This is a genomic window from Xenorhabdus ishibashii (assembly GCF_002632755.1).
Taxonomy (GTDB): domain Bacteria; phylum Pseudomonadota; class Gammaproteobacteria; order Enterobacterales; family Enterobacteriaceae; genus Xenorhabdus; species Xenorhabdus ishibashii.
This window is the reverse complement of the sequence record NZ_NJAK01000001.1, coordinates 2,941,248-2,998,918: the sequence shown is the minus strand read 5'-3', so window position 1 is coordinate 2,998,918 and position 57,671 is coordinate 2,941,248. Positions and strand designations below refer to the sequence as shown.

Sequence of the window (57,671 nt, the reverse complement as noted above, 5' to 3'; positions counted from 1 at the left end):
AAGCGGTAATACCTTCTGTATCTTCTGTTTCAATTTTCTCAATCCATTTGAAAGTGTCAGTGATCTCTTCTTCACTCGCGTCGGGCATAAAATGTCGTAGTGACAATATCGCCGGCGTACCATGAACATAGTTCAACACTTCATCTTTATCGATACCCATCTTATCGGCAAACAAAATCCATGCTCGCTCAACCGCAGGCAATGAATCAATCAGAGTACCATCCAAATCGAATAAAAAACCTCTACATTTCAGAACCAAACCCGACTCCTTCAAACGTCATTATTTGTTAATCATCATGTGGTAATACAATATTTATCCCACACGACATCTGGGGATTAAATATCATCAAGAAAAGAGTTATCCAACTGCTTAAAAGCCCGTTTAAGCAATTCAGCCAGCGAAAAATAGGTCGGGGCACTTTCCACTGGTGCCATTGCGATGCCCGCATGGGTAAATTTTTCCCGAATTTCATAAAACCAATTCAACAATCTTTCCGGTAATGGTGTCGCCGCACGTTTTCCCAACCACCATAACCCCTGTAACGGCAAACTACAGGCAAACAGCGCTGTGGCCACCGATGGTCCCAATTGACCGCCCAACGCGATTTGCCATGTCAAGGTAAAAATTGCCAACGGCGGCATAAACCGAATACCAAAGCGAGTTGCCTTAATCACACGATTTTCAGGAAAAACAGGCGCAAGCTGCTTTTCCAATGGCCAAGTTTTCAAATATTGCTGTCCTAATTGCATGCGCTTGAACCAACCCTGGCTAACAGGTGGTGTCGTGTTCATCATGACCTCAATCAATTAAAGGTATAGTTTTTAAAAAATCTCTACAAAAGATAAAATCTTTTTTGTAGTATTAATACTATTAAGTATATTTTGTCTTTATTGCTAGCAAACGGTATCCTACACAGACTTTTATGTTGTTGCAGTAGCAAAACAGGAATTTTGCCCTTTTTCGCAACAATTAGGTTCGGTTTGTTAATAAATTATTTTATTTTTAACATTGTTCTTATTTTAAGATTAGATCACAACAAGATAATAGGTATTTCCATGTCAAGTAAGCTGGTACTGGTTCTTAATTGCGGTAGCTCCTCCCTGAAATTCGCTATCATCGATCCTGCCAATGGTGAAGAATATCTTTCTGGTTTAGCAGAGTGCTTTGGCCTGCCTGAAGCCCGTATTAAATGGAAAATGGATGGCGCGAAAAACGAAGCTGCTTTAGGTGCCGGCGCAGCACACAGCGAAGCACTGAACTTCATTGTTAATACTATCCTGGCTGAAAAATCAGAACTTTCTGCACAAATTTCTGCCATCGGTCACCGCATTGTTCATGGTGGTGAGAAGTTCACTTCTTCTGTAGTTATCACTGATGAAGTTATCGCAGGCATTGAAGCGGCTATTCCATTCGCACCACTGCACAACCCTGCTCACCTGATCGGTATTGCTGAAGCGAAAAAAGCATTCCCTCATCTACTTGAGAAAAACATTGCAGTATTTGACACCGCATTCCACCAGACTATGCCTGAAGAAGCATACCTATACGCACTGCCTTACAACCTGTATAAAGAGCATGGCATCCGTCGTTACGGTGCACATGGTACCAGTCATTTCTATGTTTCTCGTGAAGCAGCTAAGATGCTGAACAAACCCGTTGAAGAACTGAACGTCATCACCTGCCACTTGGGCAATGGTGGTTCTGTTTCTGCAATTGTTAACGGTCAGTGTGTTGATACTTCTATGGGTTTGACCCCACTGGAAGGTCTGGTCATGGGCACCCGCAGTGGTGACATCGACCCCGCTATCGTATTCCACCTGCACGATGCAATGGGCATGAGCATTGCTCAGATCAACACCCTGCTGACCAAAGAGTCTGGTTTCTTAGGTCTGACCGAAGTCACCAGCGATTGCCGTTACGTAGAAGACAACTACGAAACTAAAGCTGATGCTAAACGTGCTATGGATGTTTACTGCCACCGTCTGGCCAAATACATCGGCGCATACAGTGCTCTGATGGAAGGCCGTCTGGACGCAATTATCTTCACTGGTGGCATCGGTGAAAACTCTGCGCTGGTTCGTGAACTGACCATGAAGAAAGTTGCTCTGCTGGGCTTCGAATATGATCACGAGCGTAACCTTGCCGCTCGCTTCGGCAAATCAGGCGTTATCACTACAGATAACAGCCGTCCTGCTCTGGTTATCCCAACTAATGAAGAATTGGTTATTGCTCAGGATTCAGCACGTCTGACCGCGTAATCAGCATAATTTTAGAGCCGCCAGTATTGCCATTGCTGGCGGTTTTCTCGAATATATCGCACTGAGTCACATTTATTGACTGACGAGCAACCGTTAAAGAGGTTTCCGTGTCCCGTACAATTATGTTAATCCCTACCGACACTAGCGTTGGTTTAACCAGTGTCAGCCTGGGTGTTATTCGCTCTATGGAGCAAAAAGGCGTTCGCCTGAGCGTTTTCAAACCTATAGCACAACCACGTCACTCTGGTTCTCAGGATCAAACCACTTCGATTATCCGTTCACACTCCAGCATCCATGCTGCTGAACCTCTGGATATGGCTTATGTGGAATCACTGCTGACCACTAACAAAAAAGATGTGTTAATGGAAGAGATCGTGGCACGTTACCACGAAAACGCCAAAGATGCAGAAGTGGTTCTACTCGAAGGTTTGGTTCCGACTCGCAAACATCCGTTTGCCCAATCTCTGAACTATGAAATCGCCAAAACACTGAACGCTGAAATCGTGTTCGTGACTGCTCTGGGCACTAACACCCCAGAGCAACTGAAAGAACGGATTGAACTGAGCCGTGCTGAATACGGTGGCAGCAAGAACCAAAACATTATCGGTGTCATCGTCAATAAACTGAATGCACCGGTTGATGACCAAGGCCGTACTCGCCCAGATTTATCCGAAATCTTTGACGAATCAACTAAAGCGACGATTACCAACGTCGATCCCAAAACCATCTTCAAAAACAGCCCACTGCCAATTCTCGGTTGCATCCCGTGGAGTTTTGACCTGATCGCTACCCGTGCGATTGATATGGCTAAGCACCTGAAAGCGGACATCATCAATGAAGGTGCCATCGAAAACCGTCGCATCAAGTCTGTGACTTTCTGTGCTCGCAGCATCCCTAACATGCTGGAATACTTCCGTCCGGGTTCTCTGCTGGTGACTTCTGCTGACCGCCCTGACGTCCTGATCACTGCCTGTCTGGCTGCCATGAACGGTATTGAAATTGGTGCCGTATTGCTGACCGGTGGTTACTCAATTGATGATTCTATCCGTGAACTGTGCGAACGTGCATTCAATACTGGCCTGCCCGTTTTCACTGTGGAAACCAATACATGGCAGACTTCCCTGAACCTGCAAAGTTTCAGTCTGGAAGTTCCAGCCGATGACCACGAGCGTATCGAAAAAGTACAAAACTACGTTGCACAACATATCAGCAGCGAGTGGATCGATTCTCTGGCAGCCGCATCAGAGCGTCCAAACCTCCTGTCTCCACCAGCATTCCGCTATCAGTTGACCGAACTGGCTCGTCAGGCTGGCAAACGTATCGTTCTGCCGGAAGGCGACGAGCCACGTACCGTCAAAGCTGCGGCGATCTGTGCTGAACGTGGCATTGCAGAATGTATCCTGCTGGGCGATCCAGAAGAGATCCGTCGTGTCGCTGCGGCTCAAGGCGTTGAACTGGGTGCAGGTATTGAAATCATCAACCCAGTGTCAGCACGTGAACGTTATGTGCCACGTCTGGTTGAACTGCGCAAAAACAAAGGCATGACCGAAGTTGTTGCCCGCGAACAACTGGAAGACAACGTCGTTCTGGGCACCCTGATGTTGGAACAAGACGAAGTTGACGGTCTGGTTTCCGGTGCGGTGCATACCACAGCAAATACCATTCGCCCGCCATTGCAGTTAATTAAGACAGCACCAAATAGCTCTCTGGTTTCTTCTGTCTTCTTTATGTTGCTACCAGAGCAAGTGCTGGTTTACGGTGACTGTGCGATCAACCCTGATCCAACCGCAGAACAACTGTCTGAAATCGCGATCCAATCTGCGGATTCTGCCAAAGCATTTGGTATTGAGCCTCGTGTTGCGATGATCTCTTACTCCACCGGTAACTCTGGTGCAGGCAGCGATGTTGAAAAAGTGCGTGAAGCAACCCGTTTGGCACAGGAAAAACGCCCAGACCTGATCATCGATGGCCCATTGCAGTACGACGCAGCTATCATGGCAGATGTAGCGAAATCCAAGGCACCAAATTCACCCGTTGCAGGCCAGGCAACCGTGTTCATTTTCCCAGATCTGAACACGGGTAATACCACTTACAAAGCAGTACAACGTTCAGCGGATCTGGTTTCCATCGGGCCAATGCTGCAAGGTATGCGCAAACCCGTTAACGATCTGTCCCGTGGCGCACTGGTTGATGATATCGTTTATACCGTTGCACTGACTGCAATTCAGGCAACTCAGCAAGAAAACGCTTAATTTTCTGGCTGCATAAACATGAAATAGTCCTATGCTGTTAGCATAGGACTATTTTTCCCCTTCCTATGGATCATCCCAATAAAAATTCAGAATCTAGCCAGTTTCCCTTCAAGTGGGCTATTGTTTCAAAAGATTATTTATCTGAATGAAAAGTCAAACATTTTCAATAACCAATAACAATGTATATAACGATTTATTACCATTATTCTTGCGGTAATTAAAATTTTTTCTATAAAAAAAATGACAAAAGAGCTAATCTGATACTATGATAAACATCATAGTAATGATATTTTTTAAATTTATCATTATCCAGCGCCTGCTTCTTAAATTAACAATTTTGATTTTACTATAATATAGATTTATTTCCTACTGGTGTAACTTTAGATATTTTCATCTATTACATAAATATTATTATTTTAAATAGGGAAGGCTAACTCTTACATTCTAATCAAATATTATTTAAATAATACATTCTTTCTCTATTATAACTATAAATTTTCCTAAAATTGAATTTTTCTTAATAAACAAGATGCGAGGATGATAACGACTGCTCTGATAAAAATAATGAAATATTCCATTCATTTTTTAATCTTCAGTTTTTTGTGGTTGCACATTTAAATTCATTAAATATATTTATGCACCACAACTTAATCTTAGACGAGGTCATTATGAAATTTAAAATTACTCTAATTATTTTCATTGCTATGATAATAAATAATTATGCTTATTCTTATGCTGGAAACTGTAACAATAATCTGAATAAAAAAGGTTATGTGACTGCCGTTTATTTAGGGGTAGATGATGATCAAGATGCCAGAATCACATTTAATTTCAGACCAGTAGATTCAAAAACCACAACAACGATATCCCTTTATAACTATATAACTGGTACTAAAGACAAAACTACCTTTAATTCGACTGCGAGTAAAAATGCCAGGGCGGCATATGCTCTTTTATTGACAGCTTATACAACAGGGACATCAGTAAAAATTATGAGATGTTATGATAATGGGGTTGTAGGCTTTGGAATAATAAGATCTTAGCTCTGGCTATTGAAAAACAAAGCTCTTATCTTATTAAAAACGTAAATATTCATATTTTTTGGTAACCATTATATGTGTATCTTTTTCTTTTCTACTAAGATTAAAGAAAATTTAAACTTACAGTATCCATCATATTGGGAAAGTAAGAGAGCCTTAAATGAAATATATTTTATTGTTTTTAATATTTTTATCATCTAGTGTTTTTGCAGTGAATGATTATGATCCAGATGCTTATGGAAACCCAAACAGGCACGTTTTTTCTCAAATTATTGATCATCAAATTTATAGTCCGGCTCATTTTTTTAATAATAATTTAAGATATAGAATAGATCCACATATAAATGATATTACGATTGTTATTGGTGGGACAATACGTATTACTGTTCATACTGCACCATTAGTGATCCGTGCGGCAAATATGTGGAATCAACACCTTATAGCACATCATAGCCCCATTCGCCTTACCGAAATCGGATCAAGGGGGGAAGCTAATTTTTGGATTTCCACAGCAAATAATGAACAAGAAGATGCTCTGGGTGAGGATTTTGCTCAAACAACTTTAATTTTACCAGATGACATTCTTAATAATTATTTCGATCCACCTTTTAATATCCCAGGAGTGGTTCTGGCAAATGAATTCCACTATTCAAAAAATTTGTTCACTATAATCCGAAGCATATTTACTAATACTATGACAGAGCAAGAAGTTGCAAACATGATTGTCTATCAAACTATATCTCATGAGTTTGGTCATGCTTTAGGTCTACTTCATCCAACTATAAATGAAAATGAAGAAAGAGAAAGAACCTCTCTTTATCATCAAAATTTTTCTATAGATACACAGGGCAGACATATTATTGGCATGGCAATGACAGCACAGCGTCCCAGAGGACAACCCGATGCCAATGTACCAATAATGACATCGGACGATAGTTATTTTTACCTGTTATATGAGCAACTACATAGGCGATTAGAAGAGGGTGATATTGGGCCATCAGAATTAGAATTAAGCGCGATAGAGATGGAAAATGCATGTAGCAGGCAATAGTTCACCTTCATCCAGATATAAAAGAAATGCTATATTCTTGGAGATTTATGCAAAAAAACTAATATACTTTATCCTGTGGTGCAATCGCAGATACCCCTTGTTGGAATACTGTTATATTAATATGGTTTTAATGGGTATACCAAATCACAGGGCAAGAGCATGAAATTTTGTTAACAAAACTTTCGCGCTCTTGCCCTGCATATGTTTACCATTATCTAATTCACCATTTCATCCTGCATGCCTTGCTGTTCACGATTTTTCCGCATACGCCACAAAATTTCCAATATCACAAACCACACTGGCGTACCATATAGCGCGATACGGGTGTCATGATCAAACACCATGATCACCACCGTAAAGGCAAAAAATATCAAGGTACACCATGTCATGGGGATACCCATTGGCATTTTATAGATAGATTCTTTATGCAAGTCAGGACGTTTCTTGCGATAAGCCAGGTAAGCAATCAGTATCATACACCAGCTATAAATAACCATGATGGCTGCCACGGTCGTAACAATAGTAAATAATTTCATAACATTGGGGATAATAAATAGCAAAAATACGCCACTTGCCATACAAAGCACTGAAAATATCAAGCTAAAAATGGGAACAGCACTATTCATTGAAAGTTGTCCAAATTTGCTGTGCGCCAGCTTTTCCGTGGATAAACCATAAAGCATACGGGTACAGGCATATAATCCACTGTTGGCCGAGGACATCGCCGAAGTCAGAGCAACAAAATTGATCACCGCAGCCGCTGCCGGCAATCCTGCCAATGCAAACAGCGTCACAAAGGGACTAATTTCTGGTGAAATCTGCGGCCATGACGTAACAGCGATGATGCACATCATGGAAAGCACGTAAAAGATAATGACCCTGATAGGAATATTGTTGATAGCTTTTGGTAAAACTTTCTCTGGCTCTTTGGTTTCAGCAGTCACTGTGCCAACCAGTTCAATACCCGTAAAAGAGAAAATGGCAATCTGAAAACCGGCCAGAAATCCAAATACGCCATTGGGCAGGAATACTTCGGGTTCGGTCAAATGACTTACAGAAGCTGTTACGCCATTGGGAGAAGTCCAGCCAACAAAAACCATGCCAATGCCAACGATAATTAAAGCCACTATCGTCACCACCTTAATCATGGCAAACCAGAATTCCGTTTCACCAAACAGCCGTACTGAGAAAAAATTACACAGGCACATCAGTCCTAAAATAGACAACGCCGTTAACCAAAGCCAACTGTCTGGGAACCAATACTGGATATAGCCACCACATACCACAACATCGGCGATGCAACTGACAATCCAGCTCATCCAATAAGTCCATCCCAGAAAATAGCTGGCCTTATCCCCAAGATAATCTGCGACAAAATCAGCAAACGTTCTATAATCCAATTTAGTGAGCAATAGTTCGCCCATTGCTCTCATTACCATAAAAGCAAAAAAACCAATCAAAAGATAAGTCAGGATAATTGAGGTTCCTGATACTGCGATAGTTTTCCCTGCTCCCATAAATAATCCTGTACCAATAGCTCCCCCAATTGCGATCAACTGGACATGGCGCTTACCTAATCCACGGTGGAGTTTCTGCGCACCTGCGGATTGTTCCACAGGTGTTTTTAATGATCTCGTCATTAATAACCTCACAGTTTGCTGTTTTATGAATTGATTAGGTTAGTTTCTCTAACAACAATCCTGCCCGTAGACCAATAGCAACATGGGCATTAGGAAACAGAATAAAATTTGCAGGAGATTCTATCTTCCAGGATTGATTTTGCTGGCGGGCGATTTCAAAACCTTCCGGTAATTCAGTAAAGTTTTTCGTATCTTCTGGAATATTGAGCTGAAAATTATCATGTTGTTTGATAATGGCATCCACCACACGATAGCGGTTAAATGTCAGTTTAGCCCGTCTGCCTGAAGACAAACCGGCGATCAAATCCTGCAACGCTATGGTAATATTGTTGAATCTAGCCAGATCGTTTTGTCCAAAAGGCAGTGCCTTACCGATTTCCAGTGTACAACTATCCATATTGAAATGTTCGCTGGTAAAATTACTGAATGTTCCCCCTACTGTGTTATGAAATACTAAAGCATCGAGATCGCTATCTTCCAACCATTGTAAAAAATCCGCTGCATATTCACGTGCCTGGTATGGTAATAGCGCGAACTGTTCATGGCAGGAACCTCTGATTGCGGTGTGAAGATCGAAGTGCCGATGTTTCGTTGATGCCATCACCGCAGGTTCATGAAAAAACCGGCGGATAACAGACTCCAACTCCATAGCACGGTTCGATTCACTCCCCGATGGGAAATTTTGATAGCGTCCTCCGAACATACGATTGAGATCACTATCAATATATCGCTGCCCTGCCTGCATGGCGGGTAAATTGCCGAATATCAGCAAAAGGTTATGTTGCAATGGCAACTTTCCCTGTGCCAGTTGTGACAATAACCGGATAAGTATTTCCACAGGCGCCGTTTCATTGCCATGAATTCCGGCAGAAATAATTAACGTATCAGCGGGTTTTGATGATCTTTGCGGTAATAACTGTAATACACCTTCTGCCAACCATGATGACTGAATGGCTGGCGGAAAACACAAGTTATTTTCGATTTTGTTTTCAAGTAATAAAGTCAGTAAATCCATTTCATCTCCTGATTAATTTTGAAACTCATAAATCGAGCCCAACTTGAGGATCTGCGTCAGTTCGTCAAGGGCAGAATAGATTTCTCTTAATAGTTGCGGATCAGCAAGATCAGCCGCATACAAGGAATCCCGATAATGCCGCTCAACCCATGTCGTCAGACGTTGATACAGTTCTGGTGTCATCAAGGTCGCTGGATTTACCGCTGCTAACTCTTGTTCGTTCAAAACAACCCTGAGCCGCAAACAAGCTGGTCCGCCGCCATTGCGCATACTTTCCCGCAAGTCAAAAAAGTGGAGCTTATTGATGGGAGAATTTCCTTTCGCAATCAATTCGTGCAAATAAGCTGAGACATTGTGATTTTGCCGACACTCTTCCGGTAAAATCAGCATCATGTTGCCATCCGGCTGGCTCAGCAACTGGCTGTTAAACAAGTAAGACTCGACCGCATCCTGAATAGTGACTTGCTCCATAGGCACTTCAATTGCCACCAAAGTGTGTCCAAGCCGAGCCATTTTATCTCTCAACTCAGTCAATACTGGCTGCTGATTTAAAAAAGCCTGTTGATGATAGAAAAGGACATTACGGTTGCTAACTGCGATGACATCGTTATGAAATACACCACTATCAATGGCAACGGGATTTTGTTGGGCAAATACAGTTCTGGATCTTTCAAGCTGATGCAGACGAGCAATTGCCTGACTTGCTTCCAACGTCTGCCGAGCGGGATAGCACTTAGGTGAAACTCCTTCCTGCAATGCCTTGCGGCCATAAACAAATAACTGTACGCCTGCTTCACCATATTCGCCGCAAAAACGATTATGGTTTGCCGCACCTTCATCTCCCCAATCCGCATGTTGTGGCAGAGGATCATGATGAACAAAATGGTTTTGATCAGGAAAAGTCGCTTTCAGGGCTAGCGAAGTCGCAGGACTTTCCAGCGAACGATGCAACTTGTTATTTAAATTTGCCACCGTGAAATGGACACATTGATCCGCACTATCTGCTGAAGGGGAAACCGTTGCCGCATTTGCTGTCCACATAGAAGAGGCAGAACTGAGGTTAGACAGCAGCAACGGAGAATATTGTGCAGCTTTATTTAATACTTGTTCGTCACTGCCGGTAAACCCTAGTTGGCGCAATACAGGAAGGTTAGGACGCTGTTGCGGGGGTAAAACCCCCTGTACTAACCCCATATCAGACAACGCCTTCATTTTCATCAATCCCTGAAGTGCAGCTTTGCGAGGATTAGATCCTTTACCCTGATGATTCATGGAAGCTTCATTACCCGTTGATAGACCGGCGTAATGATGAGTCATTCCCACCAACCCATCAAAATTTGCTTCAATTCCTGACATAATCACCTCTGCCATCCTATTGATTGATGAAAAAATTAAGCCCTGGTGCAGGCGTTTCAGGCAAAACCAGACTTTCAGTAGTCAGGGAAGCCATCGGCCAGGCACAATAATCCGCTGCATAATAAGCGCTGGGACGATGATTACCGGATGCCCCAATACCACCAAACGGTGCCTTACTGGATGCGCCTGTCAGTGGTTTATTCCAATTCACGATCCCTGCTCTTGCCTCTTTCAGTAGCCTCTCAAACAGGCTGGCATCAGGAGAAATCAGCCCAGTTGCCAGCCCAAATCGGGTATCATTTGCCATCGAGGTGGCTTCTTCAAAAGTGGTATAACGCTTCACCATTAGCAGAGGCCCAAAATATTCTTCATCAGGAATATCTTTGGCATTGGTGAGATCAATGATGCCGGGTGTCATAAACGTCGAGTTCGGATCAGTCTGGGTTAAGGTGAGCAAAGATCTCCCCCCTAAAGCTAATAACTTAGTTTGGGCTTCCAGCAAACTTTCCGCTGCCGCTAAAGAGATTACCCCGCCGATAAAAGGCTGAGGATCAGCATTCCAATGGCCTGGCACAATCTGGCCTGCGGCATCAACTAGCCGCTTGATCAACGCATCTCCCTTCTCTCCCTGCTTCACCAGCAATCTGCGGGCACAAGTACAACGCTGTCCTGCGGAAATAAATGCCGATTGGATAATGGTGTAGACCGCAGCGTTAATATCATCATAATCGTCCACAATCAGGGCATTGTTGCCCCCCATCTCCAAAGCCAGCATTTTTTCTGGCTGACCTGCCAATATACGATGGAAGTGGAACCCTGTTGCCGCACTGCCGGTAAACAGCACGCCATCAATTTCATGATTATTCAGTAAAGTGCCGCCAGTTTCTTTCCCGCCTTGAACTAAATTCAGCACACCTACAGGCAATCCCGCCTTAATCCACAGCTCTACCGTTTTCTCCGCCGTCATTGGTGTCAGCTCACTAGGCTTGAACACCAATGTGTTACCGGCAATTAGCGCAGGGACAATATGCCCATTCGGTAAATGCCCCGGAAAATTATAAGGACCAAAAACAGCCATCACACCATGAGGACGATGCTGTAATATCGCTTTCCCGTCTGGCATCGATGTTTCGGAATACCCCGTCCGCTGTTCCCATGCTTCAATCGAAATAGCGATCTTACCTATCATAGATTGGACTTCTGTCCGTGTTTCCCACAAAGGCTTACTGGTTTCCTCACTGATCACTTGTGCAATTGTTTCTTTTTCTTGCGCCAGTAAATCAGCAAATATCTGAATAATCGCGATCCGTTTTTCAACTGCCAATCCAGACCATGCCGGAAATGCTTTACGGGCAGATCGGCAAGCCTCATCCACCTGATGGGTAGAAGCGCCTTTTGCTTGCCATAAAACCCTCTGATCTATAGGAGAGTATTTAACGACAGGCAGATCTTGCCCTGCTATCCACTCACCGCCAATGTAATTTGCTTGATGATTCATTGCGAAGCTCCTCAATTGCAATAGCTCTTAATGACAAAGCCTTTAATTGTGAAAACAGTTAATTGTGAACAGCTAAGAGAAAAGAGAAACGAAGCGTACCGGATCGCCATCATCCACATGCAATGCCTCCATTTCTGCGGAAGTAAGCAGCAATTCATCACTATCCAGCGGCTCAGAAACAGCCAGAAGGAGTGCTTTAAACGCCTGAAAACTCAGGTTAGAAACGATACATTGTACGCCACCCAGTGATCGGGAAATTTGGTCGTTTCTCTTAACATGCACTAGCCGACTGGCTTTGATGGTACGTACATTATCAATCTCAGCATCCAGGATGGCACCCGCATCAAAAATATCGACCGCATCGTGATAGACAAATCCCTCTTTTTCCAAAATAGCGCGGGCAGGCAGCGTATTTTCATGCACTTGCCCAATAGTCTGGCGTGCTTCTTCCGGCAACAAAGGCACATAAATCGGATGAAATGGCATTAATTCTGCAATAAACGTTTTAGAGCCAATACCGGTCAAGTAATCAGCTTCCGCAAAGGGAACATTGAAGAAATGTTTCCCAAGGGCATCCCAAAATGGCGATTCCCCCTGTTGATTCACAACACCACGCATTTCCGCAAAAATGCGTTTCGGGAAGAGATGCCGGAAGGCGGAAATAAACAGAAAACGGCTTCTGGAAAGAAAAACGCCATTGCCTCCCCCCTGATAATCTGGCTCAAGGAATAACGTACACAATTCACTGCATCCGGTGTAATCCTGCCCAACAATCAGCGTTTCAAATGTGTTATAGACGCCCAATTCGCGGGAAGCCCGCACTGAACGATGTACGCGAAAATTGTAGAAAGGCTCCTCCAGCCCAACAGCAACTTCCAGTGCACTGACCCCCACAACACGATGCTTTTCCGTGTCTTCCAAGGTGAATAAAAATCCTTGTTGTGCTCGTCCCTTTGCATCGTTGAAAGAATCAATACTGCGTGAAATCCGTGCCGTCAGATATTCCTGATTATTGGGTAATGTCGTCAGGCCAATTCCTGCACGGGACGAAAGATTGAGAATATCCTCTAAATCTTCATATTGAACGGATCTAAATAGCATCATGATATCACCTCAAATCGGGCTTTATTCCTGAACAAATCGCTTGAGAGCGCTTTCAAGGCGGCTGAAACCGTCATTGATATCCTGCTGTTCGATATTTAACGCAGGAGCAAAACGCAACACATTGGGACCAGCTATCAAGGCAATCAATCCTTCTTCCACCGCGATATTAGTCAGAGTTTTCGCCTTGCCCTGATATTTTTCAGCCAGCTCTGCACCTAGCAATAATCCTTTGCCACGCAACTCACTGAATACCTGATAACGTTGATTAAGCTCGGACATCCGTTGCATAAATTCATGATGACGCTCTTGCACCCCTGTAAGAAATGCCGGTTGGTTCACCAACTCGACAACTTTGTTAGCAACGGCTGCCGCCAGCGGATTGCCGCCAAATGTTGTGCCGTGTGACCCTGGCTGGAAAGCTTCTGCGATATGTTGCCTGACCAACATGGCGCCAATCGGGAACCCACCACCAAGACCTTTGGCACTGGTCAAGATATCCGGCACTACACCAATTTCCTCGTAGGCATACAAATATCCCGTCCGACCGATACCTGTTTGAATTTCGTCAAAAATCAGCAACGCCTGATGTTGATCACATAACGCCCGCAATGCTTTCAAAAATGCAGGTTCAGCAGGGATCACTCCCCCTTCACCAATGATCGGCTCAATAATGACGGCACAGGTTTTTTCTGATATATGGGCTTTAATAGCATCAATATCGTTAAATGGCAGGTGAGTAATTTGTTGCGGCAGTGGAGCAAAATCTTGAGAATATTTGGGTTGTCCACCGACAGTTACCGTAAATAATGTTCTACCGTGGAAGGAGTTTTCAAACGAAATAATTTCGTTCTTATGATTTCCATATTTATCCAGCGCATATTTTCTGGCAATTTTTAATGCCGCTTCATTCGCTTCTGCTCCTGAGTTACAGAAAAAAACTTTATCTGCAAATGTATTTTCAACCAGCAATTTCGCCAGTTTTAAAACGGGTTCATTTGTATAGCCATTACCAATATGCCATAGCTTTTCCATTTGAAGATTTAATGCATGTTTTAATTCATCATTAGCATGTCCAAGTGAATTCACCGCAATTCCACCCGTAAAGTCAATGTACTCTTTATTATTTTGATCCCAGACCCGCGAGCCTTTAGCCGCAACAGGGATAAAATTTGCCGGTGAAAAACAGGGAACCATATACTGGTCAAACCAAGTTCTTTGAATCGTGTTCAACATTTGTTTTTCCTCAATTGATTAAGGCATAAAAATAAGGGTTATTTTATATATTATTAAATTTAATATTTAATAATTGGTCTTATTTAAGTTACCAATTCATTGTTTCGATAAATTCCCAATGAACTATTGAGAGGTTATTTTTGATCTTTTTTGATCATGAATTGACTTCATAATCCCTTTGAGATTTAACAAAGTCAACACAACAAAATCACATTTGATTTACTTTATGATGTTTTTCACAATTTATAAAAATGCATTTATTTTCAGTTTATGCATCATTTATGCATAAAAAAATAAATAAAAAGAGGTATGGAATTGAGAATAGTGGAAAGGGAGCATTGTTGTTCAATAATTATTCAAAAATAATGATTATAAGTTATGCCAACAAGTTAAAAACTGTATTTGCAATTAGTAATTTTTACCCCAATAAAAATAATTTTGTTTAAAATCAAATTGTTAATATTAATCCATCCATTTTTAGTGCCTGAGGGTGAACCCAACCTAATCCCCTTTGTACTATACTTATGCAATCCCCCTCCCCCTTAAAAGGGAGGTGATTTCTGAAGAAACAGTGTTCCTCAAAATCGTTCAAATCATTCACTCATTTAGTTACGCATAGTTATCATTTATATTACCAGTAATTTTTATCACAATTATATTTATTTAATTTCTCCGAAAAAATAGCAGTTATCGACAACCATCAACAAATTGAATGCATGGCTCTTTTTTGTGAATAATTTCACAAAATAGAAATGATCATGGTTTTTCTAAAAATCATAGCTACTTTTTCATTTATAACTCATTACGTTATAAAAACACCCTCGATTTTGTCATAAAATAATTCAGCATAATGCACTCATAGTGAATTTCCCAAAAATTTATTTTACAACGCCAATGTTTTTAACTTTTTACTCTTTGATTGTACAACTCTCTTTTTCTTCCACTTGATTTTATTTGGTTTTTAATTACCCATTCCTTATTATTTTCGGTAGATTTTTTATCACGATTACCGGATGGGGTGAGCAAAATCACGATCACGGGCACTACACATAGCAGTGATAGCGGGGATGCCCAGTACGTCCTTTTCCGTGCCCTTTAACCTCGTCTGTTTTATGACAATAACGACAAACCACATCAACTTTAGCCATATCTCACCCAGAATAAAAAGCAGGAAGTTTATCCCAATATCTAATCATTGGGAGCATGACCGCCTCACAGGCTCGTTCAGGTGAAATATTTGGAGCTAATCCTCAAAAGACATAGATATTAATCTAATAATATCATTAGGATATATTATATCCTGAGTCTTAAGAAGCTCATCAAGCCCCCACCAATAGTGGCGACTGATAACGGACTTTTCGTTATCAGTCCATCCATGAGTGTGGATTTCTTCTTCATTGGAAAAGACTACAAAAAAACGCTCTTTTGCCAGAACAGTTTCGCCACTGGGAAGCATCATTTCAAAAGTTCTTTGTGCAACATATTTCCCAACATTATCCCTAATAATACCTGTTTCTTCTTTCAGTTCTCTGATGGCCGCTTGTTCAAAAGATTCACCGTGCTCAACACCACCGCCGGGCGTAGCCCAGTGTGACTTACCTGCCAAAGCATCACTTGTATGAACAAAACGAAACAATAAGACTTGCCTGAAGGAATTGATGATAAGTAACCGAGCTGAACACCGAACACGCATACCTTACGACCATAGTCAGTTAACGAGATATATACAGCTTAAACAAACACTTATGAATGTAAAGAAAAAATAATCATGATAAAGGAATAAACAATTTCTGAAATAATGACAGCCATTTCAACTTTGCTGACAGGCGGACATCTTAACTTAGCCCAGAGCGGTGGGGGGAACAAATCCGTACGGGTATGTGCATAATCCGTCGAAGTGGGTAGATCCATATATTCTGGCAGGCGGGGTAGGCAATAAAGGGGATCTTGGAGTAAATGCGTTGAGTGAACGTCTTTCCCGTCAGATGACACTCTTCTGGAAGAGGGTCATAAACCTCATAATCATCCGTACAATAAAATCGAATATTAAAGGGTGATAAAAGGGCAAAACGATAAGAACAGAATAAAAATAAATATTACAAATTTGAAGGGTATTATTTATTAATAGAAAAGAATATAAGATCAAATGAATAATTTTTAAATACCAGGTTCAATATAAGAGTTCCCTTCACCTTGACATATAAACCCACCCCTTTATTCTAGTTATTCACCTCAGTTATCAAACATAAGGAAAAAGCTATTATGTCTAAAAATAAATTAATTCATGGTGCTATATTTTATACTGAAAAAAATTATAGCGGGGATACTTATGCATATTCAGAAAATGGTCAGGAAGTTAATTTAATTGGTACATCATTAAATGATAAGTTTCGTTCCGTTGAAATTGGAACAAATTCGATCGTGTTCGCCTGGCGACATGGTAATGATAGTCAAGCAGGACAAATTTACCGTGAGTGGGATACAAGCCAACCAGACATCAGCGATATTCAAGGATTATCAAAGTTTATTGTATCACCCGCAAACCGTGATTTACTTGCAGTAAAATTGATTAACGAATCAGGTGTTGATCAAATATTCAGAGCTCATATCCAAACCTATAAAATTCCCAACCCCGTAGATTGCTATTCAAATGGAGACTATGAAATAGTCGGCTTAATTCCTAAAGATGGTCTACAGTATGTGACATTTGTTGTCGTTTTTGATCAGAAGAATATTCCAGTTACTCAAGGAGCCGTCTATTTTCAACATGATGAGCACGGCCTTGATATTGTTACTTATGATACAACCAAACCACCCCATATACGGTTTGAAAAAGTAGATGGTTATCATTTTAAATTCTTCCTGCAAGAATTTAATTAATAAAAGTGAAATGCCAAATTAGATATTTATTAATTTTCATAAAATAACAAAGCATGCAATAGAACAGGGGGTATGTTTTGTAAATAAACATCCCCCTGATAAACTATTCCACTTGATTGTTACGCGCCAACCATAAGGCGAGTGCTTTGAGGGAATCCTGCGTGAACTCATCACAACGGGCTGTAATTTCTTCTGGCGTTAACCAGTAAACTGCGGCAACTTCTTCTTCCTGCAATGCAAATGGCCCATGACTAACACAACTGAACAATCCCCCCCATATGCGACAAGTCTTCTCTTCATAATAAAACATGCCATGCTCGGCAAAAGGAACCCCTGCAATCCCCAATTCCTCTTCTGCTTCCCTACGCGCAGCCTCAAGCAAAGTTTCTCCCATCGTAACAACTCCACCTGCCGTTGCATCCAATTTTCCCGGATAAAAGTCTTTCGTTTCTGTACGATGCTGAACCAAAATTTTGCCCATACCGTCATGCACGACAATATAAGTCGCACGATGCCTCAAGTTCTGCGCTCTCATCTGCTGACGAGTCGATTGCGCAATCACTTCATTGTCTTCATTGACGATGTCAATCCATTCAATATTTGCTGATTTTTCTTGCACCATCATAAAAAACCTTTTATCGATGAGTTGGATGTCATTTTTCGCCGTAAATTTATAACATGTTACAGATAATCGATGGTAAGGTAACATCGACACATTTTTCAGAAAGTTATGATTACTGGAGGTTATATGATAGATCTATACTATGCTCCAACCCCAAATGGCTATAAAATCACTCTTTTTCTCGAAGAAGTCGGTATTCCTTACACCCTCCATCCTATTAATATCAGCACTGGCGAACAGTTTAAACCTGAATTTCTTGCTATTGCCCCCAATAACAAGATTCCGGCTATTGTTGATCATCAACCCAGCGGTGAAGGGGAACCCATTTCCATCTTCGAATCCGGCGCCATTTTACTTTATCTGGCAAACAAAACAGGCCAGCTATTAAGTAAAGAGTTGCGTGAACGTACCGAACAATTGCAGTGGCTGTTTTGGCAGGTGGCTGGCTTTGGCCCAATGCTCGGTCAAAATCACCATTTCAATCACTATGCGCCAGAAGTTGTACCCTATGCCATTAATCGCTATGTGGAAGAATCAAAACGTTTATATAAGGTGCTAAATACTCAACTGGAAAAAACGGCTTATCTCGGTGGAAGCGAATACAGTATCGCGGATATTGCCACTTATCCGTGGGCAAAATGTTATGAACACCAAAAAATCGATTTGCAGGATTATCCGGCGGTTGCAAAATGGCTGGATAAGATCAGTCAACGTCCTGCAACACAAGCTGCCTATAAAGAGGCTTAACTCAAATACCTGTAATGAATTCAGTTAATAGTGAAATTTTTCACCACAAAACTTGATATTGTTAACAGACAGCAGCATATTTCGCTATCGCTTAGCTATCCCTTGTTATAGTCTTGTTATAATCAATACACGATTATCTTTTGTTACAGGGGGTGGCTATGCGTATCTTCATTACGGGGGGAACCGGGTTGATTGGTCATCATTTAATCTTCCAGCTACTTTCGCTCTCCCACTCCATCACCGTTTTGAGTCGTTCACCACAAAAGGTGTATTCGCTGTTTTCTGATCGCGTTGAATGTTGGATAACACTCAATGACCAGTACAATCTCAACGGCTTTGATGCTGTTATTAACCTTGCCGGCGAACCGATTGTTAATAAGCGATGGACACCGAAACAAAAAGAGAGACTTTGCCAAAGCCGCTGGCAACTCACTGAACAATTAAGCAAGCTAATCAAGGCCAGTGAATCCCCGCCATCAGTATTTATTTCCGGTTCAGCCGTTGGCTATTATGGCGATCAGGGACAATCAATCGTTACCGAAAACGATCTTCCCCATAATGAATTTGCTCATCAGCTTTGTGAACGTTGGGAGCAGCTTGCCCTACAGGCTCAAAGTGATAAAACCCGTGTATGCTTGTTACGTACCGGCATTGTATTAGCGCCCAAAGGAGGGGCGTTGCAAAAAATGCTGCCACTATTCCGGTTGGGTTTAGGGGGAGCAATCGGCAATGGCAAGCAGTATATGCCGTGGATACACATTGATGACATGGTCAATGGTATCTATTACCTGCTGGTATCACCTGAGCTACAGGGTCCCTTCAATATGACATCTCCTTATCCGGTTCATAATGAACTGTTTAGTGCCACACTCGCAACGATATTACATCGCCCTGCTTTTATACGCATACCTGCATTTTTGTTAAAAGCAATGATGGGAGAAGCCGCAGAGTTAGTCTTAGGTGGTCAACAAGCCATTCCTAAAAGGCTGGAAGAAGCTGGATTTGGTTTCCGTTATTTTCAACTGGAAGAAGCCTTGCAAGATGTAATTAAGGAGAAAGATAATGCTTTTTAATCTGGTATATCCTGAATAATAAGGTCATAAACAATATGCTGTTGTAGTTCATTCACAACAGCATATTGATTCAACTTAAATGCCATTCTCAATGGGCTTAGCGCCCTGCCAACGGCTAAACAGATCTTCTGGCAAGTCAATATCGAATTGATCAAGCACACGGTTAACCGTCTGGTCAATAATATCCTGAATATGTTCAGGGCGATGATAAAATGCGGGAACAGGCGGCATGATCACCGCCCCAATTTCTGCTGCCTGTACCATTAACCTCAAGTGCCCCAAGTGCAAAGGGGTTTCTCTTACTCCCAGCACTAACTTACGATCCTCTTTCAAAACCACATCTGCGGCACGGGTAATTAAGCCGTCAGTGTAACTATGCACAATGCCTGATAAGGTTTTTATGGAGCAAGGCAAAATTACCATACCCAATGTCTTAAAAGAGCCAGAGGAAATGGATGCGGCAATATCACGGTTGTCATGTACAACATCAGCCAAAGCCTGTACATCTCTCAACGTATAGTCCGTCTCCAATGCCAAAGTCTGCCGAGCTGATTGGCTGATCACTAAATGCGTTTCAATGTCTTCTAATGGCTGCAAAACTTGCAGCAACCTGACACCATAAATTGCACCACTCGCTCCGGTCAGCCCGACAATCAATTTCTTCATGTTTTCCTCTGGAATTCTGGCTATAACTGCATGATAATAACAATATTATCCTTCATTATATATTTCCAGATCCTCTATTTCGCCCTGTCCACGCACTTTCATCGCATCGTCTCTACGCAAGTTTTCCAAATAGTCGAGGTAACACTGGTCAATATCTTTCGTGACATAGATACCATCGAATACGGAGCATTCAAATTTTTCAATGTCAGGGTTTTCTTCCCTGACAGCCTGGACAAGATCATGAAGGTTTTGGTATATCAGCGCATCAGCACCAATGATCTGACGAATTTCATCCACTTCCCGACCGTGGGCAATCAGTTCATTGGCATTCGGCATATCAATACCATAAACATTCGGGAAGCGGACTTCTGGTGCCGCCGAAGCAAAGTAGACTTTTTTGGCTCCCGCTTCACGCGCCAGTTCAACAATCTGTTCAGACGTGGTTCCACGCACAATGGAATCATCCACCAACAAGACATTTTTACCCCTGAATTCAGCACGATTAGCATTCAGTTTACGACGAACTGATTTACGTCGCTCCTGCTGACCAGGCATGATAAAGGTACGTCCTACATAACGGTTTTTGACAAATCCCTGACGATAGGGCTTATCCAGAATATGAGCAATTTCCAGGGCGATATCACAAGAGGTTTCCGGTACGGGAATAACGACATCAATATGTAAGTCTTCCCACTCACGGGCAATTTTTTCCCCCAATTTCCGTCCCATCCGTAATCGGGCGTTATATACTGAAATCTTGTCAATAAAGGAATCAGGGCGAGCGAAATAGACAAATTCGAACAAACAAGGGGTTAATGACGGGTTTTCTGCGCACTGGCGCGTAAACAGTTGCCCATTCTCAGTGATATAAATCGCTTCCCCAGAAGCCACATCACGCAAGAATTCAAAACCCAATGTATCCAGCGCTACACTTTCCGATGCCACCATGTATTCATTGCGACCATCTTTCAGTGTTTTCTTTCCCAACACCAGAGGGCGAATGCCATGTGGATCACGAAAAGCCACTATTCCATGCCCAATAATCATGGCAACACAAGCGTAAGCTCCACGAATTTTTTTGTGCATTTTTGAGACTGCTGAGAAAACATCATCAGGCTCTAATGGGAAATGGGGAAATTGGGCTAATTCATTGGCAAAAATATTCAATAGAATTTCGGAATCTGAGGTGGTGTTGACATGACGGCGGGCATTTTCAAACAGCATTTTTTTCAATTCATGTGCGTTTGTCAGATTGCCGTTATGTGCCAACGTGATACCAAAAGGAGAATTCACATAAAAGGGCTGCGCTTCAGATGCACTGGAACTACCCGCTGTAGGATAACGGACATGCCCAATTCCGATGGTTCCCTGTAAACGTAACATGTGCCGTGTCTCAAACACATCCTTGACCAAACCATTAGCCTTACGTAAACGAAACCCATTGTTACCATCAATCGTTGCAATACCTGCTGCATCTTGTCCACGGTGCTGAAGCACCGTCAATGCATCATAAATCGACTGGTTAACCGGTGTAAAACCGACGATACCGACAATACCGCACATGTAGCCTTTCCTCATCAGCCAAGCGGAGAGCGTTATCTCTCCGGCAGGAAACTCGACGCACTTTGTAGGTAGTCAAAAAACCACCTGATAATTTGACTAAACTGAGGGATCAGTTGTGATTGTTGCCAATCCTGACTTTTGGGCAGTGGCGTGAAAGAGTCCGCAAGAAACAAAATAGCAGAGACTACCAAGACACCACGCAAAGCGCCAAAACAGATCCCCAAAACCCGATCAGTACCTGACAGGCCCGTTCGCTGAACAAGTGAACCAATGACATAGTTTACTACCGCGCCAACAATCAATGTTGCAATAAACAGGATAGCAATCGCTACCCCATTACGCACCAGTTCATCCTCAAGACGGGTAAAATAGGCCGCCAGATAAGTATAGAAGTGGCTTGCAACAAAGAAAGCACAGCCCCATGTTATCAGGGAGAGCGCTTCGCGAACAAAACCACGAATCAAGCTAACCAGTGCCGAGAAACCAATGATGGCAATAATCGTATAATCAATCCAGACCATATTTTAATCCAAAAACAGGCTCCCGACATTCAGGTCGGGCGCATTCTAACAGAAAACGAAAACGTTTGCGTAGCAGATTTATCACTCTACTGAAAATTAACCCTTACAGATCTCCACTTCCCATAAAAGTCAATCGAATTATTTATGGCTTATAGTTTTTGATCTGCCCTTGTAATCCCGTAAGTTCCTTCAATTCAGGCAAAACAGATTCCAGTGTCTGCCTTGATGCATTCGGCCCTACATAAATTCGGGTTAATTGTCCCTGTACAGGAAAAGAAGGAACTGTATATACCTGATGCCCAGAAAGACGCAGTCTGGCCACTATCTCACCAACTTTATCCGAATTTTTTAATGCACCAAGCTGAACAACATATGCCGTAGCCTGAGGGGGCTGTTCTGTTGGCTTTGGTTTAGTTTCTGGCTCGCTTTCAAAGCGAGGTTCAGCTTTAACCTGTGGCTTAGTTTCCGCTTTCTGTTGAGGAGATGACTCAGATTTCACCGCTGCCTTAGGATTTTGAGTGACAGGAGGTGCTGTCATTGGCTCTGAAAGCGATGGCCGGGACAGCATGTCTATATCTGGCTCTTGCTCCTGTGATTGCATTGCTTGTGCAGCACCTTCGGGCGGTGTAGATGGCATGTTTTGTGTCAATGGTGGAATTGAATCAATATCTTCTTCATCACCAGGTTTTGGCACCAAAGGGATTGCAGCAAATTGATCTTCGTTATATTTCTTATCGCCATCAAAAATCATAGGCAGGACAATCACACCCAATGCGACAAGAACGATGGTTCCAACCAAACGATTTTGAAATTTACTAGCCACTTTCCTTGTCCTCCTCCAGTACTTCCATCACATGCGCGACGGTGTGGAAAGAACCACAAACCACGATGATATCTTGTACTGATGCGTCTTCCACGGCCTGTTGCCATGCTATTTTCACTTCGGGGAATGTTCGGGCTTGCACAAGATGCCCTGACAATATTTCAGCTTCCGCGCCCCTCAATTCATGCAATGATGCACAGTACCACTCATCAATCTGTTGAGAAAGGCAAGCGAGCGTACCTGCAATGTCTTTATCTCCCAACATGCCAACCACACCACGAATTTTACTGTCTGGTGAACGAGGCAGCTCTGCCAGTTTTTGCACTAGATAGCCCGCAGCATGTGGATTATGAGCCACATCCAAAATGACCAACGGATTTTCCCTGATAATTTGGAAACGCCCAGGTAATTGCGCATTCCTCAGCCCTGAACAGATTACTTGTTCATCAATGGCTCGGCTGACTTTGTCATCCTGCTGCAACAAACAATGAATCACCCCCATTGCAGTCGCAGCATTTGCCAACGGCAAATTAGGTAAAGGTAATTCATTAAATTGCTGATTACCGCTTAGCCAGTTCCAGCTATTTTCATTCTGTGAGAAATGCCAATCAACGCCACGACGAAAAAGCTTCGCGCCCAACTCATCCGCAACTTCAGCAATTGAGTGGGGCATATCATGTTCACCCACCACCGCAAAGTGCCCACGGCGGAAAATACCCGCTTTTTCACGACCAATGTGTTCGCGATCGGCACCCAACCAATCCGTATGATCCAGAGCAATACTGGTGATGGCGGCAATATCAGCATCAACAATATTGGTAGCATCCAAACGTCCACCCAGCCCAACTTCCAAAATCACAACGTCAAGATCCGCTTCTTTAAAAAGCTGTAATGCGGCCAACGTCCCATACTCAAAATAAGTTAATGAGATATCACCACGTTGAGCTTCAATCGCTGCAAAGACACGACAGAAATCTTGTTCCGTAGGCTCCTTTCCCTGAATACGTACCCTTTCGGTGTAGCGTACTAAATGTGGGGAACTGTACACGCCGACTTTAAGTTTGGCGGCCAGAAAAATAGATTCCAGGGTATGGCAAGTGGTTCCCTTGCCATTGGTGCCTGACACCGTGATAACTTTTGGTGCCGGATCCAATAAGCCTAACTGACGACCTAGCTTACCCACACGCTCAAGACCCATATCAATGGCTTTGGTATGCAGGTTTCCCAGATAGGAAAGCCACGTCATCAGTGGCGACGTGGCTTGAGGAATTTGTGAAATATCAGACATCTTCTTTATCAGGATTGATGTTTATATCAACTTCGACATCAGCAGAATCAACAATGATTGCGTCTGCTGGCTCTGCTTTTGTGCCCGGATGGGGTTTGTGGGTCAACATGGCAAGCAGGCTGGCAACTTTATCGCGCATGTCTGGACGACGTACAATCATATCAATCGCACCTTTCTCCAGCAGGAATTCACTGCGCTGGAAACCTTCCGGTAATTTTTCACGTACAGTTTGCTCTATGACACGAGGACCAGCAAAACCAATTAATGCCTTAGGTTCAGCAATATTGATATCGCCAAGCATACCCATACTTGCGGTTACCCCACCCATTGTTGGGTTGGTCAACACACAGATATAAGGCAAACCGCGATGTTGCATTTTTGCCAGTGCAGCACTGGTTTTTGCCATCTGCATCAGTGACATCAACGCTTCCTGCATACGTGCCCCGCCACTGGAAGTAAAACAGACAAATGGGCAGTTGTCTTCCAGAGCCTGTTCTACGGCACGCACAAAACGGGCACCAACAACAGAACCCATTGAGCCACCCATAAAATTGAACTCAAAGGCACCAGCCACAACTGGCATATCATGCAACTTACCTTTCATGGCAATGAGTGCATCTTTTTCTTGCGTCTGCTTCTGGGCTGCTGCTAAGCGATCTTTATATTTTTTGGTATCGCGGAATTTCAGGATATCTTTAGGTTCCAGCTCACTGCCTAATTCTGTGCCAGTACCCTCATCCAAAAATGCATGCAATCTCTTACGGGCTGAAATGCGCATATGGTGGTCACATTTCGGACACACTTCAAGGTTACGCTCTAATTCAGCACGATAAAGTACTTGACTGCAACTGTCGCATTTTGTCCAAACTCCTTCAGGTATGCTTGCCTTACGAGTTTGTATGATTTTGCTTTTGTTTAGAATCTTTTCAATCCAGCTCATTAATGAACCTTTCCGTCTGAATCTGGCTGCTGCCAGCTTTTGTTTTACGTGTCATTAAACCACAATGCTATTGCAGTGTGGATAAAAAACTGCTCAAACCTGTTTACGGTTATCGATTTATCTATCTTCTATTTATCTACTGCACTGCCTGTTGCTTTTTTCGATGCCACGCGACGATGACGCCAAATTTCTATGATGCCTGGCAAAATAGAAATAAAAATAATTGCAACAATCAATAATTTCAGATTTTTCTGTATAACTGGCATATCACCAAATAAATAACCCGCATAAGTGAACAATAGCACCCAGATAAATGCACCGATTACATTATAAGCAGCAAAGTGACGGTAAGACATTTTCCCCATTCCTGCAACAAACGGTGCAAACGTTCTAATAATTGGCACAAACCGAGCCAGGATTATTGCTTTTCCACCATGTTTTTCGTAAAACTCATGAGTTTTATCTAAATAACTGCGGCGAAAAATTTTGGAATTTGGATTAGAAAATAATTTCTCACCAAAAATTCTGCCAATAGTATAATTTATAGCATCACCAATAATCGCGGCTGTGATCATCAAAGCCACCATAATATGGACATTAAGATCATTAGAATCTAACGCAGAGAGTGCACCAGCCACAAATAACAAAGAATCTCCCGGTAAGAATGGCGTAACGACCAGACCTGTTTCACAAAATATAATCAGAAACAGAATGCCGTAAACCCAATTACCATAGTTAGCGACTAACTCAGCTAAATGAACATCAATGTGTAAAATAAAATCGACAATGAATTTCGCAAAATCAACAAAATGAGTCAAAAACTCCATAGTATTCCTCGTTATGGTCAAACATCCTTGTCATTATTCGAAAATGCCAGATTAAATTATTTGCCAGAAATTAATCATTTCCCAAAAACAGGGGACCCATAATGGTTTCAGGTAAATCAAAACGCTCTGGATAATCCACAGCAACTAAATATAAACCTTCAGCTTTCGCTGTTGCTGCCGCTTTTGTCCGGTCTTTTAGTGCCAATAATTCCGCCATCCAGCCAATATCCTGATTACCACAACCAATCTCCAGCAAGCTGCCAACGATATTGCGCACCATATGATGAACGAAAGCATTTGCCTTAATGTCCACAACAATATAATGCCCGTACCGACTAACGTTAATATGCATCATATTGCGCCACGGTGAATTGGACTGGCACTGCACTGCCCTGAAAGAAGTAAAATCATTTTCCCCTAACAGGCTCTGTGCAGCTTCATGCATTTTTTTCTCATCCAATGGATAATGAAAATGCGTGACGCCATGCGCCAATACCGCCGGACGATAGCGATGGTTAAAAATCACATAGCGATAACGGCGAGCGGTTGCACTAAAGCGGGCATGGAATTCATCATCCACCGTTTTAACCCAACGTACTGCAATATCCGGTGGCAAGTGGGTATTTACCCCCATTGTCCATGCAGCATCTTTACGTTGGGCTAAGGTTTCAAAATGCACGACCTGCCCAGTCGCGTGTACTCCTGCATCCGTTCTGCCCGCACAAAAAACTGAAATCGGCTCATTCGCTACTTTTGACAGCGCTTTTTCCAGACATTCCTGCACGCTTTTCACTTCTTGCTGACGCTGCCAACCATAATATCGACTGCCGTCATATTCAATCCCCAGTGCAATTTTCATTTTTTTTGCTTCTGGCACAGACTGACTCAGCTCTGTATCAGACATCAGTAAAATTGCTCCTGTACCAGTTTCTCTGCAATTTCAACCGCCATCAAAGCACCACCAAAACGGATGTTATCGGCAACTGACCAGAATTGCAGCATCTCTGGCATACCATAGTCATTACGCAGACAGCCTATGCTCAAGCTATCACTACCCGAAGCATCAGTGACCTGAGTCGGATAATCCCCCTCTTCTGAAACCTGAATATCTTCAAGGCGTTCAAATTCACTACAGGCTTCTTCTATCCCAACCGGACGCAATGTCTCCAAATTCACCATTTGGGCAATGCCATAGAAAACAGAAGATTGGACACAGTTTACGGAAACTGGCAATCCGTCATCCTGCAATACTCGGCGAATTTGATCGACAATACGACGCTCTTCGCGCACCACACCTTCTGCGTCAGGCAATAAAGGCAATAAATTGAAAGCCAATTGTTTGCTAAAGTAGCCTTCATCCGGTGGAATGCCATTCAATAAACACGCACTCTGCCCTGCCAAATCATCGATGGCTGCTTTGCCATGAACAGAAACTGGCAATATATTGGTCAAATGTAAACGGGCAATGCCAGCCGTATCGATCAATGGCTTAATGGCAGTCAAAACCTGGCTCGTTGAACTATCTGCCACCGCAATGATGTTACGGTTACGGTATTCAGCCAATGCGTATGGATTAACGCCAGGAACAACCAAAGGCACATCTGGCTCGGCTGCAAACAAGCCGCTGCTATCAATCACCAGACAACCAGATTCTGTTGCCTTTTCAATATGTTGAGCAGTTATTTCCATCGTCGCGGCAAAAAAAGCAAGTTGTACCTGTGACCAGTCAAATTCTGCCGCATCACGAACCGTGATGTTTTTTCCGTTAAAACGCTGGATCTTTCCAATACTTTGTTCACTGGCAAGAAGATGCAGTTCACCAACCGGAAATTGACGTTCCTGTAATAACGCCAATATCGCTTCACCTACTGCGCCCGTTGCACCCAAAAGCGCAATATTCCAACCTTCTGACATGTTGGTTTTCTCCACTTCTTTTATTTTGCTGACAGGCAAGAAGCCCTGCCTGTATTAAATCACTTTTGCATTAAACCCAATTCTGGACAGTAATTGAGCACTCTCTTCTGAGTCACAATGCACGGTCAGGGAAGACCATTCCCGACGTTCCGGATAGTATTTGCGTAATCGATCAAAAGCACCTTCCTGATCCGCAACCTGACGTAAGGGAGCATCATCACGGCGTACATCATACACTAAATGCATTAAACGCTTGAGGAGACTTTGTGTCACTTCCCCCCGCACTGTGACCTGACTGAAATCTGGCGTTGGCAACAGATCAGCCAACTCCGTCTTACAAGGTTGCCCCAAGAATTTACAATAGGCCTCAAAAACCTGAGTTGTACCCCGTGCTTTGCCTTCCAAGGTATAGCCAGCAATATGTGGAGTCGCAATATCAACCAAAGCTAACAGGGGCAGCGAAAGGTTAGGCTCTGGTTCCCAAACATCAAGCACTACACGTAACTTTTTCCCATTTTGCAGCGCGAAAAGTAATGCTTGATTATCAACCACCTCACCACGGCTGGCATTAATCAAAATACGGTTGTCCGGTAATGAAGAAAGTAATTCTGCATCAGCCAAATGATAAGTCTGGTAGGGACCAGAGTGATTAAGAGGTGTATGAAAAGTCAGAATATCCGCTTCTTGCACCAATTTTTCTAAAGGCCAGAATGCTCCCTCATCACCACGATCTGCACGGGGGGATCACATAATAACGTCTTCACGCCCAAAGCTGCCAGTCGATCAGCTAATCGCCCTCCGACATTGCCAACACCGACAATGCCGACAGTTTTATCTTTAAGCTGAAATTGATCTTGTTCAGCCAATAGCATCAATGCCGAAAATACATACTCAACCACGGCAATGGCGTTGCATCCAGGCGCGGCGGAAAAACCAATCCCTGCCTGAGATAACCATTGCTGATCAACATGATCCATGCCCGCAGTGGCAGTCCCGATAAATTTCACCGAACTGCCTTGCAATAAAGACTCATTGACTTTAGTGACAGATCGAACCATAAAGGCATCAGCATGTTCCAAAATTCCCTCAGGCACTGGGCGCCCAGGAATTGCCTGCACCTCACCTAATTGCTGAAAGAGTTGCTCAGCATAAGGCATATTTTCATCAACTAAGATTTTCACTTTTCTCATCCAATGGCTTAAATGGGCGTGATCCACTATTCTGCCATTTTATCCACGTAAAACCTATATGCCCTTAGCCTTTTCTGAAACGTTCTGGCGTTGTGCCCGCAATCTGTTGAAACATAGCAATAAAAGCCGATGATGAGCTATACCCCACATCAAATGCGATTTCGTGAATACTTTTCCCCTGTTCTAATAAGGATATGGAATGCAAAAAACGCAGCCGCTGCCGCCATTCGCTAAATGACATCCCCAATTCCTGCTGACAACGCCGCGATAAAGTTCTCTCTGAGGTATAACGCTTTTTGGCCCACTCGGCTAAAGAGGTATTATCCGCTGGGTTACGTTCCAGCATCTGTAATATTGGTGCGAGCAATTTGTCTTTTGAACAAGGTAAATAAGTACATTGCCTTGGTGATAATTCCAATTGATCAATTAACACTCGTGCCAAGCGCCGATCCCTTTCTGTTTCCGGCTGCCGGATCTGCCGCTCAAAAAAATCCGCCATAATAGTATTGAAGATGCCACTCAATCGGATAATACAAGGCTGCTGCGGTAAGGTATTTGTCCATTGTGGAGAAATGTCGATTATCCAAAATCGCAATGCCTTCCGGTTATAACTCGAATGGGCGGTATTTTCCGGTATCCAGATACAAAATTCCGGTGGAGCCAAAAAACGTTGTTTGCCTACCTGCGTTTCCATTACCCCACAAACGACATAAATTAATTGCCCAAAATGATGTGTATGTAACCGACATTCAGTATCAGCATGCAATGCTTCATCACGAAAAGAGAGTATATCTGGCATCATTGGCTGAAACGCTGCCTGATTTGCCCCTATCAGCTCTATCATTTTTGCTCCCGCCATCTTTTACCCATAAAATAACAATGGGAATGTATCTTGTCTTAATTGCCATATCTGTTGTCTGATTATCAGTATATATAATAAACCCGTCATTGCTAAACTAGCTAAACGATACACTTATATAAATAATCTCGCTTAATGAAGAACTTATTGTTTCCCCTCATCGCTGTGCTGATCTGGTCAATTAATGCCGTTGTTAGTAAAGCGGCTGCCACTCTTATTGAACCTGCTGCTATTGCTTTCTACCGATGGTTTATTGCTTTTCTGGCATTAACACCTTTTATCTTATTGCCAATCCTTAAACAGCGGAAAATCGTTGCGCAATATTGGTGGAAGTTATTGATTCTTGGTTCTCTGGGTATGGTGCTTAACCAAAGTCTGGCATACTACGCAGCCCATACCGTCAGTGCGACACTCATTGGTATTTTCACTTCATTGATACCATTATTAACCGTCATTATCAGTATTTTTGCCTTACGGGTTACCCCTACTGTTGGTATCACCCTCGGCACTGTGCTGTCTCTATTTGGCCTTGTGTGGCTGGTCAGCAAAGGGGAGCCATTTTCCCTATTGCAACAAGGTCTGGGTATTGGTGAAGTGATGATGTTTATTGCAGCCGCTTCTTATGCCTTATATGGGGTTTTAACCAAACGCTGGGCAATTCCATTACCTAACTGGCAATCACTTTATGTACAAATTGGATTTGGTGCTTTATTGCTTTTACCCAATTTCATGATGACAGATGATATTCAGTTAACGGCCGATAATATTTCTCTTGTTCTGTTTGCCGGCATTCCCGCATCCATTCTTGCACCCTATTTGTGGATACAGGGTGTCATTCGTATTGGCGCAAATATGACTTCTATTTTTATGAATCTGGCGCCCGTATTTACCGCCATCATTGCTATCGTGGCTCTCCATGAAGAAATGCACAGTTATCATTTAATTGGGGGAGGTATTGTTCTGGCTGGTGTGATACTTGCACAACAACTACGCATCCCGCTCACCCGCAGGAAGCCTGAATACAATTCGCACCAGTAATCCCCCCAACGCTTCACTGGGTAAAAGCTGGAGAGTGGTATTGTGATAACAGCAGATTTCTTTAACGATAGTCAGCCCCAATCCTGCCCCCTCCAGCCCTGCCGCGTTGTCCAGGCGGTTAAACGCCATCATTGATTGACGAATATCCTCTTGGGCAATGCCCGATCCTGAATCATCAACCTCAAGACAACCGTATTCTTTATCTGGCATTATACGCACCCTTCCCGTGACCATACCCGACTGGGGGGTATATTTAATGGCATTGTCCAGTAAGTTGGCGCACATTTCAGCTAACAACAGGGGATCTCCTTTGATCCACAAAGTCTCTTCTCCTTCATAACCCAAGTCAATATGTTTACTTTCTGCTTGCTGTAAGCGGGAAAAACAGGCCTGCTGCAACAACGCCACGATATTAACTGGCTGATAATTTTGTATTGCTTCTTTTTCATGTAACTTAAGCTGTGAAAGTTGCAATAAGCGATCCGTCAGCAAGATCATGTTATCCAAACTCTTATCAATCGCTGCCAGTGTATTATCCCGCTGCTTTGGATCTTGATCACTACGCGCTACCACAACTTGTGTTTTCAATACCGCTAACGGTGTCCTCAGTTGATGAGAAGCATCTGCGCTGAATCGCGCCTGGCGTCCAACCATTAATTTCAATCTTTCGATATATCGGTTAATTGATTGAAGCAGAGGTGAGAGTTCAGACCACGGTAAAATATTTGGTAAGGATGTCAGGTCGTTAGCCGGACGGCGGCTCATAATGCCTGAAAGTTTTCGCAACGGTTTAAGCAAACGTTTGAGCAGGATATACGCAAGGAGCAATGTCAAGAATACAACCGCGCCTTGGTTAACCAACGAAGAAAATAACAATTGATTCGCCATATCTTGTCGAGAAATAACGGTTTCTGCCACCAATATCAATGCCATCCCCATGATATTGTCTTCATTGACAGGCTGGTATAGCCCCACAACACGTATGGGTTGTCCCTGATATTCCGCATCATAAAAATAGGCCAGTGCCGTATACAGGGAAGAGCGTTGGGTATATTGTGGTATCCGAGGCAGATCATCATAACCGGAAATCGTGTTTCCTTCCGGCGATATAACCTGATAGTACAGGCGATCATTCGTATTGCGCTCAAAACTATCCAAGACAACATAAGGTACATTGACGATCAAGTTCTGATCCCGAACAGCCAGCCGTTCAGCAACCGTTCTTGCTGATGCAAGCAGTGTTCTGTCATAAGCTAACATGGCTGCATTTTTCACACTGACATACTGGCTATAGACAGAAGCACAGCCCAATAACAGTAGCGGTACACCAAAGAATAGCAGCAGTTGGTGGAATAACGATTGCGGTATTTTCAGATAATTCATTATGTCAGCCGCTCCAACCGATACCCCAACCCACGTAATGTTTTAATCTCGACATCACTATTGAGTAATTTTTTCCGCAGCCGATGAACATACAGCTCTATACTTTGTGGATTCGCTTCGTCCGATAGAGAAAATACCTGCTCAAACAGTTGCTGTTTAGAGACCGGACGTCCCCGACGATAAAATAGTGTGGTTAAAACAGATAATTCTCTGGGAGTCAGTGCCAGAGGGACATGATTCAATACGAAATACCCTTCACCTTCATAAGATAATGAGCCGAATTCCTGTACCTCTTGTGGTAGCGTTGAACTACGACGCAACAATGCGCGAATACGGGCTTCCAATTCCTGAAAATCAAAAGGCTTGGTCAAGTAATCATCAGCACCAGAATTCAATCCTTTCACACGATCTGTCACCTCTGTTTTAGCAGTCAATAACAGTACGGGTAAGTTTTGACCACGCTTGCGCAGACGTGATAATAAGGTGATCCCATCCATTCTGGGTAAAGTCACATCCAAAATTAACAGGGCATAATTTTCAGTTTGCAGCAGTTGATCTGCCACCATGCCATCTTCCGCCAGATCAACTACAAATCCAGAATTATTCAATGCTTTCTGCAACCAATGTGATAATTCAGGATGATCTTCAACCAATAAGAGACGCATCGATAATACCTATTGTCAAAAATTAACCAGAGAAATAAAACGGAGATATCGCCTAATTGCAATATTAAGATTTAGCAATTGCTTATGAGTTAACAAAGAACATGATTGAAAACAGTTTATTAACAAAAGTATGTGAAATACTGCGCAAATTAGGAGATTAAGGTCACACACGGATAATTTTTATTGTTAATGAAAGGTAATTGAAAGGTTTCATTCCTATAAGTAATCATGCGCCGGAAATCTGTTATTCATACCCTTTGCTGGTGCTATGTGAGGAACTAAAATGAAAACTTTCAAAACATTATTAACCGCAGTAAGCCTGCTTATTTGTACCTGCGCTTTTGCAACTTCAGCCCCTAATCGCACCGAATGCATTGCACCCGCTAAGCCTGGCGGAGGCTTTGATTTAACCTGCAAACTCGTCCAAATTTCGTTATTGGAAACCAAAGCCATCGATTCTCCCATGCGGGTAACCTTTATGCCCGGTGGCGTCGGTGCGGTTGCTTATAATGCCATCATTGCTCAACGGCCTACAGACGCAGGTGCGATTGTCGCCTTTTCCGGCGGTTCTCTGTTGAATCTTGCACAAGGCAAATTTGGTCGCTACAACGTCAATGATGTACGCTGGCTGGCCAGTGTCGGCACAGACTACGGCATGATTGCTGTGCGCAATGATTCTCCTTACAAAACGCTGACAGATTTGATGGCGGCTTTTAAAAAAGCTCCTGATAGTATTGTGTTTGGCGCAGGTGCTTCTATCGGTAGTCAAGACTGGATGAAAACCGCCTTGCTGGCAAAAGAAGCGGGTATTGATCCGCGCAAAATGCGCTATGTCGCGTTTGAAGGTGGCGGTGAGCCTATTACGGCGCTGTTAGGTAATCATATCCAAGTCGTATCCGGTGATCTGAGTGAAACTTTACCTTATCTCAATGGCGATAAAATTCGCATACTCGCGGTTTATGCAGATAAACGTCTGGACGGTGATCTGGCAAAAATCCCAACAGCCAAAGAACAGGGTTATGACCTTGTTTGGCCTGTTATTCGTGGCTTTTATGTAGGGCCAAAAGTGTCTGATGAACAATATCAATGGTGGGTAGATACTTTTAAAAAACTCCAGCAAACTACTGAATTCAAAAAACAACGGGAATTGCGCGGATTATTTGAATTCAATATGACTGGCAAAGAGTTGGATGACTATGTGAAAAAACAAGTTATTCAGTACCATGAAATGGCCAAATCCTTTGGTTTAGCGAAATAACAGAGGTAGCACCATGAGCGATCGTATCTTTGCTACTGTATGGCTGGTGTTATGTGGAATAGGGTTGGTCGTTGGATGGGGGATCCATAGTGAATATAGCTATGAACCTCTGGGTCCTCGCCCGTTTCCAATCGCTATTATTTCATTAATGGCATTCTGTGCTTTACTGTTGCTCTTTAAAAAACCTGATCTTGTCGACTGGCCGGCACTACAAGTATTACGTCGCTTAGTGTTATTGATTGCCACACTCACCATTTATGCATGGTCATTTGAGTGGCTAGGGTTTCCACTAGCCACCACATTATTGACTATCTGTGTGGCATTACTTTTTAACGCCACGCTCCTTGCTGCCATTATTTCTGGTGTAATTCTTGGTAGTTCGCTCTTTTTTGCTTTTGATCGTCTGCTCGATGTCACTCTGCCCGTCGGCAGTTGGCTCAGCTAAGGAGACAACGATGGATACTTGGATTTATCTGAGCCATGGCTTTGAAGTCGCATTAGTACCCAAAAATCTGGTCATTGCATTGATAGGCTGTTTTATCGGTACTGTTGTTGGATTACTGCCTGGGCTTGGTCCCATCAATGGGGTGGCAATCCTGCTGCCATTGGCTTTTGCATTAAAATTACCCGCTGAATCTGCCCTAATTTTATTGGCAACTGTCTACATCGGTTGTGAGTATGGGGGGCGTATCTCTTCAATCTTACTGAATGTACCAGGAGATGCCGCTGCCATTATGACAACCCTTGATGGCTACCCAATGGCAAAACAGGGACGAGCAGGCGTTGCACTCTCTATCTCTGCCGTCAGTTCGTTTTGCGGTTCACTTTTAGCTATCACGGGTATCATCTTGTTTGCCCCTCTTTTGGCGCAATGGTCTCTGGCATTTGGGCCTGCTGAGTACTTTGCACTCATGGTATTTGCCATCGCTTGTCTCGGCAGTATGATGAGCCAAAACCCCATAAAATCACTACTCGCGGCCTTAATCGGTTTGGCTTTAGCAACTGTGGGGGTGGACGCCAATACAGGTGTTTATCGTTTCACCTTTGATAATGTGCACCTTTCCGATGGTATTCAATTTATTGTCGTCGTAATCGGATTGTTTTCTGTCAGTGAAATTTTGTTGATGCTGGAGAGCACTTCTACGGGGCAAAAAGTCATTAGACAAACAGGGCGCTTGCTATTCAATAGAAAAGAAGCGGCAACGTGTGTAGGGCCAACCTTACGCTCTTCAGTGATCGGCTTTTTTGTCGGTATATTACCCGGTGCAGGAGCGACAATCGCCAGTGCAATTACATACATGACCGAAAAACGGCTCAGCGGTAACAGTGATTCATTTGGTAAAGGTGATATCCGCGGTGTAGCTGCACCAGAGGCTGCGAATAATGCATCAGCATGTGGCTCATTCATCCCCATGTTGACGCTCGGTGTACCCGGCTCAGGAACAACAGCAGTCATGTTAGGTGCTTTAACGCTTTATAATATTACTCCTGGCCCTACTATGTTTACAGAGCAGCCCGATATCGTTTGGGGTCTCATTGCTGCTTTATTGATTGCCAACGTGCTATTGCTTATCATGAATATTCCGATGATTGGGGTATTTACTCGTATGCTAAGTATTCCGATGTGGTTCTTGGTTCCTTCAATCGCCATTGTTTCCGCAGTCGGTGTGTATGCTGTCCACAGTACTACTTTTGATCTGATGTTGATGGTTGGGTTAGGCGTTTTCGGTTATATACTTCGAAAAATGAATTTTCCAATGTCACCACTGATCTTGGGCTTCGTTTTAGGTGAAATGCTGGAGCAAAACCTACGACGAGCGCTATCAATCAGCAATGGAAATTTTGAGATCTTGTGGAGTAGCACTATTACACAAGTTTTGCTGGTTCTGGCAGGATTGGTGATTGTCATCCCACCCGTTTTACGCATCATTAATAAACGCCGTAATAAAATCACGGCTTCTTAATAAAAATAGCCAATCCACATAATTGATGGATTGGCTGTTAATTTTTTATGGCTTAAAAAATTAGTTTGAATACTTGCGCATCACCAGGGATGCATTTGTACCACCGAACCCGAAGCTATTGGACATAACTGTTCTTAGCTCGCGTTCGGTAGGTTCTGTAACAATATTCATACCCAGTGCTTTTTCATCCAGGTTTTCAATATTGATGCTTGGTGCAATAATTCCATGCTCTAACATCAATAAGCTGTAAATCGCTTCATGAGCACCTGCTGCACCCAATGAATGCCCTGTCATCGCCTTGGTGGCAGAAATGGCTGGTGTATTGTCACCAAAAACTTCTCTAATGGCTTCCAGTTCTTTCAAATCACCAATTGGTGTCGAAGTTCCGTGGGTATTAACGTAATCGACTCCACCTTCAACACCATCTAATGCCATCTTCATACAACGTACAGCGCCTTCTCCAGAAGGAGCGACCATATCCGCGCCATCTGAATTTGCCCCATAACCGATGATTTCAGCATAAATATGTGCACCACGGGCTAATGCATGCTCTAATTCTTCAACAACAACAATACCGCCCCCCCCGCGATCACGAAACCATCGCGATCCTGATCATAAGTACGGGAGGCTAGTTCGGGTGTTTCATTATACTTAGTGGAAAGTGCTCCCATTGCATCAAATTCACAAGCCATTTCCCAGCTTAATTCCTCACCACCGCCAGCAAAAATAATATCTTGCTTACCGAGTTGGATTAATTCAACGGCATGACCGATACAATGTGCAGAAGTTGAGCAGGCAGAACTGATGGAGTAGTTGACTCCTTTGATCTTAAACGGTGTTGCTAAGCACGCTGATACGCCAGAGGCCATTGCCCGAGTGACCATATAAGGCCCAACACCCCGCAACCCACGGGCACGCATACCATCTGAGCCAGCGACTTGGTTATAGGGAGAGCCTCCTCCTGAACCAACAACCAATCCAGTACGAAGATTAGAAACCTGTTCATCGGACAGGCCGGAATCTTTAATTGCCTCATCCATTGCCAGATAAGCATAAATAGATGCGTCACTCATGAAACGTAAAGTTTTGCGGTCAATCAAACCAGAAGTATCCAGTTTTACATTACCCCAAACATGGCTGCGCATGCCCATTTCTTTAAATTTTTCAGAGAAAGTTATTCCGGAACGGCCCTCTTTCAGAGATTCCAGCACCTCTTTCTGGTTATTACCAATACTGGAAACAATACCCAGACCGGTGATCACTGCACGTTTCATTACTTACCTCATCAATATGTTTACCTGCGGGATTTATTCACCTGCACTTTAGCGTACACTTGTACGCCGAACAAGTCCGATCAGGTTAAAAATTCAAGGAAAAATTGATCTGGACTCAACTCTGAAGCTTTACCATGAGTGGTGCTACCAAATGAAGACAGTTAAAATCCACATATTATTATCAACAGTACAGGCATTATTGTGAAAAGCAGTACTATCAACAACGCAACCCTAAGCTGGAATGAGCAGGGCACTCCCATTTCAGAGCATTTTGATGACGTTTATTTTTCAAATCAAGATGGCTTGGAAGAGACATTGTATGTATTTTTGCAAGGTAATCATTTTCCTCAACGTTTTAATACTCATTCCCGCCCAGAGTGCGTTATTGCCGAAACAGGATTTGGTACTGGATTGAATTTTCTGACACTTTGGCGATCTTTCTCTCATTTTAGACAACAATATCCTGAAGCTGCATTAAAACGACTGCATTATATCAGTTTTGAAAAATACCCCTTAAAAGCAACTGACCTGAAAACAGCACACCAACGTTGGCCAGAACTCGCGGAGTTTTCTGTACAACTATGCCAACAATGGCCCTTACCGTTAGCGGGTTGCCATAGATTTATTCTGGATAATGGCACCATTACCTTGGATCTTTGGTTTGGCGATGTAAATGATTTATTACCGAAAATAAATTCAAACCTGACGGGGAAAGTGGATGCCTGGTTTTTAGATGGTTTTGCGCCAGCAAAAAATCCACAAATGTGGAGTGAACAGTTGTTCGCTGCAATGGCAAAATTTTGCCGTCCTGAAGGTACGTTTGCCACTTTTACATCTGCCGGAATAGTCCGCCGAGGATTACAAGAAGCGGGTTTCAGTGTCACTAAAGTTAAAGGATTTGGGCGTAAAAGAGAAATGCTGACTGGGATTTTATCTCCATTAAGCGCCCCACGTTCCTTACCTCATATCCCTTGGTTTTCTCGCAAAGCCGCGACTCATACCGATGATATTGCAATCATCGGTGGCGGTATTGCCAGCGCACTGACCGCACTTGCACTATTGCGCCGTGGTGCCAAAGTGACACTGTATTGCCAGGATGCCCAACCTGCCCAAAATGCGTCCGGCAATCAACAAGGAGCTCTTTACCCTTTACTGAATGGTAATGACGATCCATTAGAACGCTTCTTTACATCAGCATTTACTTTTGCCCGCCGTCAGTACGATCAGTTAATTGACGAAAATGTATCGTTCGATCACCAATGGTGTGGTGTCAGCCAATTAGCTTATGATGAAAAAAGCGCGAATAAAATCAGCAAAATGCTACGGGCAATATGGCCAGAAGAAATTGCACTCGGCATGAGCCGCAACCAATTAAGCTATGTAAGTGGTTTAGATGTAAATTATGATGGCATTCACTATCCACAAGGAGGATGGTTATATCCCGCACAACTGACTCAAGCGGTGATTAAACTGGCTGAACAACGTGGAATGCAGGTCTATTTTAATCATAAAGTCACTCAGCTCATTCAAAGTGAAAACGGCTGGCAATTGCAGATTGAACATAAGGAAAACCTGCAATGCAAGGATCACAAAGTTGTCATTATTACTAATGGTCACTGTCTGCCACAATTTGAACAGACTAAAAAACTCCCTGTTACCGCTGTTCGTGGTCAAGTTAGCCATATTCCAACTACAGATAGCCTAAACCAATTGAAAAGTGTACTGTGTTACGATGGCTACATGACTCCCGTTAATCCTAATAATCAATATCACTGTCTTGGTGCCAGTTATCAACGTAATCAGTTAGATACACTGTACTCTTCTATCGAACAACAAGAAAATCGAGATCGTTTATTAAAATGTTTCCCTAATGTTGATTGGCCACAGGAAGCTGACATTTCAGAAGAGAAGTCTCGCCAGGGTATCCGCTGTGTCATTCGGGATCATATGCCAATGGTTGGAAATGTTCCTGTTTTCAGTGAGCTTATGGATAAATATGCAAATTTATCTTTGCAAATAAATACGAATAAAATCATTGAAGAATCTCCTTGTTACCCAGACTTATTTGTTCTTGGTGCATTGGGTTCACGTGGATTATGTTCTGCTCCTTTAAGTGCAGAATTATTGGCTAGCCAAATTTTTGCGGAACCTCTACCGCTTGATGATGAGACACTAGCGGCTTTACATCCAAATCGCTTTTGGGTTAGGAAGCTATTACGTGGCAAAGCAGTCAGAACAGAAAAACCTTAAAGTGGTCTACTCTATTGCATCAGGTATGGAAATAATCATGCCTGGTGCCCCCACGGTCTTTATTTCCAAAACTGATATTTTTCCAAATTCAATATGTTATTTAGCTATGGTGGTCATAGTAAGCAAACGTTTCATTGCACAACGTTGTTCCTCAGCAAATCCATAATCAATTTCACTTTGTAGTATTTGCTGCAATGGCTCAGAAAGTTGCTGCGAATCTAAGATTTCAAATCCCAATTTATGATAAAAAGGTGCGTTCCAATTAACATAACGAAAAGTTGTTAATGTCACAGCGCTAAGATGGCGTTGTTCAGCAACCTGAATTACTTTTTCAATCAATGCCTTTCCGATACCTTTTCTCTGCCAACTTTCATGCACAGAAAGCTCCATAATATGTAACCCATCATCTAATGGCTTAGCTAAAATAAAACCAATAGGCCAAGACTCTTCATTAAGGGCAACCCAGCTATTGCCTTGCGTAATATAGCCCAAATGTTGCTGCTCCGTTTGCACATGGCCATCAACTATCCAAGCCAGTTCAGGTATAAATCTAAATAATTTCGCAGCAGAATGTTCTACTGCGGGTAAATGAGTTACATCTGATTTTTGTGTTAAGCGAATAGAAGGCATTGTGTTCAAATCATAAACCTCATTGCTGCAATAATGACACCAGAAAAACCAAACATCATTGTGACCATCCATTTGGTTTGAGCAACTATTTTATTGGATAGATCCTCACTTACAGTTGATATTTTCTGATGTATAGATGATATATCCTTGCGTATAGATGAAATATCACTACGTACCGCTACCATATCCTTCTGCAAAGTCGATATATCACTACGTACCGCTACCATATCCTTCTGTAAAGTCGATATATCACTACGTACCGCTACCATATCACTCTGCAAGGTCGATATAGTACTGCTTACAGATCCCATATTACTCTGCAAGGGTAATATATTTCCTCGCATAGAAGATATTTCTTTATGAGTCAATGAATTAATAGATTCAATATCCGCTTTTGTTGCATAATTTGACTTTATAACAGCAACATCCATTTTTATTTGAGCAACGTCAGACCCCAGATTTTCAACTCTTTTTTCCAGTGTTGTATTCATCACTTCTTTCTCAACCAGTTTCAATGAGTCAGTATTTATCGATTCAGGTAATAAAAGTATTTTGTCACTTTCAGTATGATCATTGTAACCATTTTGAACAAAATTATTTTCCATTTTCATGTCACTATTTCCTGAAGAATCCTTTTCTGATTTTGACTTTCCAAAGGGAATTTATTTTTTATTAAAATGAAACTTGGATTCACATAACAATACCCCACCTATTAAACCAGTTAATTATCTATAATTTTCAATTGGTTAATCAGGCAAATCACTTCCCATCAACATATCATAGTCAAAACTTTAGCATCATCACTTATTTTAATCATCAGTCGTTCTATTAATAACAGAGTTATTTAAAATAAATAATAAAATAATCCCATTAACCCTCATTAAAATAAAATATATTTATAAATCATTTTAATGATAAGTAAAAACATTCTTAAATAAGAGTAAAAAATAGAATTTAATTATTTTACTCACCATTTACCTTTAACCACGCTCAATATATTAACACCCTAATTATTTTAATTTTAATCAAAAATACATTCGGAATAGATTTAAAAACCAGATTACTATACTTTATATTTACTATAAAAAGATCAATAAAGATTTAATTATCACTATTTATTTCCAATATTGAGAAGCACTACGAATTTTTTTGTCATTAAAGGTGGGGATTTCCTCGGTTCAAGCAAAAAATAAAGGGCTATATGAATAGCCCTAAATAAATTTATTTTTATATCAAAAAATTAAGCTCTTGCACTATCCAGCAGTTTTTGCCAGGTTGACAAAACCAAAATCTGATCTGGTGGAGCCAGCTCTCCCGCTTTAATTGCTTTATGGATGCTTTCTTCAACACGTTGATGGAGCTGTTCAACTGTATTTGCACCTTCTTGCTCTAATTCAGCAACAGCTAATGTCAGATGCCCGCGGAGGTAGCCACCAGCAAATAATTCATCATCACTGGCATGTTCAACCATATCATCAATTTGCGCCAGAATACGCGTTTCAAACTCTGCGAGCATTATTTTTTCCTCAAAATCAATTTCAGTTAGCAAAGAGATCTTCCGGATAAGGAAAATGCTCTGCTTTTAATGGAGGCGTATTGTAGAACGATTGCAGACCTTGAATAAAGCGTGCAGCGCGTGTGGGTATCCCATTTTCGAGGTATTGCATGACTTGCGCATGCACTTTCCGCTGAAAAGCAAGGCGATCCGGCTCAAAATCACCTTCAAGGTTGTCACAACTGACATTAAAGGGAAATCCCGCTGCTACACAGAATAACCATTCCAGCGATTGCGGTTTAATTTCCACTTTTTCAAACGCTCCTTGAGTCTGGGCATCACGCCCATCAGGGCAATACCAGTACCCAAAATCAATCAGTTTGCGACGCTCTTCGCCCGCAATGCACCAATGAGAAATTTCATGTAATCCACTAGAATAAAATCCGTGGGCAAACACTATCCGGTTATAGTTCACTTCATTATCTGCCGGTAGATAAATCGGCTCATCATCACCTTTTATCAAACGAGTGTTATAGTCATTGCTAAAACAATTATCAAAAATTTCAACCAGTTGCTGATAATGATGTGCAGTCATGTATTAATGCCAGATCCTAAATCAAAAATAAAATGCCAGCCAAGAACGGACTGCATCTCCGTGGTGATCATAAAGCAGTTTGATGCTCATCAAAAAGGAAATTGTCACCAACAGCGGACGAATGAGTTTCTTCCCTTTGCTCAGTACTAAACTCGCTCCAAATCGCGCACCGATTATTTGTCCTATTAGCATCACAATTCCTGCCAGCCATAAGATCTGTCCACCAAGAACAAAGAATCCCAAGGCTCCGATGTTAGATGCAAAGTTTAGTACTTTGGCATGAGCCGTTGCTTTTGCTAAATTGTAACCACAAAGCATGACATAAGAGAGTGCGAAAAAAGATCCCGTTCCTGGCCCAAACACGCCATCGTAAAAACCAATACCACATCCGGCAAGACAACCAAATGCTATTGGGCCAAGACGATGTTGCCGATCTTCTGCTCCAATATTCGGCACCAATAGGAAATAAAGACCAATAATGATTACCAGCACCGGCAATAAATAACGCAGAAAATCCGGTGAGATAAATTGAACCAACAAAGCGCCCAACATGGCGCCAATTATCATCATGAAGATAGCAAAACGCTGAGAACGCAAATCCACTACGCCACGGCGGATAAAATAGAGACTGGCAGAAAAAGAGCTACCTATAGCCTGTAATTTACTTGTTGCCAGCGCCTGAACAGGAGAAACCCCTACCGATAGCAACGCCGGAATGGTCAATAATCCACCACCTCCAGCAATGGAATCGATAAATCCCGCCACCATCGCAACCAAAAAGAGAAGAGCGTAAATTTCCGTTCCCAATAATGACCATTCCATTATGCATTTCACCAGAAAACTGCGTGTCCATTATTATGATGCCTTTTAGCACCAGCCGAGTGTGTAGCTTCCCTGACTACCAACATGGAAGCGGTGGAGTCACATCGGCACATTGTGCCCGCTGGCGCAGTAAGTGATCCATCAGTACAATTGCCATCATTGCTTCTGCGATGGGTACTGCACGAATACCGACGCAAGGATCATGTCGGCCGCGAGTCACCATTTCTACTTCTTCTCCCTGACGATTGATAGTCTTGCCTGGCACCATAATACTGGATGTCGGTTTCAAGGCGATATGCGCAACAATCGGCTGACTACTGCTAATTCCGCCTAAAATGCCACCGGCATGATTACTGGTAAATCCTTGTGTCGTCATTTCATCACGGTTTTCACTGCCACGTAAGTTGATAACACCGAAACCCTCACCAATTTCAACACCTTTTACCGCGTTAATGCTCATCAAAGCATGCGCAAGGTCGGCATCCAAACGGTCAAAAATCGGTTCACCCAATCCAGCCGGTACGTTTTCGGCAACCACACTTACTTTCGCACCGATGGAATCTCCCTCTTTTTTCAATGTCCGAAGTAATTCATCAAGCTGAGTCAACTTACTCTCATCCGGGCAGAAAAAAGGATTTTGTTCTACAAGATCCCAATCTTTCAGTTCACAGTGGATATCGCCCATTTGGGTCAGACAAGCACGAATAAGGATACCGTGTTTTTCGAATAGATATTTTTTAGCAATTGCCCCTGCTGCAACGCGCATGGCGGTTTCACGGGCAGATGAACGTCCACCACCACGATAATCACGCAGTCCATATTTCTGTTCGTAGGTATAGTCAGCATGGCCTGGGCGGAAAACATCTTTAATCGCACTGTAATCTTGTGAACGCTGATCGGTGTTTTCAATCATCAGGCCAATGCTAGTACCTGTTGTCACCCCGTTAAAAACACCAGAAAGAATGCGAACTTGATCGGGTTCACGACGCTGTGTCGTATAACGGGAGGTTCCCGGACGGCGCCTGTCCAAGTCAATTTGTAAGTCAGCTTCTGTAATAGCAATGCCTGGTGGAACACCATCGACAACGCATCCCAGTGCGATCCCGTGAGATTCACCAAATGTGGTGACACGAAAAAACTGCCCAATACTATTTCCTGCCATGCCTACCCTGCCATCATTTCTGTACATTTAAAAAGAGCGAATAACAATAACTCACCCAATGATTAAAACCTATCTTATTTCAGTAATTTTATTTGCCTTTTATCCTTAATTTTTCGAGCAACAATATTGCTAGCTACGACCCGAAAATCCACTGGATATAGGTTCAATTTATATGAAACATCCGTTTTAACCATTGGATGAATGAAAAAATATCAGTCTTTGAATTGCTGGAAATAGTCTTTATATTCAACAAGCTGCTGGCGAGTTATCACGAAAACACCATCACCATAATCATGTTCGAATGTCAGCCATTTGAATGGTACTTCAGGGTATTGCTCAATCAGGTGTACCATACTGTTACCTACTTCACATACCAGTATTCCATCTTCTGAAAGGAAATCCGGAGCTGTGGCCAGAATACGACGAACCAAATCTAACCCGTCAATACCGGCAGCCATGGCTAATTCAGGTTCATGATCGTATTCCTGAGGAAAATCACTCATATCTTCTTCATCGACATACGGAGGATTAGTGACAATGATGTCGTATTTCACTGATGGTATATCATGAAATAGATCTGAACGAATCGGGATTACACGGTGAGAAAGTTTATGATTCTCTATATTTATTTCCGCAACTTCCAAAGCATCTGGAGAAATATCAACAGCATCAACTTCGGCTTCAGGGAAGGCATGAGCACAGGCGATTGCAATACAACCGCTCCCTGTACAAAGATCCAAAATTGTCGATGGCTGACGTGAGATAAGTCCTTCAAAATGGTTGTCAATCACATCTCTAATCAGTGAACGTGGAATCAGAACTCGCTCATCGACATAAAATTCATGACCACAGAACCAGGCTCGATTTATCAAATAAGCAACTGGAACACGTTCATTAATACGACGTAAGACAAGTTCCACGATGCGTTGACGCTCTGTAGATGTCAGGCGTGCAGCCATCATCGAATCAGGGACATCCATAGGCAAACGCAATGAAGGGAGAATTAATTGCAAAGCCTCGTCCCAAGGATTACATGCAGTATGTCCACAATAGATATCCGATTCGCTAAAACGGCTAGTAGACCAACGCAACATATCTAAAATGGTACGCAGCTCTGCAACAGCCTCATCGACTAAAATTTTGTCCAAAAAACACCTCCAAACAACAAAAAAGATATATCAACTCGTTAGTTTGCCATGATCCAGAACACAAATCAGCTTTCTTAACACCGAGTTATCTTAGGGTGATATGGGAGGGTTAGCCATGACTTGGTTTTTTCACCCATAAATAATAGCTAACAGTCAATAATATTATCCATACTATCCCTACGTATAATGCAATCCGAGTATTTGGGAAATACCCTAATACTGCAATAACAAATGCCATAAAAGCAATGGCCAGAGTCGGCGCAACCGGCCAGAAAGGAACAGGGAATTTAAGCTGTTTAGCCTCTTCTGCCGGCATTTTTCGACGCATAACATATTGTGACAGCAAAATCATCAGCCATACCCAAACGGTTGCAAATGTTGCGATGGAAGCAATGATGACAAAAACTTGTTCCGGCAACAAATAATTCAAAAGGACACCCACCAACAAGATCCCTGACATCGCCAGCACAGTAACCCACGGTACTCCGTTTTTAGTCAGTTGGGTAAAAGAGGCTGGGGCCTGTTTTTCCTGTGCCATGCCATACATCATCCGTCCGGCACCAAAGATATCACTGTTAATTGCGGAAATTGCAGCAGTAATGACGACAATATTTAAAATATTGGCTGCGGAGTCAATTCCCAGGCTGGAGAATATCTGGACAAATGGGCTGCCATTTTGTCCCACTTGATTCCACGGATAAATGCACATCAAAACAAACAGTGTAAGAACATAGAACAGTAAGATACGGAACGGAACCGCATTGATCGCGCGTGGAATGGATTTTTCTGGATTTTTAGCTTCACTGGCCGTGATGCCGATGACTTCAATGCCACCAAAGGCAAACATAACGACTGTAAACGAAGCAATCACCCCCGCTATGCCGTTTGGCATAAATCCACCATGTTCCCATAAATTCGACAGTCCCGTGATATGCTCGGCTTCCTGACCAAATCCATACATCATGATGGCAAAACCGCCGATAATCATGGCGATAATCGCAGCAACCTTGATGATAGATAGCCAAAATTCCATTTCACCAAATACCTTGACGTTACATAGGTTAATTGCTCCGATGAAAAAGACAATACCAAGTACCCAAATCCACTGGTCAACATGGGGAAACCAGAGCTTCATATAAATACCAAATGCGGTGACGTCAGCAAGACAAACAACCAGCATTTCAAATACGTAAGTCCATCCGGTCAGAAAACCCGCCAATGGCCCTAAGTATTGGGTGGCATAATAAGAGAAAGAGCCTGGCGCAGAGCGATGTACCGCCATTTCCCCCAATGCCCTCATGACCATAAAAACGGCTGCACCGCCAATGGCATAAGCCAGCAATACCGCAGGGCCCGCGGCTTTAATCGCTCCCGCTGAACCATAGAAAAGACCTGTGCCAATTGCCGAACCCAATGCCATAAACCGAATGTGGCGAACGCTTAACCCGCGCTTGAGTTGTGAAATGTTTTGCATGATTTATCCTTGTGTCTTTTATTATTAGATTGGAAGAGATAAATACTACGATAAGGCCGGATTTTATCCGGCCAGAAACGATGTGTTTGTACTTATTTTTCTAAGATATTTCCAGTCGGCAACAAAGCAGAAAGTTGCTGCTCAGCCAACAACTGGATTGCTGCATCAATATCCGGTGCGAAAAAGCGGTCTTTATCATAATGTGCAACTTTATCACGAAGAATATGGCGAGCTTTTTCTAAGATCGAGCTACTCTTCAAGCCATGACGAAAATCCATGCCCTGGCAAGCTGTCAACCATTCAATCGCCAAGATCCCACGCACGTTATCTGCCATCTCCCACAGGCGACGGCCTGCGGCGGGTGCCATTGAAACGTGATCTTCCTGATTGGCAGATGTCGGCAGGCTATCGACGCTGGAAGGATGCGCCAGCGCCTTGTTCTCACTTGCCAGCGCAGCCGCAGTTACCTGTGCAATCATGAAACCGGAGTTAACACCGCTGTTTTCGACTAAAAATGGGGGCAACTGGGACATATTGCTATCCATCAGCAAGGCAATGCGGCGTTCTGATAATGAACCGATTTCTGCCAGCGCAATAGCCAGATTATCCGATGCCATAGCGACGGGTTCCGCGTGGAAATTACCACCAGAAATCACTTCATCTTCTTCAGTAAATACCAGGGGGTTATCAGAGACTGCATTGGCTTCAACCATGATGACATCAGCAGCATGGCGGATTTGGGTTAAACAAGCGCCCATGACCTGTGGCTGGCAGCGTAATGAATAAGGATCCTGGACTTTAGGGCAGTCTTTATGGGATTCACAAATCTCACTTTGTTCTTCTAAGGCCAAACGGTAAAGGGCTGCCACATCAATCTGGCCTTTCTGACCCCGTGCTTCATGGATACGTGCATCAAACGGTTTACGGGAACCAAGAGCAGCTTCAACAGACAGGGCGCCACAAACAATCGCTGATGCGAGTAAATCTTCTGCGGCAAATAGCCCTTTTAAGGCAAAGGCTGTAGAAACCTGCGTACCGTTAAGCAGTGCTAGCCCTTCTTTTGCAACCAAACACATCGGCGCAAGGCCTGCTTTTTCCAGTGCCACGTTTGCCGGCAGCCATTCACCACGATAGCGGGCTTTACCTTCTCCCAACAATAACAGGCTCATATGTGCCAATGGCGCTAAGTCACCGGAAGCCCCTACCGAACCTTTGCTCGGAATACAGGGATAAACTTCAGCGTTAACCAAGGCAACCAATCCCTGAATGACTTCCAGACGAATGCCAGAATAACCACGGGCAAGGCTATTAATTTTCAATACCATAATCAAGCGGACAATTTCATCCGGCAACGGCTCACCCACTCCCGCAGCATGTGATAATACAATAGAACGCTGCAACTCTTCCAAATCCTGTTCTGCAATACGGGTATTCGCCAGCAAGCCAAAACCGGTATTGATGCCATAAGCCGTTCTGTTTTCACTGATGATGCGATTCACACAAGCGACACTGCTTTCAATCGCAGGAAAGCAGTGTTCATCTAAACGAATGTGAACAGGGTGCTGATAAACATGGCGTAATTCGTCAAGCGTCATTTTTCCTGGATGAATAGTAATATTTTTCATTTTAACAACGCTCCTTATTTCGCATCATTCGCTGGCAGGTTTAACATTGGCAGGTTTAGCCCCTGCTCTTTCGCACACTGGATAGCCAATTCATAGCCCGCATCGGCATGGCGCATAACGCCCGTTGCTGGATCATTGTGTAATACACGAGCAATCCGCTCAGCCGCTTCATCTGTTCCATCACAAACAATGACCATGCCGGAATGTTGAGAAAATCCCATACCAACACCACCACCATGATGCAGGGAAACCCATGTCGCACCACCAGCCGTATTCAGTAAGGCATTCAGTAATGGCCAGTCAGAAACTGCGTCAGAACCATCTTGCATGGATTCAGTTTCACGATTAGGGCTGGCGACAGAGCCGGAATCCAGATGGTCACGGCCAATCACGATGGGTGCGGAAAGTTCCCCACGGCGAACCATCTCATTGAATGCTAAACCTAATTTGGCACGATCCCCCAACCCCACCCAACAAATACGTGCAGGCAAGCCCTGGAAACTGATGCGCTCTCTCGCCATATCTAACCAACGGTGTAAATGGGCATCATCCGGCAGCAGCTCTTTTACCTTAGCATCGGTTTTATAAATATCTTCAGGTTCACCGGAAAGTGCCGCCCACCGGAAAGGACCGATGCCACGACAGAACAGAGGGCGAATGTAAGCGGGAACAAATCCGGGAAAATCAAAGGCATGATCAACACCCATCTCTTTCGCCATTTGGCGGATATTATTACCATAATCGAAGGTAGGTATACCCTGTTTCTGGAAGGCCAGCATGGCTTCAACGTGTACAGCCATTGACGCTTTTGCCGCTTGGATCACCTCTTCTGGCTCACTTTCGGCACGGCGGCAATACGCTTCCCATGACCAACCTACTGGCAAGTAACCATGTAATGGATCATGGGCGCTGGTTTGGTCTGTCACCATATCAGGGCGCACACCACGACGTACTAATTCAGGCAAAATTTCTGCAGCATTGCCACACAATGCTACGGATATTGCTTTACCTTCTTGGGCATAACGTTCCATACGCACCAAAGCATCATCCAGATCAACGGCCTGCTCATCCACATATTTGGTACGCAGACGAAAATCAATGCGGCTTTGTTGACATTCGATAGTTAATGAAGAGGCACCTGCCAATGTCGCAGCCAGTGGCTGGGCACCCCCCATACCGCCCAGACCTGCCGTCAATATCCAACGTCCGGTTAAATTGCCGTTGTAGTGTTGGCGGCCTGCCTCGACAAACGTTTCGTAAGTTCCCTGAACAATGCCCTGACTGCCAATATAAATCCAACTACCGGCGGTCATCTGGCCATACATAGCCAGCCCTTTGGCATCCAGCTCGTTAAAATGTTCCCATGTCGCCCAGTGTGGAACCAAATTCGAGTTAGCAATTAATACACGCGGAGCATTCTCATGGGTTTTGAACACCCCCACAGGTTTACCGGATTGCACCAGCAGGGTTTCATCACTTTCCAGATCCTTTAAGGTTTCAACGATTTTTTCATAACATTCCCAGTTTCTGGCTGCACGACCAATGCCACCATAAACCACTAATTCATGAGGGTTTTCTGCTACATCGGGATCAAGGTTATTCATGAGCATACGAAGTGGGGCTTCGGTTAGCCAACTTTTTGCTGTGAGTTGCGTTCCTCTGGGAGCGCGAATGGTTACGTTGCTGAATTTATTATTTTGCATCGTCACGGTTTTTTCCTATCTCATCGTTGTGAATTTTGTTAACTGTATAGTTGTATATACATGTACATTCAATAGGCAAAAATGTGACAGAGATAAAGTTAATGATGCGGGTAAAATATTTTTTTGATAAAAATCAAAAAGATGATATTGATCTGTTTCATGATAAACAGGTAAATATTTTTACTTGTTTTGTGTTTAACATCACATTGATTTTACATTATCGTTACAATAATTAACCCGAATTCTGGATAAGAAATTGACGAGAAGCCTGTTCCAGGAGCAAAGTTTTGGTGCACACCGAAAACAACTCCGAGGGGGAACAGGCTATGGACAAGTTAGTTGAAATTTTCTGTGATGTCGATGATTTTTGCCGTTTTTTCATTCCTCAATGGGAACAATTTTGCCTTGAGAGTGGGCATCGTTTACGCCGCCGACAAGGTCATATGTATCCCAGTGAAATCATGACCATTTTGATCCTTTTTCATATGTCGCATTACCGTGATTTTAAAAATTTTTATTTGAAACATATTTGGCAATACCACCACCGCGACTTCGCCACTTTACTCAGTTATACCCGTTTTATCAGCGTTGCCCCTTCCGTTTTGGTGCCATTATGCAGCTATCTGACTCAATTAAAAGGGAAACCCACAGGCATTGCTTTTATTGATTCCACCAGTTTGAGTGTCTGCCATAACATTCGCATCCCTCGACATAAGGTCTTTGCGGGGATCGCACAGCGTGGAAAAAATTCAATGGGATGGTTTTATGGTTTCAAATTACACTTGGTTGTCAATCATCAGGGGGAAATTCTCGCGCTTAAAGTCACGGCCGGTAATGTGGATGATCGGGAACCGGTTCGCGAATTAACCACAGAATTAATGGGTTCTCTTTACGGCGATAAAGGTTATCTGAGTCAGGAATTGGCGGACGATTTAGCCAACAGCGGTGTCACTTTCATCACGAAAAAACGGCGTAACATGAAAGCCCGTATGCAAGCTGAGTGGGATAAGATAATGTTAAAAAAGCGTTTTATCATTGAAACGATTAATGGCCAATTAAAATTAATTTCTCAGATAGAGCACTCTCGCCACCGAAGTATAAGAGGATTTATGTTGACCGTTTTAGGTGGACTGATCGCTTACTGCCTTAAATTGAAAAAACCATCACTGAAAGTTTTCTACTCAGAAGACGCTGTTCCAATGATGGCTTAAGCAGAATTCGGGTTAATTAGTAAAAAAACCTCTTCCACCTAAATAAGGGAAAAGAGGTTTTTGCAGCTTAGTTTTTTCAGTATAAGGAAACTTATGAACTGAAACGTCCTTTCAATTTATATCGATGTCCGGGAAACAATAACCTGGCACTGGAAACAATAAATTCTTTCGACCAGGTTCGCCGGCTGATTAACAAACAAGGTGTATTTGCCTCAATTTGTAATAATCGGCAAGAGAGGGCATCTCCCGCGACAGCTTCAACAATATGTTCTCCTTCCGTCAATGGCGCTACTCGGGATAAGTAATCATGGGCTGTTTGCTGACGGAAATCTTGCTGCAAATATTCCGGTGCTGCCCGAACATTGACGAAGCGATCTTCAATTTGCACAGGTACATCATTTTCATAATGTACAATAATAGAATGGTAGAGAGGCGCTCCCACTGCAATGTTGAATTCGGCAGCCTGAGTCATGCTGGCGTTCACTTCAGCGAGTTTTAGTACCTTGCAATTATGACGGTTAGAGCGGGAAGCTATTTCATCGGCAATACTGTGAATTTCAAATAACGCAGATTGACCTTTCGGCTCAGAAACAAACGAACCCACGCCTTGCAAACGAAACAGAAAACCTTCTGCCGTTAGCTCCCTCAATGCCCGATTAGCTGTCATACGGCTACAATTAAATTGCCTGACTAGCTCCGCTTCCGAAGGAACCCGATCATGCGGTTTCCATTCCCCTGTATAGATCTTCTCAATAATTGCTTGTTTGACTTTTGCATATAAAGGTACTGGCTTGGTATATATATCTGGTAAATCGTCTGTCACTATCCCTTCCTTCTCACTTGCTACTCTTCCCACTGGCCTATTTATTCCACCAGTGTACCAACTGCCATGCAAGGCGAGCCGCCGCTTTTCCTCCCATTCCCTGAATATCATATAAAGGGTTAAGCTCAACTAAATCTACAGCTTGCAATTTTTTACTCTGACAGATGAATTGCACTAATGGCAATAAACGCTCCAGCGGAACTCCCAACGCCGCAGGTGCGGAAACGGCTGGCATTTGCCAAATTGGCAGCACATCCAAATCGATAGTCATATAAATGATATCAACCTGATTAATTATATCTTGTAATTGCTGCTGTACCTTATCCAACATAGATTCAACACAATGAGTATCCCAGATAATGGTGACATCAAGATGATTAGCCTCATCCAGTAATGCCTGAGTATTTGATGCCAAACTGGCACCAACACAACTGTAATTAAATGGACGCTGGTGTTGCTGGCAGTAATGCGCAAGTTGCCGAAATGGAGTTCCTGATGTAGGTTGCGGTGAATTTCGCAGATCCAAATGGGCATCAAAATTGATGATACCGACACGCTGCTCCGAAAACGCACGGTAAATTCCCAGCCCATGGGCAAATGCCGTTTCATGCCCGCCACCAAAAATCAGCGTTTTCATCTTATGCTGCTGGCATTCATAGACAGCATCACTGAGCGCCTGCTGTGCCTCACTCAACTCACCAGAATTGGCGCGAATATTGCCCAAATCCACCAACTGATCATGGCCGTCATAACTCGCCAGATTTGCCAACGACTGGCGCAAATATTCTGGCCCCAATTTCGCTCCTGGACGTCCCTGATTAAGTTTAACGCCTTCATCACATTCAAATCCCAATAGCGCAATGTGATGAGGAAATTTTTCTGGTGAGAAACTGACTGGTTGTTTTATTGTCTGGAACAGACGTAAGGCATTATTGGCTTCTACGAGATCATTGCGCCCTTGCCAAATGTTTTCTGATGTTGGATGCCATAAATTCATATTTTTCCCTCACCACCATTAATTAAAGCTATTTAAGTCATCACGATGCGTAATTTCGCCATGATAAATACGATAAACCAACGGGTTATGTCCTAGTTCATAGAAGATATCAACGGGTTTCTGAGCATCCCAAACGACAAAGTCCGCCATAAAACCTGCCGCTAATTGGCCGTGACTTTCTTCCCGCCCCAATGCCTGAGCGGCATGAATAGTGACTCCCTGCCACACTTCTTCTGGTGTCAAACCAAATTGTACGCAAGCCATATTCATGATCAGGCGCAAAGAAGCAAAAGGACTGGTTCCGGGATTAAAATCTGTCGAAATAGCCATTGGGACACCATATTGGCGCAATAATGCAATAGGAGGGCGTTGAGTTTCTCTCAGGAAATAAAATGCCCCTGGCAACAATACGGCGACGGTTCCACTACGGCTGATGGCTTCAATTCCCTTTTCATCCAAGTGCTCAACATGATCAACCGATAAACCTTGATATTCAGCAACCAGTTCACTTCCTCCCAAATTGGAAAGTTGCTCAACATGACCTTTTACGGGAATATTTAAGCGTTTTGCTGTTGCAAACAGGCGTTTGGTCTGGCTCAGATTGAAACCCACTGTTTCACAGAATACATCTACAGCTTCGAATAACTGTTTTTGCCAGAGAGTAGGCAGGATGGAATCACAAACTAAGTCAATATAAGCATCAGGATTATGTTTATATTCAGGGGGGACAGCATGGGCAGAAAGTAATGTTGGGCTAATTTCGATGGGATTTTTCTGTGCCAATGCCCGCACAACCTTCAACTGTTTTTCTTCAGTTGCCAGATCTAATCCATAACCTGATTTCATCTCAATTGTTGTCACCCCTTCAGCCATCAATGCATTGAGACGCTTCTGGGATACGTTTTCCAACTGTTGAGCCGAACTATTGCGGGTGGCATTCACTGTGGAATTAATACCTCCCCCTTTAGCACTGATTTCTTCATAAGAAATCCCATTCAGGCGTTGTTCCCACTCAGAGGCTCTGTTGCCACCAAAAACTAAATGAGTGTGGCAATCGATTAAGCCAGGTGTGATCAAGCGCTGCTCTGCGTCAATGATTTTACATTGGTTGGCTGGTACGCTATCTGTCGGCAAAATCGCTAAGATTTTTTCATCTCGCACAATAAGATCATGCTGTTCTAACATGCCGTAATGACTTTCACCATCGACGCTTTTAATTGCAGGGTTCATTGTGGCAAGTTTGGCATTACGCCATATGACATCAGTGTCTCTTAATTCAATCGACATTGTACTATCCTGTTATTTTTCTTGTTTGTATCAGAACTCATGTTGTATATACATTTATTTTATAACCAAACCTAATTGTCAAATCATTTTGTGAACAATTTGTTACTTAAAATGATAACGGCCAAGAAAAATCACAAAAAATCATGTACACTTGCCAAAAGCTGTGAGTAAATGAATGTGTAATGAAGAAGAAATATCAACTAAACTCAGAAGACATCAGTCTATTCAGAACGTCTGTTACAGGAACCCGTTGTATCGCGCAAGATACGGTTTCCCATCCCCCGAAAAGAAAAAAAATTAACCATGTTGCCCCTGAGCGCCTGATGCAAGAGCAAGCGGATGCCAGTTACTATTTTTCCGATGAGTTCCAGCCAAATTTGGATATGGAAGGCCCGACTCGTTATATTCGGGAAGGTGACAGTCATTACGAATTAAAGAAATTGCGCCGCGGAGATTATTCCCCTGAACTTTTTCTGGATTTACATGGGTTAACTCAGTTACAAGCCAAACAAGAAATTGGGGCATTAATCGCTGCCTGTCGTCGTGAACACGTCTATTGTGCCTGCGTTATGCATGGTCATGGTAAACATATTCTCAAACAACAAGCCCCGTTATGGCTTGCCCAACATCCTGATATTATTGCTTTCCATCAGGCTCCCAAAGAGTGGGGAGGGAACGCTGCGTTACTCATTTTGGTGGAAATGGATGAGTTTACGCGGCGCTAATTTGGTTGTTATATTTAATTCAATTGTCTAATAATTAAGGTGTCTGGTTAGGATTTCGCCGCTAATTGTGCTGGGGATGTTTGCCATAACAGACACCCTTTTTCTGTCTGATGATCCAACTCAACACAAGCAATGCTGGATGTAGCAAACATCGGCGGCGTTTGTTCAGGGCAAAGCTCAGAAACCAAATAGCCGACCAACGGTAAATGAGAAACCACCAATACAGATTGATGCCCCTGTGTTGACAACACATGTAAATAGCTGGCAACCAGAGCAACATCACCTGATGGCGTTAACTCAGCCAGTATTTCTTCATTGTCAGGAAGCACCAAATTTTCCCGTACTACTTTTAATGTTTGTTCTGCACGGACATAAGGGCTGACCAAAACACAATCAATATCAGGCGATTGCTGCGAAAGCCAATAAGCCATTTTCTGTGATTCTTGGCACCCCTGGGATGTCAGTTCCCGCGCTACATCACTGATTGCATTCAAAGCAGCATCACCGTGACGCATAATAAAAACGTACATAATTCACCGTCGAGTTTAATTGCAAACTTGTCTTAAAATAACATACATTTGCCATTATTGAGATAAGTCATTGGTTATACTGAATTAATAGATAAGTTCAAGTGCTATTATCAAGCGAATATTTGACATATACCCTATAGATTTACAAAGAGTATAAAAACGTTTCAATGAGAGCTAATTGGCATTCTGCCTTAAAACCAAGGTAAATAAAATGACTAAAAAAATTTATCTCTCTCTATTGTTATGCCGTATGATTATTTTTATATACTCAATAAAACCCATGAACAAACAATTAATTAACATAAAAAATCGGCTCTAAATTAACAGAGCCGATCCGACTGATTATTAAAAATAAAATTCAAGTTATGCGTAAAATTTCTTTTTCTGTTCAGCCATCTGGACTAAACGCTCACAAGGAGTAAATCTTTCTCCGTATTGCGGCACCAGACGACGTAAAGTTTCTACAACTTTATCACTGCCAAGCTTATCGATATAACGGAATGGTCCTCCCAGGAATGGCGGGAATCCGATGCCAAATACAGCGCCAATATCACCATCACGGGGGTTTCTGATAATGCCCTCATCCAAACAGCGTACTGCTTCATTCAGCATCAGAATGACACAACGCTGGGCAATGTCAGCAGGTAACATTTTTATATCTGGCTTAATTTTTAATAAGGAATAAATCGATGTGTCCACTTCTTTATTGGATTTTTTGCCAAAAGGCCAGAATGAGCTTTTTTTATTCGCATACAAATAAAAACCGCGCCCATTCTTTTTACCCTTTCGGTCATCCTTCAAAATTGCAGCCAAAATCTCTGGCGCTTCAAATCGGCTTCCCAATTCTTCTACCAAAACAGGGATAATTTTGGTGCCTACATCTATGCCAACTTCATCCAGCAGATTGATAGGGCCAATAGGAAAACCGAAATTCATTAAAGCATTATCAATATGTTCAATCGGCTCACCTTCCAATACACAATAACCAGCCTCATTAATGTAAGGTGTCAGAATTCGGTTCACATAAAAGCCTGCTTTATCCCCGACAACAATCGCTGTTTTTCCCTGTTTTTTGGCTAACGCTACAGCAGTTGCGATCGTTTTTTCACTCGTTCCCGCATGTGGAATAACTTCCACCAACGGCATTTTGTCTACAGGGCTGAAATAGTGAAGACCAATCACCTGTTCTGGCCGAGTCGCAGCTTCAGCGATCTTATGGATTGGCAATGAAGAAGTGTTAGATGCAAAAAT

51 protein-coding genes and 4 pseudogenes (2 of these 55 cut by a window edge) are annotated in these 57,671 nt (G+C 42.9%); 14 read left to right on the top strand and 41 right to left on the bottom strand.

Going from position 1 to position 57,671, the window contains the following annotated elements; genetic code table 11:
• Together Xish_RS14225 and yfbV are read right to left on the bottom strand one after the other, a co-directional pair.
• Positions 1-259, bottom strand: the beginning of a protein-coding gene (locus Xish_RS14225; RefSeq protein WP_099118392.1) for a sugar phosphatase. Its footprint begins 401 nt before the window's first position; the window shows 259 of its 660 coding nt (coding positions 1-259); the start codon lies at positions 257-259; its stop codon lies off the left edge, out of view.
• A 77-nt stretch (positions 260-336) separates the two neighbouring features.
• Complete coding sequence (gene yfbV, locus Xish_RS14220; protein ID WP_099118391.1) at positions 337-792, bottom strand: terminus macrodomain insulation protein YfbV; 456 nt, start codon at positions 790-792, stop codon at positions 337-339.
• A gap of 264 nt (positions 793-1,056) precedes the next feature.
• Here yfbV and ackA point away from each other — a divergent pair, with 264 nt between their 5' ends.
• The 4 genes from ackA to Xish_RS14200 all read left to right on the top strand — a co-directional run bounded on the left by ackA (position 1,057) and on the right by Xish_RS14200 (position 6,602).
• The gene (ackA, locus tag Xish_RS14215; protein ID WP_099118390.1) at positions 1,057-2,259 is read left to right on the top strand and encodes an acetate kinase; all 1,203 of its coding nucleotides are present in this window, start codon (positions 1,057-1,059) and stop codon (positions 2,257-2,259) included.
• A 107-nt stretch (positions 2,260-2,366) separates the two neighbouring features.
• Positions 2,367-4,511 carry a phosphate acetyltransferase gene (gene pta, locus Xish_RS14210; RefSeq protein WP_099118389.1) on the top strand — a complete coding sequence of 715 codons (2,145 nt, stop codon included), beginning with the start codon at positions 2,367-2,369 and terminating at the stop codon, positions 4,509-4,511.
• Between the two features lie 668 nt (positions 4,512-5,179).
• Positions 5,180-5,554 carry a hypothetical protein gene (locus Xish_RS14205; protein ID WP_099118388.1) on the top strand — a complete coding sequence of 125 codons (375 nt, stop codon included), beginning with the start codon at positions 5,180-5,182 and terminating at the stop codon, positions 5,552-5,554.
• 157 nt (positions 5,555-5,711) lie between these two features.
• On the top strand, positions 5,712-6,602 hold the full coding sequence (locus Xish_RS14200) for a hypothetical protein (RefSeq protein ID WP_099118387.1): 891 nt from the start codon (positions 5,712-5,714) through the stop codon (positions 6,600-6,602).
• Positions 6,603-6,817: 215 nt separating this feature from the next.
• Here the strand turns inward: Xish_RS14200 and Xish_RS14195 are convergent, their stop codons facing one another.
• The 9 genes and pseudogenes from Xish_RS14195 to Xish_RS19040 form a co-directional block, all read right to left on the bottom strand.
• Positions 6,818-8,242, bottom strand: a complete 1,425-nt coding sequence (locus Xish_RS14195; protein WP_099118386.1) for an amino acid permease — start codon at positions 8,240-8,242, stop codon at positions 6,818-6,820.
• A gap of 34 nt (positions 8,243-8,276) precedes the next feature.
• The gene (gene astE, locus Xish_RS14190) at positions 8,277-9,257 is read right to left on the bottom strand and encodes a succinylglutamate desuccinylase (RefSeq protein WP_099118385.1); all 981 of its coding nucleotides are present in this window, start codon (positions 9,255-9,257) and stop codon (positions 8,277-8,279) included.
• Between the two features lie 12 nt (positions 9,258-9,269).
• Positions 9,270-10,613, bottom strand: coding sequence for an N-succinylarginine dihydrolase (gene astB / locus Xish_RS14185; protein WP_099118774.1), 1,344 nt, complete (start codon positions 10,611-10,613; stop codon positions 9,270-9,272).
• 16 nt (positions 10,614-10,629) lie between these two features.
• A complete protein-coding gene (gene astD / locus Xish_RS14180) occupies positions 10,630-12,111 on the bottom strand; it encodes a succinylglutamate-semialdehyde dehydrogenase (protein ID WP_099118384.1) in 1,482 nt (493 codons plus the stop codon).
• Positions 12,112-12,183: 72 nt separating this feature from the next.
• Positions 12,184-13,212, bottom strand: coding sequence for an arginine N-succinyltransferase (gene astA / locus Xish_RS14175; protein WP_244186140.1), 1,029 nt, complete (start codon positions 13,210-13,212; stop codon positions 12,184-12,186).
• Between the two features lie 24 nt (positions 13,213-13,236).
• Entirely contained in the window at positions 13,237-14,448 is a 1,212-nt protein-coding gene (locus Xish_RS14170) for an aspartate aminotransferase family protein (protein WP_099118382.1), read from the bottom strand.
• Between the two features lie 1,049 nt (positions 14,449-15,497).
• Positions 15,498-15,596 (bottom strand): annotated as a pseudogene (locus tag Xish_RS14165) (IS1 family transposase); the annotation flags it as partial.
• 95 nt (positions 15,597-15,691) lie between these two features.
• Entirely contained in the window at positions 15,692-16,141 is a 450-nt protein-coding gene (locus Xish_RS14160; RefSeq protein WP_099118380.1) for an NUDIX hydrolase, read from the bottom strand.
• 262 nt (positions 16,142-16,403) lie between these two features.
• Positions 16,404-16,514 (bottom strand): annotated as a pseudogene (locus Xish_RS19040) (IS1 family transposase); the annotation flags it as partial.
• A 196-nt stretch (positions 16,515-16,710) separates the two neighbouring features.
• Here Xish_RS19040 and Xish_RS14150 point away from each other — a divergent pair.
• Entirely contained in the window at positions 16,711-17,328 is a 618-nt protein-coding gene (locus tag Xish_RS14150; RefSeq protein ID WP_099118379.1) for a beta/gamma crystallin domain-containing protein, read from the top strand.
• A gap of 103 nt (positions 17,329-17,431) precedes the next feature.
• On the opposite strand, the gene yfcD is transcribed toward Xish_RS14150, so the two are convergent.
• Positions 17,432-17,950 carry an NUDIX hydrolase YfcD gene (gene yfcD, locus Xish_RS14145; protein WP_425275037.1) on the bottom strand — a complete coding sequence of 173 codons (519 nt, stop codon included), beginning with the start codon at positions 17,948-17,950 and terminating at the stop codon, positions 17,432-17,434.
• 126 nt (positions 17,951-18,076) lie between these two features.
• Here yfcD and Xish_RS14140 point away from each other — a divergent pair, with 126 nt between their 5' ends.
• The gene (locus tag Xish_RS14140; RefSeq protein ID WP_099118377.1) at positions 18,077-18,697 is read left to right on the top strand and encodes a glutathione binding-like protein; all 621 of its coding nucleotides are present in this window, start codon (positions 18,077-18,079) and stop codon (positions 18,695-18,697) included.
• A gap of 158 nt (positions 18,698-18,855) precedes the next feature.
• Entirely contained in the window at positions 18,856-19,770 is a 915-nt protein-coding gene (locus Xish_RS14135) for a TIGR01777 family oxidoreductase (RefSeq protein WP_099118376.1), read from the top strand.
• A 75-nt stretch (positions 19,771-19,845) separates the two neighbouring features.
• Here the strand turns inward: Xish_RS14135 and Xish_RS14130 are convergent, their stop codons facing one another.
• The 11 genes and pseudogenes from Xish_RS14130 to Xish_RS14080 form a co-directional block, all read right to left on the bottom strand.
• Positions 19,846-20,436, bottom strand: coding sequence for a UbiX family flavin prenyltransferase (locus Xish_RS14130; RefSeq protein ID WP_099118375.1), 591 nt, complete (start codon positions 20,434-20,436; stop codon positions 19,846-19,848).
• 45 nt (positions 20,437-20,481) lie between these two features.
• Positions 20,482-21,999, bottom strand: coding sequence for an amidophosphoribosyltransferase (gene purF / locus Xish_RS14125; RefSeq protein ID WP_099118374.1), 1,518 nt, complete (start codon positions 21,997-21,999; stop codon positions 20,482-20,484).
• Between the two features lie 32 nt (positions 22,000-22,031).
• Entirely contained in the window at positions 22,032-22,520 is a 489-nt protein-coding gene (cvpA, locus tag Xish_RS14120; protein WP_099118373.1) for a colicin V production protein, read from the bottom strand.
• 142 nt (positions 22,521-22,662) lie between these two features.
• Positions 22,663-23,343: a cell division protein DedD gene (gene dedD / locus Xish_RS14115; protein ID WP_099118372.1), complete on the bottom strand. Its 681-nt coding sequence runs from the start codon at positions 23,341-23,343 to the stop codon at positions 22,663-22,665.
• A complete protein-coding gene (gene folC / locus Xish_RS14110) occupies positions 23,336-24,631 on the bottom strand; it encodes a bifunctional tetrahydrofolate synthase/dihydrofolate synthase (protein ID WP_099118371.1) in 1,296 nt (431 codons plus the stop codon). The genes dedD and folC overlap by 8 nt, the downstream gene beginning before the upstream one ends.
• Positions 24,624-25,571 carry an acetyl-CoA carboxylase, carboxyltransferase subunit beta gene (accD, locus tag Xish_RS14105; protein ID WP_099118370.1) on the bottom strand — a complete coding sequence of 316 codons (948 nt, stop codon included), beginning with the start codon at positions 25,569-25,571 and terminating at the stop codon, positions 24,624-24,626. The genes folC and accD overlap by 8 nt, the downstream gene beginning before the upstream one ends.
• 128 nt (positions 25,572-25,699) lie before the next feature.
• Positions 25,700-26,398 carry a DedA family protein gene (locus Xish_RS14100; RefSeq protein ID WP_099118369.1) on the bottom strand — a complete coding sequence of 233 codons (699 nt, stop codon included), beginning with the start codon at positions 26,396-26,398 and terminating at the stop codon, positions 25,700-25,702.
• A 70-nt stretch (positions 26,399-26,468) separates the two neighbouring features.
• A complete protein-coding gene (truA, locus tag Xish_RS14095) occupies positions 26,469-27,302 on the bottom strand; it encodes a tRNA pseudouridine(38-40) synthase TruA (protein ID WP_099118368.1) in 834 nt (277 codons plus the stop codon).
• A complete protein-coding gene (locus tag Xish_RS14090; RefSeq protein ID WP_099118367.1) occupies positions 27,302-28,312 on the bottom strand; it encodes an aspartate-semialdehyde dehydrogenase in 1,011 nt (336 codons plus the stop codon). The genes truA and Xish_RS14090 overlap by 1 nt, the downstream gene beginning before the upstream one ends.
• Before the next feature lie 54 nt (positions 28,313-28,366).
• Positions 28,367-29,493: pseudogene (pdxB, locus tag Xish_RS19215) on the bottom strand (4-phosphoerythronate dehydrogenase PdxB).
• A 73-nt stretch (positions 29,494-29,566) separates the two neighbouring features.
• Entirely contained in the window at positions 29,567-30,346 is a 780-nt protein-coding gene (locus Xish_RS14080) for an AraC family transcriptional regulator (RefSeq protein WP_099118772.1), read from the bottom strand.
• Between the two features lie 150 nt (positions 30,347-30,496).
• Between Xish_RS14080 and Xish_RS14075 the strand changes: the two genes are divergently transcribed.
• Positions 30,497-31,399, top strand: coding sequence for a DMT family transporter (locus Xish_RS14075; RefSeq protein ID WP_099118366.1), 903 nt, complete (start codon positions 30,497-30,499; stop codon positions 31,397-31,399).
• On the opposite strand, the gene Xish_RS14070 is transcribed toward Xish_RS14075, so the two are convergent.
• A complete protein-coding gene (locus tag Xish_RS14070) occupies positions 31,349-32,782 on the bottom strand; it encodes a sensor histidine kinase (RefSeq protein WP_099118365.1) in 1,434 nt (477 codons plus the stop codon). The two genes, Xish_RS14075 and Xish_RS14070, sit on opposite strands and share 51 nt — an antisense overlap.
• On the bottom strand, positions 32,782-33,447 hold the full coding sequence (gene tctD / locus Xish_RS14065) for a transcriptional regulator TctD (protein WP_099118364.1): 666 nt from the start codon (positions 33,445-33,447) through the stop codon (positions 32,782-32,784). Before tctD ends, Xish_RS14070 begins: the two co-directional genes overlap by 1 nt.
• A 283-nt stretch (positions 33,448-33,730) precedes the next feature.
• Here tctD and Xish_RS14060 point away from each other — a divergent pair, with 283 nt between their 5' ends.
• Genes Xish_RS14060 through Xish_RS14050 form a run of 3 tightly spaced genes read left to right on the top strand, consistent with a single transcriptional unit; the run spans position 33,731 to position 36,669 of the window.
• Positions 33,731-34,705 (top strand): Bug family tripartite tricarboxylate transporter substrate binding protein, encoded by a 975-nt coding sequence (locus Xish_RS14060; protein WP_099118363.1) that lies wholly within the window; start codon positions 33,731-33,733, stop codon positions 34,703-34,705.
• A 13-nt stretch (positions 34,706-34,718) separates the two neighbouring features.
• On the top strand, positions 34,719-35,150 hold the full coding sequence (locus tag Xish_RS14055) for a tripartite tricarboxylate transporter TctB family protein (protein WP_099118362.1): 432 nt from the start codon (positions 34,719-34,721) through the stop codon (positions 35,148-35,150).
• A 10-nt stretch (positions 35,151-35,160) separates the two neighbouring features.
• A complete protein-coding gene (locus Xish_RS14050) occupies positions 35,161-36,669 on the top strand; it encodes a tripartite tricarboxylate transporter permease (protein ID WP_099118361.1) in 1,509 nt (502 codons plus the stop codon).
• 60 nt (positions 36,670-36,729) lie between these two features.
• On the opposite strand, the pseudogene fabB reads toward Xish_RS14050, so the two are convergent.
• Positions 36,730-37,943, bottom strand: a pseudogene (fabB, locus tag Xish_RS14045) (beta-ketoacyl-ACP synthase I).
• A 201-nt stretch (positions 37,944-38,144) separates the two neighbouring features.
• On the opposite strand from fabB, the gene mnmC reads away from it, so the two are divergent.
• Entirely contained in the window at positions 38,145-40,193 is a 2,049-nt protein-coding gene (gene mnmC / locus Xish_RS14040) for a bifunctional tRNA (5-methylaminomethyl-2-thiouridine)(34)-methyltransferase MnmC2/FAD-dependent 5-carboxymethylaminomethyl-2-thiouridine(34) oxidoreductase MnmC1 (RefSeq protein WP_099118360.1), read from the top strand.
• A 96-nt stretch (positions 40,194-40,289) separates the two neighbouring features.
• Here mnmC and Xish_RS14035 read toward each other — a convergent pair whose 3' ends face one another.
• From Xish_RS14035 to hutU, 10 genes are all read right to left on the bottom strand, one after another.
• Entirely contained in the window at positions 40,290-40,823 is a 534-nt protein-coding gene (locus tag Xish_RS14035) for a GNAT family N-acetyltransferase (protein WP_099118771.1), read from the bottom strand.
• Positions 40,824-40,828: 5 nt separating this feature from the next.
• Positions 40,829-41,434: a coiled-coil domain-containing protein gene (locus Xish_RS14030; RefSeq protein WP_244186055.1), complete on the bottom strand. Its 606-nt coding sequence runs from the start codon at positions 41,432-41,434 to the stop codon at positions 40,829-40,831.
• A 629-nt stretch (positions 41,435-42,063) separates the two neighbouring features.
• Positions 42,064-42,339, bottom strand: coding sequence for a YfcL family protein (locus tag Xish_RS14025; RefSeq protein WP_099118359.1), 276 nt, complete (start codon positions 42,337-42,339; stop codon positions 42,064-42,066).
• A gap of 22 nt (positions 42,340-42,361) precedes the next feature.
• Complete coding sequence (locus Xish_RS14020) at positions 42,362-42,913, bottom strand: elongation factor P hydroxylase (RefSeq protein ID WP_099118358.1); 552 nt, start codon at positions 42,911-42,913, stop codon at positions 42,362-42,364.
• A gap of 21 nt (positions 42,914-42,934) precedes the next feature.
• Positions 42,935-43,735 (bottom strand): sulfite exporter TauE/SafE family protein, encoded by an 801-nt coding sequence (locus Xish_RS14015; protein ID WP_099118357.1) that lies wholly within the window; start codon positions 43,733-43,735, stop codon positions 42,935-42,937.
• A gap of 76 nt (positions 43,736-43,811) precedes the next feature.
• Positions 43,812-44,897, bottom strand: coding sequence for a chorismate synthase (gene aroC, locus Xish_RS14010; RefSeq protein ID WP_099118356.1), 1,086 nt, complete (start codon positions 44,895-44,897; stop codon positions 43,812-43,814).
• A 212-nt stretch (positions 44,898-45,109) separates the two neighbouring features.
• Positions 45,110-46,045: a 50S ribosomal protein L3 N(5)-glutamine methyltransferase gene (gene prmB / locus Xish_RS14005; protein ID WP_099118355.1), complete on the bottom strand. Its 936-nt coding sequence runs from the start codon at positions 46,043-46,045 to the stop codon at positions 45,110-45,112.
• 109 nt (positions 46,046-46,154) lie between these two features.
• On the bottom strand, positions 46,155-47,519 hold the full coding sequence (locus tag Xish_RS14000) for an amino acid permease (protein WP_099118354.1): 1,365 nt from the start codon (positions 47,517-47,519) through the stop codon (positions 46,155-46,157).
• 92 nt (positions 47,520-47,611) lie between these two features.
• The gene (hutH, locus tag Xish_RS13995; protein ID WP_099118353.1) at positions 47,612-49,144 is read right to left on the bottom strand and encodes a histidine ammonia-lyase; all 1,533 of its coding nucleotides are present in this window, start codon (positions 49,142-49,144) and stop codon (positions 47,612-47,614) included.
• A 14-nt stretch (positions 49,145-49,158) separates the two neighbouring features.
• Positions 49,159-50,853 (bottom strand): urocanate hydratase, encoded by a 1,695-nt coding sequence (hutU, locus tag Xish_RS13990; protein WP_208614823.1) that lies wholly within the window; start codon positions 50,851-50,853, stop codon positions 49,159-49,161.
• A gap of 320 nt (positions 50,854-51,173) precedes the next feature.
• Between hutU and Xish_RS13985 the strand changes: the two genes are divergently transcribed.
• Positions 51,174-52,058, top strand: a complete 885-nt coding sequence (locus Xish_RS13985) for an IS982 family transposase (protein ID WP_099116568.1) — start codon at positions 51,174-51,176, stop codon at positions 52,056-52,058.
• A gap of 91 nt (positions 52,059-52,149) precedes the next feature.
• Here Xish_RS13985 and hutC read toward each other — a convergent pair whose 3' ends face one another.
• From hutC to hutI, 3 genes are read right to left on the bottom strand one after another with little or no spacing between them, the layout of a single operon-like run.
• Entirely contained in the window at positions 52,150-52,881 is a 732-nt protein-coding gene (hutC, locus tag Xish_RS13980) for a histidine utilization repressor (protein ID WP_425274999.1), read from the bottom strand.
• A gap of 37 nt (positions 52,882-52,918) precedes the next feature.
• Positions 52,919-53,878, bottom strand: coding sequence for a formimidoylglutamase (hutG, locus tag Xish_RS13975; protein ID WP_099118351.1), 960 nt, complete (start codon positions 53,876-53,878; stop codon positions 52,919-52,921).
• Between the two features lie 18 nt (positions 53,879-53,896).
• Complete coding sequence (hutI, locus tag Xish_RS13970) at positions 53,897-55,165, bottom strand: imidazolonepropionase (protein ID WP_099118350.1); 1,269 nt, start codon at positions 55,163-55,165, stop codon at positions 53,897-53,899.
• A 182-nt stretch (positions 55,166-55,347) separates the two neighbouring features.
• Here hutI and smrB point away from each other — a divergent pair, with 182 nt between their 5' ends.
• Positions 55,348-55,890, top strand: coding sequence for an endonuclease SmrB (gene smrB / locus Xish_RS13965; RefSeq protein ID WP_099118349.1), 543 nt, complete (start codon positions 55,348-55,350; stop codon positions 55,888-55,890).
• Between the two features lie 47 nt (positions 55,891-55,937).
• On the opposite strand, the gene sixA is transcribed toward smrB, so the two are convergent.
• Positions 55,938-56,420: a phosphohistidine phosphatase SixA gene (sixA, locus tag Xish_RS13960; RefSeq protein ID WP_099118348.1), complete on the bottom strand. Its 483-nt coding sequence runs from the start codon at positions 56,418-56,420 to the stop codon at positions 55,938-55,940.
• A 363-nt stretch (positions 56,421-56,783) separates the two neighbouring features.
• Positions 56,784-57,671, bottom strand: the final stretch of a protein-coding gene (gene fadJ, locus Xish_RS13955; protein WP_099118347.1) for a fatty acid oxidation complex subunit alpha FadJ. The gene runs 1,296 nt beyond the window's last position; 888 of the gene's 2,184 nt are visible here — the last part of the coding sequence; its start codon lies off the right edge, out of view; it ends in the stop codon at positions 56,784-56,786.

What these genes read in the sequence shown, in the direction of transcription:
- yfbV (WP_099118391.1), bottom strand. Translation starts at nt 792, where the DNA reads ATGAACACGACACCACCTGTTAGCCAGGGTTGGTTCAAGCGCATGCAA.
- ackA (WP_099118390.1), top strand. Translation starts at nt 1,057, where the DNA reads ATGTCAAGTAAGCTGGTACTGGTTCTTAATTGCGGTAGCTCCTCCCTG.
- Xish_RS14205 (WP_099118388.1), top strand. Translation starts at nt 5,180, where the DNA reads ATGAAATTTAAAATTACTCTAATTATTTTCATTGCTATGATAATAAAT.
- Xish_RS14200 (WP_099118387.1), top strand. Translation starts at nt 5,712, where the DNA reads ATGAAATATATTTTATTGTTTTTAATATTTTTATCATCTAGTGTTTTT.
- Xish_RS14195 (WP_099118386.1), bottom strand. Translation starts at nt 8,242, where the DNA reads ATGACGAGATCATTAAAAACACCTGTGGAACAATCCGCAGGTGCGCAG.
- astE (WP_099118385.1), bottom strand. Translation starts at nt 9,257, where the DNA reads ATGGATTTACTGACTTTATTACTTGAAAACAAAATCGAAAATAACTTG.
- astB (WP_099118774.1), bottom strand. Translation starts at nt 10,613, where the DNA reads ATGTCAGGAATTGAAGCAAATTTTGATGGGTTGGTGGGAATGACTCAT.
- astD (WP_099118384.1), bottom strand. Translation starts at nt 12,111, where the DNA reads ATGAATCATCAAGCAAATTACATTGGCGGTGAGTGGATAGCAGGGCAA.
- astA (WP_244186140.1), bottom strand. Translation starts at nt 13,212, where the DNA reads ATGCTATTTAGATCCGTTCAATATGAAGATTTAGAGGATATTCTCAAT.
- Xish_RS14170 (WP_099118382.1), bottom strand. Translation starts at nt 14,448, where the DNA reads ATGTTGAACACGATTCAAAGAACTTGGTTTGACCAGTATATGGTTCCC.
- Xish_RS14160 (WP_099118380.1), bottom strand. Translation starts at nt 16,141, where the DNA reads ATGCGTGTTCGGTGTTCAGCTCGGTTACTTATCATCAATTCCTTCAGG.
- Xish_RS14150 (WP_099118379.1), top strand. Translation starts at nt 16,711, where the DNA reads ATGTCTAAAAATAAATTAATTCATGGTGCTATATTTTATACTGAAAAA.
- yfcD (WP_425275037.1), bottom strand. Translation starts at nt 17,950, where the DNA reads ATGGTGCAAGAAAAATCAGCAAATATTGAATGGATTGACATCGTCAAT.
- Xish_RS14140 (WP_099118377.1), top strand. Translation starts at nt 18,077, where the DNA reads ATGATAGATCTATACTATGCTCCAACCCCAAATGGCTATAAAATCACT.
- Xish_RS14135 (WP_099118376.1), top strand. Translation starts at nt 18,856, where the DNA reads ATGCGTATCTTCATTACGGGGGGAACCGGGTTGATTGGTCATCATTTA.
- Xish_RS14130 (WP_099118375.1), bottom strand. Translation starts at nt 20,436, where the DNA reads ATGAAGAAATTGATTGTCGGGCTGACCGGAGCGAGTGGTGCAATTTAT.
- purF (WP_099118374.1), bottom strand. Translation starts at nt 21,999, where the DNA reads ATGTGCGGTATTGTCGGTATCGTCGGTTTTACACCGGTTAACCAGTCG.
- cvpA (WP_099118373.1), bottom strand. Translation starts at nt 22,520, where the DNA reads ATGGTCTGGATTGATTATACGATTATTGCCATCATTGGTTTCTCGGCA.
- folC (WP_099118371.1), bottom strand. Translation starts at nt 24,631, where the DNA reads ATGTCTGATATTTCACAAATTCCTCAAGCCACGTCGCCACTGATGACG.
- accD (WP_099118370.1), bottom strand. Translation starts at nt 25,571, where the DNA reads ATGAGCTGGATTGAAAAGATTCTAAACAAAAGCAAAATCATACAAACT.
- Xish_RS14100 (WP_099118369.1), bottom strand. Translation starts at nt 26,398, where the DNA reads ATGGAGTTTTTGACTCATTTTGTTGATTTTGCGAAATTCATTGTCGAT.
- truA (WP_099118368.1), bottom strand. Translation starts at nt 27,302, where the DNA reads ATGTCTGATACAGAGCTGAGTCAGTCTGTGCCAGAAGCAAAAAAAATG.
- Xish_RS14090 (WP_099118367.1), bottom strand. Translation starts at nt 28,312, where the DNA reads ATGTCAGAAGGTTGGAATATTGCGCTTTTGGGTGCAACGGGCGCAGTA.
- Xish_RS14080 (WP_099118772.1), bottom strand. Translation starts at nt 30,346, where the DNA reads ATGATAGAGCTGATAGGGGCAAATCAGGCAGCGTTTCAGCCAATGATG.
- Xish_RS14075 (WP_099118366.1), top strand. Translation starts at nt 30,497, where the DNA reads ATGAAGAACTTATTGTTTCCCCTCATCGCTGTGCTGATCTGGTCAATT.
- Xish_RS14070 (WP_099118365.1), bottom strand. Translation starts at nt 32,782, where the DNA reads ATGAATTATCTGAAAATACCGCAATCGTTATTCCACCAACTGCTGCTA.
- tctD (WP_099118364.1), bottom strand. Translation starts at nt 33,447, where the DNA reads ATGCGTCTCTTATTGGTTGAAGATCATCCTGAATTATCACATTGGTTG.
- Xish_RS14060 (WP_099118363.1), top strand. Translation starts at nt 33,731, where the DNA reads ATGAAAACTTTCAAAACATTATTAACCGCAGTAAGCCTGCTTATTTGT.
- Xish_RS14055 (WP_099118362.1), top strand. Translation starts at nt 34,719, where the DNA reads ATGAGCGATCGTATCTTTGCTACTGTATGGCTGGTGTTATGTGGAATA.
- Xish_RS14050 (WP_099118361.1), top strand. Translation starts at nt 35,161, where the DNA reads ATGGATACTTGGATTTATCTGAGCCATGGCTTTGAAGTCGCATTAGTA.
- Xish_RS14035 (WP_099118771.1), bottom strand. Translation starts at nt 40,823, where the DNA reads ATGCCTTCTATTCGCTTAACACAAAAATCAGATGTAACTCATTTACCC.
- Xish_RS14030 (WP_244186055.1), bottom strand. Translation starts at nt 41,434, where the DNA reads ATGAAAATGGAAAATAATTTTGTTCAAAATGGTTACAATGATCATACT.
- Xish_RS14025 (WP_099118359.1), bottom strand. Translation starts at nt 42,339, where the DNA reads ATGCTCGCAGAGTTTGAAACGCGTATTCTGGCGCAAATTGATGATATG.
- Xish_RS14020 (WP_099118358.1), bottom strand. Translation starts at nt 42,913, where the DNA reads ATGACTGCACATCATTATCAGCAACTGGTTGAAATTTTTGATAATTGT.
- Xish_RS14015 (WP_099118357.1), bottom strand. Translation starts at nt 43,735, where the DNA reads ATGGAATGGTCATTATTGGGAACGGAAATTTACGCTCTTCTCTTTTTG.
- aroC (WP_099118356.1), bottom strand. Translation starts at nt 44,897, where the DNA reads ATGGCAGGAAATAGTATTGGGCAGTTTTTTCGTGTCACCACATTTGGT.
- Xish_RS14000 (WP_099118354.1), bottom strand. Translation starts at nt 47,519, where the DNA reads ATGCAAAACATTTCACAACTCAAGCGCGGGTTAAGCGTTCGCCACATT.
- hutH (WP_099118353.1), bottom strand. Translation starts at nt 49,144, where the DNA reads ATGAAAAATATTACTATTCATCCAGGAAAAATGACGCTTGACGAATTA.
- Xish_RS13985 (WP_099116568.1), top strand. Translation starts at nt 51,174, where the DNA reads ATGGACAAGTTAGTTGAAATTTTCTGTGATGTCGATGATTTTTGCCGT.
- hutG (WP_099118351.1), bottom strand. Translation starts at nt 53,878, where the DNA reads ATGAATTTATGGCATCCAACATCAGAAAACATTTGGCAAGGGCGCAAT.
- hutI (WP_099118350.1), bottom strand. Translation starts at nt 55,165, where the DNA reads ATGTCGATTGAATTAAGAGACACTGATGTCATATGGCGTAATGCCAAA.
- smrB (WP_099118349.1), top strand. Translation starts at nt 55,348, where the DNA reads ATGAAGAAGAAATATCAACTAAACTCAGAAGACATCAGTCTATTCAGA.
- sixA (WP_099118348.1), bottom strand. Translation starts at nt 56,420, where the DNA reads ATGTACGTTTTTATTATGCGTCACGGTGATGCTGCTTTGAATGCAATC.